The 54,251-nt window shown below is 75.6% G+C and carries 52 protein-coding genes, 5 tRNA genes and 1 riboswitch (1 of these 58 running past the window's edge); of the genes, 26 read left to right on the forward strand and 31 right to left on the reverse strand.

Going from position 1 to position 54,251, the window contains the following annotated elements:
• Positions 1-215: 215 nt before the first annotated feature.
• The 4 genes from ACFYUY_RS37095 to ACFYUY_RS37110 all read right to left on the reverse strand — a co-directional run bounded on the left by ACFYUY_RS37095 (position 216) and on the right by ACFYUY_RS37110 (position 985).
• Positions 216-289 (reverse strand) — tRNA-Phe (locus ACFYUY_RS37095).
• A 27-nt stretch (positions 290-316) separates the two neighbouring features.
• Positions 317-390: transfer RNA gene (locus ACFYUY_RS37100), tRNA-Asp, on the reverse strand.
• 55 nt (positions 391-445) lie between these two features.
• Positions 446-518: transfer RNA gene (locus ACFYUY_RS37105), tRNA-Glu, on the reverse strand.
• 125 nt (positions 519-643) lie between these two features.
• Complete coding sequence (locus ACFYUY_RS37110; protein WP_360220448.1) at positions 644-985, reverse strand: metallopeptidase family protein; 342 nt, start codon at positions 983-985, stop codon at positions 644-646.
• Between the two features lie 70 nt (positions 986-1,055).
• Between ACFYUY_RS37110 and crcB (ACFYUY_RS37115) the strand changes: the two genes are divergently transcribed.
• From crcB (ACFYUY_RS37115) to crcB (ACFYUY_RS37125), 3 genes are read left to right on the forward strand one after another with little or no spacing between them, the layout of a single operon-like run.
• Positions 1,056-1,544, forward strand: a complete 489-nt coding sequence (gene crcB / locus ACFYUY_RS37115) for a fluoride efflux transporter CrcB (RefSeq protein ID WP_387907496.1) — start codon at positions 1,056-1,058, stop codon at positions 1,542-1,544.
• The gene (locus ACFYUY_RS37120) at positions 1,541-1,891 is read left to right on the forward strand and encodes a DUF190 domain-containing protein (RefSeq protein WP_360220454.1); all 351 of its coding nucleotides are present in this window, start codon (positions 1,541-1,543) and stop codon (positions 1,889-1,891) included. Before crcB (ACFYUY_RS37115) ends, ACFYUY_RS37120 begins: the two co-directional genes overlap by 4 nt.
• The gene (gene crcB / locus ACFYUY_RS37125; protein WP_387907498.1) at positions 1,888-2,262 is read left to right on the forward strand and encodes a fluoride efflux transporter CrcB; all 375 of its coding nucleotides are present in this window, start codon (positions 1,888-1,890) and stop codon (positions 2,260-2,262) included. Before ACFYUY_RS37120 ends, crcB (ACFYUY_RS37125) begins: the two co-directional genes overlap by 4 nt.
• Positions 2,263-2,764: 502 nt before the next feature.
• On the opposite strand, the gene ACFYUY_RS37130 is transcribed toward crcB (ACFYUY_RS37125), so the two are convergent.
• Positions 2,765-3,259, reverse strand: coding sequence for a hypothetical protein (locus ACFYUY_RS37130; RefSeq protein ID WP_387907500.1), 495 nt, complete (start codon positions 3,257-3,259; stop codon positions 2,765-2,767).
• Positions 3,260-3,515: 256 nt separating this feature from the next.
• Here ACFYUY_RS37130 and ACFYUY_RS37135 point away from each other — a divergent pair, with 256 nt between their 5' ends.
• On the forward strand, positions 3,516-5,834 hold the full coding sequence (locus ACFYUY_RS37135) for a DEAD/DEAH box helicase (protein ID WP_387907502.1): 2,319 nt from the start codon (positions 3,516-3,518) through the stop codon (positions 5,832-5,834).
• 270 nt (positions 5,835-6,104) lie between these two features.
• Positions 6,105-6,935 (forward strand): TIGR02452 family protein, encoded by an 831-nt coding sequence (locus tag ACFYUY_RS37140; RefSeq protein ID WP_363365640.1) that lies wholly within the window; start codon positions 6,105-6,107, stop codon positions 6,933-6,935.
• Positions 6,936-7,002: 67 nt separating this feature from the next.
• On the opposite strand, the gene ACFYUY_RS37145 is transcribed toward ACFYUY_RS37140, so the two are convergent.
• Together ACFYUY_RS37145 and ACFYUY_RS37150 are read right to left on the reverse strand one after the other, a co-directional pair.
• Positions 7,003-7,338, reverse strand: a complete 336-nt coding sequence (locus ACFYUY_RS37145; RefSeq protein ID WP_363365641.1) for a hypothetical protein — start codon at positions 7,336-7,338, stop codon at positions 7,003-7,005.
• A 196-nt stretch (positions 7,339-7,534) separates the two neighbouring features.
• Positions 7,535-8,629 (reverse strand): hypothetical protein, encoded by a 1,095-nt coding sequence (locus ACFYUY_RS37150; protein WP_387907506.1) that lies wholly within the window; start codon positions 8,627-8,629, stop codon positions 7,535-7,537.
• A gap of 213 nt (positions 8,630-8,842) precedes the next feature.
• Here ACFYUY_RS37150 and ACFYUY_RS37155 point away from each other — a divergent pair, with 213 nt between their 5' ends.
• Positions 8,843-10,009 (forward strand): low temperature requirement protein A, encoded by a 1,167-nt coding sequence (locus ACFYUY_RS37155; protein ID WP_360222510.1) that lies wholly within the window; start codon positions 8,843-8,845, stop codon positions 10,007-10,009.
• Positions 10,002-10,463 (forward strand): RICIN domain-containing protein, encoded by a 462-nt coding sequence (locus ACFYUY_RS37160; protein ID WP_387907509.1) that lies wholly within the window; start codon positions 10,002-10,004, stop codon positions 10,461-10,463. Before ACFYUY_RS37155 ends, ACFYUY_RS37160 begins: the two co-directional genes overlap by 8 nt.
• A 111-nt stretch (positions 10,464-10,574) precedes the next feature.
• On the opposite strand, the gene ACFYUY_RS37165 is transcribed toward ACFYUY_RS37160, so the two are convergent.
• Positions 10,575-11,270: a tyrosine-protein phosphatase gene (locus tag ACFYUY_RS37165; protein ID WP_387907512.1), complete on the reverse strand. Its 696-nt coding sequence runs from the start codon at positions 11,268-11,270 to the stop codon at positions 10,575-10,577.
• Between the two features lie 83 nt (positions 11,271-11,353).
• Entirely contained in the window at positions 11,354-12,115 is a 762-nt protein-coding gene (locus ACFYUY_RS37170) for an SDR family oxidoreductase (RefSeq protein ID WP_387907515.1), read from the reverse strand.
• A 152-nt stretch (positions 12,116-12,267) separates the two neighbouring features.
• On the opposite strand from ACFYUY_RS37170, the gene ACFYUY_RS37175 reads away from it, so the two are divergent.
• The 10 genes from ACFYUY_RS37175 to ACFYUY_RS37220 all read left to right on the forward strand — a co-directional run bounded on the left by ACFYUY_RS37175 (position 12,268) and on the right by ACFYUY_RS37220 (position 23,498).
• Positions 12,268-13,029 (forward strand): DNA polymerase beta superfamily protein, encoded by a 762-nt coding sequence (locus ACFYUY_RS37175; RefSeq protein WP_360222522.1) that lies wholly within the window; start codon positions 12,268-12,270, stop codon positions 13,027-13,029.
• A gap of 37 nt (positions 13,030-13,066) precedes the next feature.
• Positions 13,067-13,139: transfer RNA gene (locus ACFYUY_RS37180), tRNA-Lys, on the forward strand.
• Between the two features lie 687 nt (positions 13,140-13,826).
• Positions 13,827-15,620, forward strand: a complete 1,794-nt coding sequence (locus ACFYUY_RS37185) for an LCP family protein (RefSeq protein ID WP_360222525.1) — start codon at positions 13,827-13,829, stop codon at positions 15,618-15,620.
• A gap of 133 nt (positions 15,621-15,753) precedes the next feature.
• Entirely contained in the window at positions 15,754-16,203 is a 450-nt protein-coding gene (locus ACFYUY_RS37190; protein WP_360222528.1) for an SRPBCC domain-containing protein, read from the forward strand.
• 246 nt (positions 16,204-16,449) lie between these two features.
• Positions 16,450-17,250 carry a VOC family protein gene (locus tag ACFYUY_RS37195; RefSeq protein WP_360222531.1) on the forward strand — a complete coding sequence of 267 codons (801 nt, stop codon included), beginning with the start codon at positions 16,450-16,452 and terminating at the stop codon, positions 17,248-17,250.
• A 228-nt stretch (positions 17,251-17,478) separates the two neighbouring features.
• The gene (locus ACFYUY_RS37200) at positions 17,479-18,231 is read left to right on the forward strand and encodes an HAD family hydrolase (protein ID WP_387907519.1); all 753 of its coding nucleotides are present in this window, start codon (positions 17,479-17,481) and stop codon (positions 18,229-18,231) included.
• Positions 18,228-20,636: a glycosyl hydrolase family 65 protein gene (locus tag ACFYUY_RS37205; protein WP_360222537.1), complete on the forward strand. Its 2,409-nt coding sequence runs from the start codon at positions 18,228-18,230 to the stop codon at positions 20,634-20,636. Before ACFYUY_RS37200 ends, ACFYUY_RS37205 begins: the two co-directional genes overlap by 4 nt.
• A 173-nt stretch (positions 20,637-20,809) precedes the next feature.
• Positions 20,810-22,543, forward strand: a complete 1,734-nt coding sequence (locus ACFYUY_RS37210; RefSeq protein ID WP_360222540.1) for a pyruvate dehydrogenase — start codon at positions 20,810-20,812, stop codon at positions 22,541-22,543.
• Positions 22,544-22,641: 98 nt separating this feature from the next.
• Complete coding sequence (locus tag ACFYUY_RS37215) at positions 22,642-23,277, forward strand: XRE family transcriptional regulator (protein WP_360222543.1); 636 nt, start codon at positions 22,642-22,644, stop codon at positions 23,275-23,277.
• Positions 23,278-23,306: 29 nt separating this feature from the next.
• A complete protein-coding gene (locus tag ACFYUY_RS37220) occupies positions 23,307-23,498 on the forward strand; it encodes a DUF6126 family protein (protein ID WP_360218501.1) in 192 nt (63 codons plus the stop codon).
• A gap of 149 nt (positions 23,499-23,647) precedes the next feature.
• Here ACFYUY_RS37220 and ACFYUY_RS37225 read toward each other — a convergent pair whose 3' ends face one another.
• Both ACFYUY_RS37225 and ACFYUY_RS37230 read right to left on the reverse strand, forming a co-directional pair.
• A complete protein-coding gene (locus ACFYUY_RS37225) occupies positions 23,648-25,081 on the reverse strand; it encodes a PLP-dependent aminotransferase family protein (protein WP_387907524.1) in 1,434 nt (477 codons plus the stop codon).
• Positions 25,082-25,149: 68 nt separating this feature from the next.
• Positions 25,150-25,614, reverse strand: a complete 465-nt coding sequence (locus ACFYUY_RS37230) for a carboxymuconolactone decarboxylase family protein (RefSeq protein ID WP_360218507.1) — start codon at positions 25,612-25,614, stop codon at positions 25,150-25,152.
• A 68-nt stretch (positions 25,615-25,682) separates the two neighbouring features.
• Here ACFYUY_RS37230 and sigJ point away from each other — a divergent pair, with 68 nt between their 5' ends.
• From sigJ to ACFYUY_RS37245, 3 genes are all read left to right on the forward strand, one after another.
• Positions 25,683-26,567: an RNA polymerase sigma factor SigJ gene (gene sigJ / locus ACFYUY_RS37235; RefSeq protein WP_360218510.1), complete on the forward strand. Its 885-nt coding sequence runs from the start codon at positions 25,683-25,685 to the stop codon at positions 26,565-26,567.
• Positions 26,568-26,678: 111 nt separating this feature from the next.
• Entirely contained in the window at positions 26,679-27,467 is a 789-nt protein-coding gene (locus ACFYUY_RS37240) for an alpha/beta fold hydrolase (protein ID WP_387907527.1), read from the forward strand.
• A gap of 69 nt (positions 27,468-27,536) precedes the next feature.
• Positions 27,537-28,223 (forward strand): alpha/beta fold hydrolase, encoded by a 687-nt coding sequence (locus tag ACFYUY_RS37245; protein WP_387907529.1) that lies wholly within the window; start codon positions 27,537-27,539, stop codon positions 28,221-28,223.
• Positions 28,224-28,244: 21 nt separating this feature from the next.
• On the opposite strand, the gene ACFYUY_RS37250 is transcribed toward ACFYUY_RS37245, so the two are convergent.
• The gene (locus tag ACFYUY_RS37250; RefSeq protein ID WP_387907531.1) at positions 28,245-29,165 is read right to left on the reverse strand and encodes an undecaprenyl-diphosphate phosphatase; all 921 of its coding nucleotides are present in this window, start codon (positions 29,163-29,165) and stop codon (positions 28,245-28,247) included.
• Between the two features lie 214 nt (positions 29,166-29,379).
• On the reverse strand, positions 29,380-30,183 hold the full coding sequence (locus tag ACFYUY_RS37255; protein WP_387907534.1) for an NRDE family protein: 804 nt from the start codon (positions 30,181-30,183) through the stop codon (positions 29,380-29,382).
• A gap of 194 nt (positions 30,184-30,377) precedes the next feature.
• On the opposite strand from ACFYUY_RS37255, the gene ACFYUY_RS37260 reads away from it, so the two are divergent.
• Together ACFYUY_RS37260 and ACFYUY_RS37265 are read left to right on the forward strand one after the other, a co-directional pair.
• Positions 30,378-30,860, forward strand: a complete 483-nt coding sequence (locus ACFYUY_RS37260) for a carboxymuconolactone decarboxylase family protein (protein WP_360218525.1) — start codon at positions 30,378-30,380, stop codon at positions 30,858-30,860.
• A complete protein-coding gene (locus ACFYUY_RS37265; RefSeq protein ID WP_387907537.1) occupies positions 30,857-31,702 on the forward strand; it encodes an isocitrate lyase/phosphoenolpyruvate mutase family protein in 846 nt (281 codons plus the stop codon). Before ACFYUY_RS37260 ends, ACFYUY_RS37265 begins: the two co-directional genes overlap by 4 nt.
• A 102-nt stretch (positions 31,703-31,804) precedes the next feature.
• Here ACFYUY_RS37265 and ACFYUY_RS37270 read toward each other — a convergent pair whose 3' ends face one another.
• The 10 genes from ACFYUY_RS37270 to ACFYUY_RS37315 all read right to left on the reverse strand — a co-directional run bounded on the left by ACFYUY_RS37270 (position 31,805) and on the right by ACFYUY_RS37315 (position 41,979).
• Positions 31,805-32,062, reverse strand: coding sequence for a hypothetical protein (locus ACFYUY_RS37270; protein WP_360218528.1), 258 nt, complete (start codon positions 32,060-32,062; stop codon positions 31,805-31,807).
• A 42-nt stretch (positions 32,063-32,104) separates the two neighbouring features.
• Positions 32,105-33,334, reverse strand: coding sequence for a cytochrome P450 (locus tag ACFYUY_RS37275; RefSeq protein ID WP_387907540.1), 1,230 nt, complete (start codon positions 33,332-33,334; stop codon positions 32,105-32,107).
• Between the two features lie 1,300 nt (positions 33,335-34,634).
• Positions 34,635-35,297, reverse strand: a complete 663-nt coding sequence (locus ACFYUY_RS37280) for an ATP/GTP-binding protein (protein ID WP_387907543.1) — start codon at positions 35,295-35,297, stop codon at positions 34,635-34,637.
• Entirely contained in the window at positions 35,275-35,622 is a 348-nt protein-coding gene (locus tag ACFYUY_RS37285) for a DUF742 domain-containing protein (RefSeq protein ID WP_360218534.1), read from the reverse strand. The genes ACFYUY_RS37280 and ACFYUY_RS37285 overlap by 23 nt, the downstream gene beginning before the upstream one ends.
• Complete coding sequence (locus ACFYUY_RS37290; RefSeq protein ID WP_360218537.1) at positions 35,619-36,032, reverse strand: roadblock/LC7 domain-containing protein; 414 nt, start codon at positions 36,030-36,032, stop codon at positions 35,619-35,621. The genes ACFYUY_RS37285 and ACFYUY_RS37290 overlap by 4 nt, the downstream gene beginning before the upstream one ends.
• Positions 36,016-37,284, reverse strand: a complete 1,269-nt coding sequence (locus ACFYUY_RS37295; protein ID WP_360218611.1) for a sensor histidine kinase — start codon at positions 37,282-37,284, stop codon at positions 36,016-36,018. The genes ACFYUY_RS37290 and ACFYUY_RS37295 overlap by 17 nt, the downstream gene beginning before the upstream one ends.
• 232 nt (positions 37,285-37,516) lie before the next feature.
• Entirely contained in the window at positions 37,517-39,853 is a 2,337-nt protein-coding gene (locus ACFYUY_RS37300; protein WP_387907547.1) for a SpoIIE family protein phosphatase, read from the reverse strand.
• A 194-nt stretch (positions 39,854-40,047) separates the two neighbouring features.
• Complete coding sequence (locus ACFYUY_RS37305) at positions 40,048-40,617, reverse strand: TetR/AcrR family transcriptional regulator (RefSeq protein ID WP_387907548.1); 570 nt, start codon at positions 40,615-40,617, stop codon at positions 40,048-40,050.
• A gap of 120 nt (positions 40,618-40,737) precedes the next feature.
• Positions 40,738-41,565, reverse strand: a complete 828-nt coding sequence (locus ACFYUY_RS37310; protein ID WP_387907550.1) for an alpha/beta fold hydrolase — start codon at positions 41,563-41,565, stop codon at positions 40,738-40,740.
• Positions 41,566-41,688: 123 nt separating this feature from the next.
• On the reverse strand, positions 41,689-41,979 hold the full coding sequence (locus tag ACFYUY_RS37315; protein ID WP_360218549.1) for a YiaA/YiaB family inner membrane protein: 291 nt from the start codon (positions 41,977-41,979) through the stop codon (positions 41,689-41,691).
• A gap of 245 nt (positions 41,980-42,224) precedes the next feature.
• Positions 42,225-42,383, forward strand: a riboswitch (cyclic di-AMP (ydaO/yuaA leader).
• Between the two features lie 12 nt (positions 42,384-42,395).
• Between ACFYUY_RS37315 and ACFYUY_RS37320 the strand changes: the two genes are divergently transcribed.
• Complete coding sequence (locus ACFYUY_RS37320) at positions 42,396-43,229, forward strand: M23 family metallopeptidase (RefSeq protein ID WP_387907553.1); 834 nt, start codon at positions 42,396-42,398, stop codon at positions 43,227-43,229.
• Positions 43,230-43,373: 144 nt separating this feature from the next.
• On the opposite strand, the gene ACFYUY_RS37325 is transcribed toward ACFYUY_RS37320, so the two are convergent.
• Positions 43,374-44,246: a hypothetical protein gene (locus ACFYUY_RS37325; RefSeq protein ID WP_387907556.1), complete on the reverse strand. Its 873-nt coding sequence runs from the start codon at positions 44,244-44,246 to the stop codon at positions 43,374-43,376.
• Between the two features lie 42 nt (positions 44,247-44,288).
• On the opposite strand from ACFYUY_RS37325, the gene ACFYUY_RS37330 reads away from it, so the two are divergent.
• From ACFYUY_RS37330 to ACFYUY_RS37340, 3 genes are all read left to right on the forward strand, one after another.
• The gene (locus tag ACFYUY_RS37330; RefSeq protein WP_387907559.1) at positions 44,289-44,861 is read left to right on the forward strand and encodes a GNAT family N-acetyltransferase; all 573 of its coding nucleotides are present in this window, start codon (positions 44,289-44,291) and stop codon (positions 44,859-44,861) included.
• A gap of 136 nt (positions 44,862-44,997) precedes the next feature.
• Positions 44,998-45,744 carry a sensor domain-containing protein gene (locus ACFYUY_RS37335; RefSeq protein ID WP_387907562.1) on the forward strand — a complete coding sequence of 249 codons (747 nt, stop codon included), beginning with the start codon at positions 44,998-45,000 and terminating at the stop codon, positions 45,742-45,744.
• 143 nt (positions 45,745-45,887) lie between these two features.
• Positions 45,888-46,688 (forward strand): class I SAM-dependent methyltransferase, encoded by an 801-nt coding sequence (locus ACFYUY_RS37340; protein WP_387907565.1) that lies wholly within the window; start codon positions 45,888-45,890, stop codon positions 46,686-46,688.
• On the opposite strand, the gene ACFYUY_RS37345 is transcribed toward ACFYUY_RS37340, so the two are convergent.
• The 7 genes from ACFYUY_RS37345 to ACFYUY_RS37375 form a co-directional block, all read right to left on the reverse strand.
• A complete protein-coding gene (locus ACFYUY_RS37345; RefSeq protein WP_387907568.1) occupies positions 46,685-47,887 on the reverse strand; it encodes a hypothetical protein in 1,203 nt (400 codons plus the stop codon). The genes ACFYUY_RS37340 and ACFYUY_RS37345 overlap by 4 nt on opposite strands.
• Before the next feature lie 494 nt (positions 47,888-48,381).
• Positions 48,382-49,182, reverse strand: a complete 801-nt coding sequence (locus ACFYUY_RS37350; protein ID WP_360218570.1) for a hypothetical protein — start codon at positions 49,180-49,182, stop codon at positions 48,382-48,384.
• 195 nt (positions 49,183-49,377) lie between these two features.
• Positions 49,378-49,451 (reverse strand) — tRNA-Met (locus tag ACFYUY_RS37355).
• Between the two features lie 88 nt (positions 49,452-49,539).
• Positions 49,540-50,838, reverse strand: coding sequence for a PrsW family intramembrane metalloprotease (locus tag ACFYUY_RS37360; RefSeq protein ID WP_387907571.1), 1,299 nt, complete (start codon positions 50,836-50,838; stop codon positions 49,540-49,542).
• Positions 50,839-50,954: 116 nt separating this feature from the next.
• Positions 50,955-51,785, reverse strand: coding sequence for a tRNA (guanosine(46)-N7)-methyltransferase TrmB (trmB, locus tag ACFYUY_RS37365; protein ID WP_360218576.1), 831 nt, complete (start codon positions 51,783-51,785; stop codon positions 50,955-50,957).
• A 55-nt stretch (positions 51,786-51,840) separates the two neighbouring features.
• Complete coding sequence (gene lhgO / locus ACFYUY_RS37370; RefSeq protein ID WP_387907575.1) at positions 51,841-53,076, reverse strand: L-2-hydroxyglutarate oxidase; 1,236 nt, start codon at positions 53,074-53,076, stop codon at positions 51,841-51,843.
• A gap of 131 nt (positions 53,077-53,207) precedes the next feature.
• A protein-coding gene (locus tag ACFYUY_RS37375) for a TROVE domain-containing protein (RefSeq protein WP_360218581.1) crosses the window boundary here: on the reverse strand, positions 53,208-54,251 show its 3' portion. The gene runs 534 nt beyond the window's last position; the window shows 1,044 of its 1,578 coding nt (coding positions 535-1,578); its start codon lies beyond the right edge, outside the window — the gene reads right to left on this strand; it ends in the stop codon at positions 53,208-53,210.

Here is a 54,251-nt window from a genome sequence, read left to right on the forward strand (position 1 = left end):
CACCCCGGGGGGGGGGGGGGGGGGGGGGGGGGGGCGGGGGGGCGCCCCCCCGGCGGGGGGGCCCCCCGGGGGGGGCCCGGGGGGGGGCGGCGGGGGCCCCGGCCCCCCCCCCCCGGGGCCGTGACCTCCGTCACGTCCGCGCATCCCCGCCGGGCGGGTCGTGGGCGGGCATGCGGAAGGCCCCGGAGAGTGGACTCTCCAGGGCCTTCCTTCTGTGGCCAGGGCCGGGGTCGAACCGGCGACCTTCCGCTTTTCAGGCGGACGCTCGTACCAACTGAGCTACCTGGCCGTACTGCACCGTCTCTTGCGAGACGAGCGATCCCGACGGGACTTGAACCCGCGACCTCCACCTTGACAGGGTGGCGAGCTAACCAACTGCTCCACGGGACCTAGAAGTGGTTTCCCACTCAGGTCTTGCGTCACTGCACTTTACTACGGTACTGCGTGCCCCCAACGGGATTCGAACCCGTGCTACCGCCTTGAAAGGGCGGCGTCCTGGGCCACTAGACGATGAGGGCTTGCGGCCTGTCCCGCTGTTTCCAGCGCTCGGGGACGTCGAGAAGCATATGGGATGCCGGGCGGATCGCCAAAACGGGTTTCGGCCGGTCGGGTCGGGGGCGGTCCGGGGCGGGCGGGGAGCCGGTCAGGACCAGCCGAGCTCGTCGAGTTCGTGGTCGTCGAAGCCGAAGTGGTGGGCGACCTCGTGGATCACCGTGGTGCGCACCTCCTCGACGACCTGCTCGTGGGTCTCGCAGTGCCGGAGGGTGGGGCCGCGGTAGATGATGATCCGGTCGGGCAGGACGCCGGCGTACCACTCGCCGCGCTCGGTGAGCGGGGTGCCCTCGTAGAGGCCGAGGAGCTCCGGGTCGGAGGCGTCCGGTTCGTCCTCGACGAAGACGGCGACGTTGTCCATCATGGCCGCGAGCTGCGGGGGAATCTGGTCGAGGGCGTCGCTGACCAGCGTCTCGAACTCTTCCCGGGTCATCTCCACCGGATCATTGTCGGGTCTGGGGTGACGGTGTGCCAGGTGGCGTGAGCCGGTGTTTGATGGGCCCATGGCGACCTCGGACGGCACGGTGGACGGCCCGGCGCGCGCCAGGCCGCGGGGCGGCGCGGCGGAGCGCGGGCGGCCTCCGGTGCTGCGCGGGCAGGGGCCCGCGGTGGCGGTGGTCGCGGCGGGCGGGGCGATCGGGGCCCTGGCGCGGTACGCGGCCGGGCTGCTCCGGCCCGACGGCCCGACGGCGTTCCCGTGGACGACGCTGCTGGTCAACGTGGTCGGTTGCGCGGTGATCGGGGTCTTCCTGGTGACCGTGACCGAGGGGCGTCCGGTGCACCCGCTGCTGCGGCCGTTCTTCGGCACCGGGGTGCTGGGCGGGTTCACGACCTTCTCGACCTACGCGGTGGACGTCCGGCGGCTGCTGGAGGCGGGGCGGCTCGGACTCGGCCTGACGTACCTGGGGCTGACCCTGGTGGCCGCGCTCGGTGCGGTGTGGGCGGCGGCCGGCGTGACGCGCCGTCTGATCCGCCGAGGGGGCGCGCGGTGAGCGGGCTGAGCGGGCCGGCGCTGCGGCTGACCGTCCTGGTGGGTGAGAACGACCACTGGCACCACCGGCCGCTGTACAGCGAGATCGTGCACCGCGCGCGGGCCGCCGGGCTGGCCGGGGCGAGCGTGTTCCGGGGGATCGAGGGCTTCGGGGCGTCGTCGCTGGTGCACACGGCGCGGCTGCTGTCGCTGAGCGAGGACCTGCCGGTGGCGGTGGTGATCGTGGACGAGGAGGAGCGGGTGCGGGCGTTCCTGCCGCAGCTGGACGGGCTGGTCGCGGAGGGGCTGGTAGTGCTCGACCGCTGCGAGGTGGTGCGCTACGTGGGGCGGGAGGGGGCGGCGGGGTGAACTGGCTGCTGGTGGTGGCGGGCGCGGTGGTCGGCGCGCCGCTGCGGTACCTGACGGACCGCGTGGTCCAGGCCCGGCACGACTCGGTGTTCCCGTGGGGGACGTTCACGGTGAACGCGGTCGGCTGCCTGGTGCTGGGCCTGGTGACCGGGGCGGTGGCGGCGGGGGCGGCGTCCTCGCAGGTCCAGCTGCTGCTGGGGACGGGGCTGTGCGGGGCGCTGACGACCTACTCGACGTTCTCGTACGAGACGTTGCGGCTGGTGGAGACCGGCTCCGGGCGGTACGCGCTGGCGAACGCGGCGGGGAGCCTGGCGGTGGGCCTGGCCGCGGTGTACGCGGGGGCGGGGCTGGCCTCGGCGCTCTGGGGCTGATCCGGCCGGGCCCGGGAGGCCCGCCGTGGCGGGGCCGTGCGGGCCCCGGCGCTCCGGAGGCCCTGCAGGCCGCCCCGGCGCGCCTCCGGCCCCGTCCCGGTCCCCGCGGGGCCCCGCTGGCCCCACGCGCCCCGCAGGGCCCGCCCGGGGGCTTCCTGGCGTGCCGCCCGTGTCCCGCCGGGGCGGGTGCGCGTTGGGCACCGGAAGCGGCCGCGCGGCAGTGGGCGGCCCGGGCGGGGCGGTGGAGAGTGAGTGCGGTGGCTTCGGTGCGGGCGGTTCGGGCGGCGGTGCGTGCGGGGACGGCGCGGGTGGCTCCGGCGCGGGGCGCGGCCCCGCTGCGGGAGCTGGCGGCGGGGCGGGCGGTGCCGGGCGCGGTGGTCCGGCGGTCGGGCGGGGTGCGGGCCGCGGCGGTGCTGGCGGTGGCCGGGCTGGGGCTGACGGGTTGCATGTCGGTGGGCCCGGGCGGGGCGACGGAGGAGAAGCACGGTGTGGCGCCGGTCGGTCAGGCCGGTCCGGCCGGGAGGCCGGGGGCGACGGGCGGGCCGTCGGCCTCGCCCGGCGCCGGGCACCCGGGGGGCGTGTCGGGGCGCCCGGAGCGCCCGGGGAGCTCGCCGGGAGAGAGTGCGCCGAGCGGGGCCACGGCCGCCGTGGCGGGCGAGGTGGCGCCGGGCGTGACCGGCGCGGCCGCCGGCGTGGTCCCGGTCCCGGCGGCGCCCGCCATGGACACCGCGCCGGGTGCGACCGGCGTGAACGGTGCGGCGGGCGGCGTGAGCGCCAGCCCCGCGCCCCGTACGGGCGGTTCGACGGCCGGCCCCGGCGGGGCGGCCGGCAGCGGCACCACCGCTGGCCCGGGCGGCTCCGGCGGGACGGGCGGCACCGGTGACGGGCACGGTGGCGGGGGTGCGGCGGGCACGCCGTCGGCGACGCCGAGCAGCCACCCGTCGACGTCCCCCGAGCCCGAGCACAGCGCACCCGCCACCACCGCCCCACCGGCCACGGAGCCCTCTGCGGGTAACTCCGGTTCCTCGGCCCCGAGCCCGCGCGCGGGTGGGCATTAGCGAGCTGGCCAGGGCATTTGCCTCTGATCCCGAGGTTCCTCTATGGTGGTAGATCGTTCGTTTGATCCATTTGACTGGCGCCCTATTTCCATCTGGCGCCCTTGGCGCGTTCCGGCGATCCGTGGCTGACCGCATAGAGGCGGTTGTGAAACAGAACCCCGGACTTTGGCGCGTGCCACTTCCGGAAGGTTTTGCATGTCTCTCGTTGACGACGCCCGCTTCGCCATGCCCGCAAGCGAGTCCGCCGCCGATGTCACCGACACCAACGACACCACCACCGAGGTCGTCGACCTCGCCGACGTCGAGCTGATCGACGCCGGGATCGCCGACGCCGACTCGGACGCCACCGACGCGGACGACACCGCCGAGGCCGCCGAGCCCACCATCACCTTCGGCGACCTGGGCCTGCACGACGACGTCGTGCGCGCCCTCGCCAAGCGCGGCGTCACCACCCCCTTCCCGATCCAGGCCGCGACCATCCCGGACGCCCTGGCCGGCAAGGACGTGCTGGGCCGCGGCCGCACCGGCTCCGGCAAGACCCTCAGCTTCGGCCTGCCGCTGCTGACCCGCCTCGCCGACGGCGAGCGCACCCGCGCCAAGCACCCGCGCGGCCTGATCCTGGTCCCGACCCGCGAGCTGGCCATGCAGGTCGCCGACGCCCTGGAGCCCTTCGGCTCGGTGCTCGGCCTGCGTCTCAAGGTCGTCTGCGGCGGTACCTCGATGTCGAACCAGATCTACGCGCTGGAGCGCGGCGTCGACATCCTGGTCGCCACCCCGGGCCGCCTGCGCGACCTGCTGAACCGCGGCTCGGCCAAGCTGGACGACGTCCAGACCGTCGTGCTCGACGAGGCCGACCAGATGGCCGACATGGGCTTCCTGCCCGAGGTCACCGAGATCCTCGACCAGGTGCCGGCCGGCGGCCAGCGCCTGCTGTTCTCCGCCACCCTGGAGAACGAGATCGACACCCTGGTGAAGCGCTACCTGAAGAACCCGGTCACCCACGAGGTCGACCCGTCGGCCGGCGCCGTCACCACCATGACCCACCACATCCTCGTGGTGAAGCCCAAGGACAAGGCGCCGATCACCAACGCGATCGCCGCCCGCAAGGGCCGCACGATCATCTTCGTCCGCACCCAGATGGGCGCCGACCGCGTCGCCGAGCAGCTCATCGAGGCCGGCGTGAAGGCCGACGCGCTGCACGGCGGCATGACCCAGGGCGCCCGCACCCGCGTCCTCGGCGACTTCAAGGACGGCTACGTCAACGTCGTCGTCGCCACCGACGTCGCCGCCCGCGGCATCCACGTCGACGGCATCGACCTGGTCCTCAACGTGGACCCGGCCGGCGACCACAAGGACTACCTGCACCGCTCCGGCCGCACCGCCCGCGCCGGCCGCTCCGGCGCCGTCGTCACCCTGGTGCTGCCGCACCAGCGCCGCGGCGTCTTCCGCCTGATGGAGGACGCGGGCGTCGACGCCAGCCGCCACATCCTGGACCACGCCTTCGACGCCGAGGTCGCCAAGATCACCGGCGCCCGCTCGCTCACCGAGGTCCAGGCCGAGAGCGCCGCCAACATCGCCGGTGCCGCCGAGCGCGAGCTCGCCGACATGACCCGCCAGCTGGAGCGCGCGCAGCGCCGCGCCACCGAGCTGCGCGAGGAGGCCGACCGCCTGGCCGCCCGCGCCGCCCGCGAGCGCGCCGACCTGGGCATCGTGGACGAGGCCCCGGCCGCCGAGGCCGGCGACGACGCCGCCGCGGAGGCCCCGGCCGCCGAGGCGACCGCCGCGGCCGCCGCGCCGCAGGCCGAGGAGCGCACCCCGTCGTACCGCGAGGCGCGCACCGAGCGTCCGGCCTTCGGCCGCGACCGCGACCGTGACCGTGACGACCGTCGTTCGGGCGGCTTCGGCGGCCGTGACCGTGACGACCGTCGTTCGGGCGGCTTCGGCGGCCGCGACCGCGACGACCGTCGCTCCGGCGGCTTCGACCGCGACCGTGACGACCGTCGCTCCGGCGGCTTCGGCGGCCGCGACCGCGACGACCGCCGCTCCGGTGGCTTCGACCGCGACCGCGCCGGCTTCGGCGGCCGTGACCGTGACGACCGCGGCGCCCGTTCGGGTGGCTTCGACCGTGACGACCGTCGCTCCGGTGGCTTCAACCGTGACCGTGACGACCGTGGCGGCCGCTCCTTCGGCGACCGTCCGGCCCGCTCCGGCGGCTTCGACCGTGACCGCGGTGGCTTCAACCGTGACCGTGACGACCGTGGCGGCCGCTCCTTCGGCGACCGTCCGGCCCGCTCCTTCGGCGACCGTCCGGCCTTCGGCCGTGACCGCGACGAGCGCGGCGCCAGCAGCCGTCCGTTCGCCCGCCGGGACGACCACCGCTCCGGTGGCCGCCCGCAGGCCTCCGGCGGCTTCGGCGGCCGGGACCGTGACGACCGCGGCGCCCGTTCGGGTGGCTTCGACCGCGACCGCGGCGGCTTCAACCGCGACGACCGCAAGCCGCGCTGGAAGAACTGACGCCGTACGGCCGGTGGTCCGCCACCGGTGACGGCCGCGGCTGAGGCCGGCCGGGCCGGGCGCAGGACGCCCGTGCCGGCCGGCCCCGGCCGGGAGGAACGCACGAAGGGCCCGCTCCATGCACTGGAGCGGGCCCTTCGCGTTCCCCCGGTCCCCCCCCCGGACACCCCCCGGTACCCCCGACACCTCCCTCGTGCCCCCGGAGGTGTTGTTCTGCGAGTGAGAATAACCTGTGGCGCGGAGTGGCGGAAGTCCCGTAGCGTCGCGGCCATGAGCAGCAGACTGCACGACGTGGCACGGAGGAACGAGGAGATCGCCGAGCGGGGGAGCTACCGGGCGTCCGGGGGCGAACCCGTGTCGGTGGGGGAGCAGTTGGCGGCGGCCCGGGCCGGGACGGTGTCGTACCCGCCGGAGGGGCTGGCCGCGCTGCTGCGCGCCGGCGATCCGGGGCCGGGGCCGCGCGGGGCGGTGGAGGTCACCGCCGAGGGCAGCATCGAGGCCGCCCGGCGCCTGGTCGAGGGCGGGGCCGGCCCGGTCGGGGTCCTCAACTTCGCCTCCGCGCGCAACCCCGGCGGCGGCTACCTGCGCGGCGCCCGCGCCCAGGAGGAGGACCTGTGCCGCAGCGCGCTGCTATACACCTGCCTGCTGGAGGCGCCCGACTACTACGAGGCGCACCGGGCCTCGACCGACCTGCGGTACAGCCACCGGGTGATCGTCTCGCCCGCGGTCCCGGTGATCCGGGACGGGCGCGGCGAGCTGCTGGCCCGGCCCTACCCGGTCACCTTCCTGACCTCGCCCGCGCCCAACGCCGGCCAGCTGGAGCGGCGTTCGGCCGGCGTGGACGTCCGCGGCGTGCTCGCCGAGCGGGCCGTCCGGGTGCTCGCGGCGGCGGCCCGGCACGAGGTCCGCACGCTGGTGCTCGGGGCCTGGGGCTGCGGGGTGTTCCGCAACGACCCGGCGCAGGTCGCCGAGGCCTTCGAGGGCGCGCTGGCCCGGTACGGGGCGGCCTTCGAGCGGGTGGTGTTCGCGGTCTGGGACCGCTCACCGGTCTCGGCGAACCGGGCCGCCTTCGCGGAGCGGTTCGGCGCGGCGGTGCGATGACGCCCGCCGCGCGCCGCCCCCCCCGGTCTGTGACCCCCGCGGGCCCGCGCCGCCCGGGGGCCGGACCCTAGCGGCGGCGGGCGGAGAGCGCCGTGGCGGCCGTCGAGGCCGCCGCGACCACGGCGGTGACGGCGAGGACGGACGGCCAGGCACCGATCTTCTTCGCCAGCGGGTGGGAGCCGCCGAAGGCCGCCACGTACAGGCCGGTCAGCGCCGCCGCGGTGGCCGGGCCCGAGCTGCGGCGCCACTGCGCGGCCGCCCCGGCACCGGCGGCCGCCAGTACCGCGCCGCCCAGCTCGCGCCGGCCGCTCCAGCGGGCGACGCCGTAGCCGCCGACCAGGCCGCTCGCCGCGGTCAGCGCGGCGGGCGCGGCGGAGACGAGCACGTTCGGGACCTTCGCCATGGGGGGACTCCACTCGTAGGGGCTGTTCCGACTTCCTGTTCCGCCTCCCGACCCTAACCCGGCCGTATCCCGCCCCTCGCCCGGCCGTTCCGCGCTCCCGTCCCGTCCCGTCCCGTCCGGTCCCGTCCGGTCCTGTCCTGCCCTGCCCCGTTTCGGGCCCCGGAGTGGGTCCGGGCCCGGGGAGCGGGGCCCGCCGCTACCGGAACGCCTGCTCCGCCGACTGCGCCGGGGCGGTCCGGGCCAGCAGCCGCGCGGCCTCCGCCGGGGGCAGCACCCGTTCCAGCCGGAGGTCCCCCGGGAGCTCCTGGATGAACCGCCCGGCCGACCAGCTGCGCTCGTAGGGCAGCGGGTCCAGCACCAGGGTGCGCACGCCGTCCACCACCGGGACGTCGCTCGGCGTGCCCTCGTTCCAGAGCCACGAGCCGTCCGGGGCGACGAGGTTGAACGCGCCGGTCGCGATCACCCGGCGACCGTCCAGGACGGCGGTGCGGGCCAGCGCCGCCACCTCCGGGTCCGGTCGGGGGCCGGGCAGGTGGCCGCCGCCGACCAGCACGTCGGCCAGCAGGGTGTGCAGCTGGAAGGTGTCGCTCAGCCCGTCCATCCGCAGCAGGAAGCCGGCGCCGGTGGGGCGGTGCAGGACCAGCAGCGGCTCGTCGTCGAGGACCAGCGCCAGGTGGGCCAGGCCCTTGAACTCGTGCTGCCCGCCGGAGTACCGGCCGAACAGCTCCAGCAGCACTCCGGTGACGCCCGAGGCCCGCGCCTCGGTCCGTACCGCCGCGTGCGCGTACACCGCCCAGGCGGCCTGCTGCCAGAGGTGCAGCGTCCACCAGCCGACCACGGCCAGGTGGGCGTGCCAGGCGTCCAGGTGCTCCCGGTGCTCGATCCGGTCGTGCGCCTCGGACGGATCGTCCGCCTCCGGATCCGGCAGCGGGCCGCCGCCGGTCTCCTCCCACCGCCGCACCAGCCGCTGCGCGCCGCCCAGCGCCCCGCGCAGGCCCGCCAGCACCGGGCCGGCGCAGGCCAGGGGATCGGCGCCGTTCTCCACGCAGGCGCCCACCACCATCGCCAGGTGGGCCCGGGGGAACGGCGGGGCGTCCGGCAGCAGCGCGGCCAGCCGGGGCCCGGCCGCGGCCACCTCGGCCGGCCCGGCCGACCCGAACAGCCCGCCCACCCGGCCCAGCGCGGGGCCGAAGCCCTCGTCGTCCCCGGCGGCGGTCACCGCCTCCAACTCGGCCACCGCCTCCAGGAGGGCGGGTTGCTGACGGTGCGGCGGAATCTGCTCGAAGGACATTCGCCGCAGCATAGGCGGCGGCGCGGCGCGCCGCGGCGTCGGGTACCCGGTCCTCCGGGCGGTGCCCTGCCGGTCGCCGCCCCCGGTCGCCGCCCCGGGTGGCGGGCCCCGGACGCCCGACGGCCGGGGCCCCGCCGGGTACTCCCGCGGGTGCCGGTGCCCGCTCGGTGGAAAACCCCGCGCGGCACCGCCGCCGTACCGCATACTCGCGCGGTGACCGCGTCCCGTGCCCTCGACTCCCGCCGCGTGACGGCCCGCCCGGCCTCCGCGGCCGAGCCGGCCCTGAAGGTGGCCCCGCTCGAGCTCTTCCTCGACCTCGTCTTCGTCTTCACCATCACCCAGCTCACCGGCAGCCTCGTCCACCACCTCACCCCCGGTGGGTTCGCGCAGGTGCTGGTGATGCTGGCGGTCATCTGGTGGATGTACGACGCCTTCATCTGGCTCACCAACGCGATGCCGCCGCGCACCCACGGCCGGCGCGGTCTGCTGCTGTTGGCGATGGCCGCGTTCCTGGTCATCTCGCTGGCCGTCCCGCACGCCTTCGAGGGCAGCGGCGCCGCCTTCGGCTGGGCGTACCTGGTGGTGGTCGCGGTGCACACCGGGATGTTCGCGGCCGCCGGGGTGGCGCTCGCCCCGGTGCTGCGGATGGGCGGGGCCAACCTGGTCGGCGGGGCCCTGGTGGTGACCGGCGGCTACCTCACCGGCACGGTCCAACTCGCCTTCTGGGCGGCGGCCTTCGCGCTGCAGTTCGTCACCCCGCGGCTCGCCGGGCTGCCGGAGTTCCGGCTGCGGGCCGACCACTTCGTGGAGCGCCACGGGCTGATCGTGATCATCGCCTTCGGCGAGTCGGTGATCGCCATCGGCGTCGGCGCCGGCAGCACGGACCTCGGCCCGGGGCTGATCGCCGTCGCCCTGCTCAGCCTCAGCGTCTGCGTGGGCCTGTGGTGGGCGTACTTCGGGCACGACGACGACGCCCGCGCCGAGCACCACATGGCCGCGCTGCCCTCGGCCGAGCGCAACCGGGCCGCGGTCACCGTCTACAACCTCGGCCACTTCGGCCTGCTGCTCGGCGTGCTGCTGTTCGCCGCCGGGGTGAAGTCCGCGGTCGCCCACCCGGTGGCCCCGGTGAGCCTCCCGCAGGCCGCCTCGCTGGCCGGCGGCACCGCGCTCTACCTGGTGGTCAACACCGCCGTCCGCCGCTTCTTCGGCCTGCGGCCCAACGCCCCGCGCCTGGCCGGCGCCGCCCTGGTGGTGGCCGCCGTTCCGCTCGGCACCGAGGTCTCCGCGCTCGTCCAGGTCGCGGCCACCGCCGCCGTGCTCGCCGCGGTCTTCGGGTACGAGCTCCGTCAGTCCCCGGTGGCACACTTCGAGCGTGACTGACAGCGCGCGCGAGACCGCGATCACCGACGGCCGCTACCTGATCCGCAACGTCGGCAGCGGTCTGCTGCTCGAGGTGGCCGACGGCAGTCGCCGCAGCGGCGCCCGGGTCCGCCAGGGCGCCGACGACGGCTCCGACGCCCAGCTCTGGCAGCTGACCGCCGTGCACCCCGGCGGGGCGCTGCGCCACCTGGAGAACGCGGGCAGCGGCAAGCGCCTCGACGTCACCGGCGCCTCCGTCGAGGACGGCGTGCCCGTCCAGCAGTGGTCGGCGAACGCCTTCGGCGCCCAGGAGTGGCTGCTGGAGGCCCACGTGGACGACCCCGGCACCTACACGATCACCAGCTTCATCAGCGGCAAGCCGCTCACCGCCGCCCCGGCCCCCGACCGGGCCGTCCACCAGTGGGAGGACGTCGACTCGCCCACCCAGTGGTGGCGCTTCGAGCGCCGGGACTGAGGGCCGCGGGCCGGTGCTGCCCGGCTCGGTGCTGCCCGGCTCGGTGCTGCCCGGGCCGGAGTGCCGCCGGGCCGGGCCGCCGCCGGTGCCGCGTGCCGTGCCCGCCGGGGCTCAGCCCGACAGGTTGGCGTGCAGCGCGGTCAGCTCCTCGTCGGTCACGCCGTGGGCCCGCAGGTAGTCGGGGACGGAGCCGTGCCGGCCGGTGATCCAGGAGAGGGCGGAGTCGAGCAGCGCGGCGCTGATCGGGCGCGAGGTGCGTTCGGCGCCGGTCTCGTCGACGTACGGCTGGGGGCCCTGGTCGAGGCCGAGTCCGACGTTGGAGCGCAGGTAGTCGGTGGTGATCTCCTCCTCGGAGGCGCCGAGCAGCGACTGCAGGACGGCGATGGTCAGCCCGGTGCGGTCCTTGCCGACGGCGCAGTGGACGACGGCGGGCAGCGTGCCGGGGGCGGCCAGGTGGCGGACCACGGCGACGAGCGAGGGGCCGGCCGTCCCGGCCATGAAGGGGTAGAGCGAGGCCTGGTCCTCCGGCCAGGGCTGGTCGACGTCCTCGCGGTTGGCGGGCAGGGTCGGCAGGTTGAGGGTCTCGTGGTCGAGCCCGTGCCGCAGGTCCGGCCAGACCTCCAGCTCGAACGGGCTGCGCAGGTCGAGGACGGTGCGCAGACCGAGGGCCTTGAGGCGCCGCGCGCCCTCCTCGGTGAGGTCGTGGAAGGAGCCGGAGCGGTAGAGCACGCCCCGGCGGAGGGCGCCGATCCCGCCCGCGTCACGGAAGTTGCGCACACCGGGGATGTCGATGAAGGCGTCGGTCATGGCATCACCGTACGGGCGGCGGGCGGGTCGGCGGAAGGAAACCGGAGGGGGCCTTTCGGCGTCCGCCGGGGACGCCGCAGCGGTCACCGGCCGCCGGAGACCTCCAGGAACGCGCCGGTGGTGTACGAGGCGGCCGGGGAGAGCAGGAAGAGGACGGCCTCGGCGACCTCCTCCGCCCGCCCGCCGCGCCGCATCGGGAGTCCGGGGGCGACCCGGTCGACCCGGCCGGGCTCGCCGCCGAGGGCGTGGATGTCGGTGTGGATGAGCCCGGGGCGGACGGCGTTGACCCGGATGCCCTCGGCGGCCACCTCCAGGGCGAGGCCGCGGGTCATCGAGTCGACGGCGCCCTTGGCGGCCGCGTAGTCGACGTACTCGTTGGGCGAGCCCAGCCGGGAGGCGGCCGAGGAGACGTTGACGATGGCGCCGCCGCGGCCGCCGTGCCGGGTGGACATCCGGCGGACGGCCTGGGCGGAGCACAGGAACGGGCCGGTGATGTTGGCGGCCCAGATGCGGTTCAGCCGGTCCTCGTCGATGTCCTCCAGCCGGGACTGCCGCTCCAGGGTGCCCGCGTTGTTCACCAGGCCGGTGAGCGGGCCGAGTTCGGCGTCCACGGTGGCGAACAGCCGCTCCACCTCGGCGGTCCGGCTGACGTCGGCCCGGACGGCGATCGCGGTGCCGCCCGCGGCCCGGACGGAGTCCACCACGGCGGCCGCCGAGGCCTCGTCCGCACGGTAGTTGACGCAGACCCGGTAGCCGCGCCGGGCGGCCAGCAGGGCGGTGGCGGCACCGATGCCGCGACCGGCGCCGGTGATGATCAGGACGTCGTCGGAGGTGGTGGTCGACATGGTCGGTACGCTACCCGCCGGTCCCTCCGGGCGGGCCCCGGACCGGAATTCGCTCGCCCGGCGCGCCCCGACCGGGGAGGATGCGGTACCGGTCGCGGCGAGGGCGCAGCTCCGCCCCGGCCGGCCCCGGCCCGGACCAGAGGAGACCGCCGATGTCCGCCGCACCCGCCGCCCCCGGCCCGGTCCTGCTGTCCGGCGTCGTGGGCTCCACCGCGTACGGCTTCGCGCACGCCGGCTCGGACGTCGACCGGCTCGGGCTGTTCGCCGTGCCCACCGAGGAGTTGCACGGCCTGCACCGCCCGGCGGAGTCGCAGGTGACCACCGGGCCCGACGTCACCCTGCACGAGGCCGCCAAGTGGTGCCGGCTGGCCCTGTCCTGCAACCCGACCGCCTCCGAGCTCGTCTGGCTGCCGGAGGAGCTGTACGAGGTGCGCACGCCGCTCGGTGCGGAACTGGTCGAGATCCGCTCGAGCTTCCTCAGCGCTCCGGCCGTGCGGAAGGCCTATCTCGGTTACGCGGACCAGCAGTTCCGCAAGCTGCTGACCCGCGACGGCACCGATCCGGAGGCCCGCCGCCGGGCCGCCAAGCACGCCCGGCACCTCGTCCGGCTGGTCGGCCAGGCCGTCCTCCTGCACGAGACCGGCCACAACGCCGTCCGCCTCACCGATCCCGAGCACGTCCGTGACCTCGGCGAACGCATCGCGGAGCGGCCCGCCGTCGCCGAGTCCTTGATCGCGGACGCCGCCGACCGCCTCGCCCGCCCCGGCGTCCTGCCCGCCGCGCCCGACCCGCGCCCGGCCGAATCCTGGCTCCGCCGGGTGCGCGCCGCCCACTACACCGCGCCCCCGGAAGGGCCCCGCGGACCCGGCGCGCCCGCGCAATCCACTGGCGGAGCCCTGGGCCCCACCGGGTAGGATCACGGTGGCCCTTCCCAGCCGGGACCAGGGCCGCGGGCCACTAGCTCAATTGGCAGAGCTGCGGACTTTTAATCCGTAGGTTCAGGGTTCGAGCCCCTGGTGGCCCACACGTGAGCGAACCGTCTCCGACCTGCGGTGCAGCGCCCCGGCCGAGCCACTCGGCCGGGGCGCTGCCGTTCGCGCGCCACGGGGCTCGCGCTGACGCTCCGTCAGCGGACCGGTGCGGTGGTGCCGCGGGTGCGCGGCGCCCGAACCGGGCGTCCGGATGCGATCCGGACCGGCCGCGCCCCGGAATCCGGGCTGCCGTACGCGGACCCGTGCCGCGCTCGGACCCGCGCCCCGGAGTCCCGCACGCCGCCCGCCACCTCCGCGCGCACCCGGCCCGGGCCCGCCGCACCCCTCCCGCGGCCCGCCGCCCCGCGCCGCCCGGCCCCCGCCCCGCCCCCGCCCCGCCCCCGCCCGTGACCGGGCCGCGACCGGCCGGTGACGCACGGCAGCGGGCGAGGGCGGGCAACGGATCCGGGGGGTGGTCCGGCGCCATGGCCGGGGGTGGGGTAGGTCACGTCGGAATCGGGCGTTTTCGACGGTTCTGTCCGGCACTTGTACGCCGGATCCCGGGGCTGGTGGTGGCCCGGAGGTCGGTGATCACGTCGGGCCTAAATATGATCGGAAGCCACGTTCGTCGGTTTGTACCTACGTTCGTATGTGCAACCTGGGAGCGGTCCCGACCGTCTCTCTGTGTGCGGTGCGCCAGATCGTCCGGGGCGTCGCTTCCGTCGGTGAAAGGTACGCGCATGTCAGGTCAGTGGGGCGAGGGCCCGGCCCGGGGCGAGGACGCGCCCGGCGCGCTCACCACGGAGAGCGGCGGCGCCGTGCCACAGCCCCGCACCGGTGGCCGGGCGGAGGCCCGACGGGCCGCTCAGGGCAAGGGCGGCGGCCGCGGCGGCAAGGACGGCGGGAAGGACGGCGGCAAGGGCGGCAAGCCGGACGGACCGGCCGGCGGCGGACGGGCGGCGGCGCGCAAGAGCAGCAAGCCCAAGAAGAACGTGAAGAAGATCGTCGCCTGGTCGGCGGCCGGCGTGCTGGTGCTGATCGCGGGCGCCGGCGGCGCGATCTACTTCAAGCTGAACGCCAACATCAAGTCCTTCGACGCCGACGCCATCGCCACCGACCGCCCCCCGGAGGCGCAGGCCGACGCGGACGGCAACAAGCCGGTCAACGTGCTGCTGATCGGCTCGGACAGCCGCGGCAAGAACAACGCGGACCTCGGCGGCGGCGAGGACGGCGGCGCCCGCTCGGACACCACGATCCTGCTGCACGTCTACGCCGACCACAAGCACGCCGTGGGCATCTCGATCCCCCGCAACGCGATGGTCCAGATACCGCCCTGCAAGCTGCCCAACGGCAAGTGGACCAAGGGCGGCAACGACCTCTTCAACGCCGCCTTCTCCACCGGCGGCAGCGACGACGGCAACCCGGCCTGCACCCAGAACACCGTGGAGAAGCTCACCGGCATCCGGGTCGACCACACCATGGTGGTCGACTTCAACGGCTTCTCCGCGATGACCTCGGCCGTCAACGGCGTCGACGTCTGCCTGCCGAAGGCGATCTACGAGGGCGACATCAACCCGAACCTGAAGAAGAAGGGCGACCTCGTCCTCCCGGCGGGCAAGCAGACCGTCCAGGGCCAGAAGGCGCTCGACTACGTGCGTCTGCGGCACGGCATCGGCGACGGCTCCGACATCGGCCGGATGAAGCGCCAGCAGGCCTTCCTCAGCTCGCTGGCCAGCAAGATGAAGAAGGAGGGGCTGAGCCCCACCACCCTGCTGCCGCTCGCCGACGCCGCGACCAAGTCGCTGACCGTCGACCCGGGCCTGTCCTCCGCGGACAAGCTGCTCTCGTTCGGCCTGTCGCTGAAGAACATCGACATGCACGACCTCAAGTTCGTGACGGCGCCGTGGCGTTACCGCACCCAGGACGCCAACATCGACCTCGTCCAGCCGGACGCCGGCAAGCTCTGGGCCACCCTCAAGGCCGACCAGACCATCGACGGCCAGAACGCCACCGGCCAGCAGCCGGACGCCGCGGCCAGCCCCTCCGCCGGAGCCTCGGCGCCGGCGGCCGCGCCCACCAGCGCCCCGGTGCCCGCCGACGCCGGCAACTCCACGGTCAAGGTGGCGGTCTACAACGGGACGATCGTCAACGGCCTGGCCGGCAAGGCGACCGACCAGCTGAAGGCGGCCAAGTTCACGGCCACCACGGCCGGCCAGGCGGCGAGCACCAAGTACAAGACCACCATGATCGAGTACGGCTCCGGGCAGAAGGCGAACGCCGACAAGGTCGCCGCGCTCTTCCCGGGCGCCAGCGTCGAGGCCGGCAACTCGGCGGGCGTGACGGTGATCGTCGGCAAGGACTTCGCCGCGGCCAACGGCGCGGGCTCCGCCACCGGTGCGGCCGGCGCGTCGGCGAGCGGCACCGCCGCGGGCACCCCGGCGACCCCGGCGCCGCTGCCCACCACCGTCACCAACGACGCCCGCTCGGCGGACGACGACATCTGCGCGAACACCACCTACGGCAGCGGCGGCTGAGGCCCGCCCCACCGCGACGCACCGGAACGACCCCCGGGCCGGCGCCCTCCGGGGCGCGTCGGCCCGGGGGTCGTGCCATGGTGGCCGGAGGAGGGGCGGGGGGAGCCGCGCAGCCCAGCGAAAGGCGGACCCGATGCCCGAGATCGCCCTGCAGTTCGACATCGCCGCGCCCCGGGCCGTCGTCCTCGCCGCGCTGAACACGCACGACGGGCTGACCAGCTGGTGGACCACGGCGGTGGACCGGGAGGGCGACGTCCTGCTGTTCGACTTCCCGGGGGTGCCCGAGCCGTTCCGGCTGCGCCGCGAGCGGGCCGACCTCGACCGGGTGGTGTGGGCCAACGCGGGCGCCTTCCCGCCGCACTGGGCCGGCACCTGGATCAGCTGGGACCTCGCCGACCAGCCCGACGCGCCCGACCGCACCCGCCTGCTGTTCCGGCACGGCGGCTGGCAGCCGGGCAGCGAGGAGGGCGTCCCGATGGTCGCCGGCACCTGGGCCGAACTGCTGGTCCGGCTCAAGGACTACGCGCAGAGCGGCAAGGTGCAGCCGTACTTCGTCACGGCGTCCCGGCACGACGCCGGGTGACCGCCCGGTGGTCGCTCCGTGCCCGGTCGCCCAGCAGGGCGCCGTCCGGTGGCGGGATCGCGGTGGCGGGCCGATGGTGGCCGTGTACGGCCGTTCGCGCGGACGGTCGGCACCGGACGGCAGACGGCCGCCCGCCCCGACGACCGCCCGCCCCGACGACCGCCCGCCCCGACGACCGCCCGCCCCGACGACCGCCCGCCCCGACGACCACCGCGCCGGCGACCACTGCCTCCGGGAGGCCCAGCAATGCCCGTAGTCACCGCTCCGTACAAGCCCGGCACCCCGTGCTGGATCGATCTGATGGCGAGCGACCAGCAGGCCGCGCTCGACTTCTACCGCGACCTGTTCGGCTGGCAGGGCGAGGTCGGCCCGGCCGAGTTCGGCGGCTACTCCGTGTGCTCGCTCAACGGCAAGCCGGTCGCCGGGATCATGGCGCAGTCCGCGCCCGAGGGCCAGCCGCTGCCGCCGGTCGGCTGGACCACCTACCTGGCCTCGGACGACGCCGACGCGAGCAGCCGGTCGATCTCCGAGCACGGCGGCACGATCCTCTACCCGGTGATGGACGTCGGCACCGTCGGCCGGATGCTGGTCGCCGCCGACCCGACCGGCGCGGTGTTCGGCGTCTGGCAGAAGGTCGACTTCATCGGCGCGGGCGTGGTCAACGAGCCGGGAGCGCTGGTCTGGAACGAGCTCAACACCACGGACACCGGCCTGGCCGGAGCCTTCTACCACCAGGCGCTCGGGCTGCGCCCGGCGACCATCCAGGGCATGGAGGGCTACTACTCGCTGAACGTCGGCGACCGCACGGTGGGCGGCATGCAGCCGGTCGCCGGGTACCTGGCGACGGGCACGCCCTCGCACTGGATGGCGTACTTCTCGGTGGACGACGTGGACTCGACCGTCGACGCCCTGGTCAAGGCCGGCGGCGCGGTGATCCAGCCGCCGTTCGACATGCAGTCGGGCCGGATGGCCGTGGTCTCGGACCCGCAGGGCGCGGTCTTCGCGGTGACGGCGGCCGCCGAGGCGCAGATGCCCGACTCGCCCTGATCCGGCCGACGCCGCCCGCACCCGATGCCCGCACCCGATGCCGGCCCCCGACCCCGGTGCCCGTCCCGGCCCCCGCCCCGGTCCTGACCCCGGCCCCCGCCCCGGTCCTGACCCCGGCCCCGGCCCGGTCCCGGGCCGGGCGCGGCCGGGCGGGCCGGAAGCCGCCCTTCCGCGACGCGCCGCCGGGAAATGGGCGGCTTCCCCGTGTTCGCGGGTAAGACTGCACCCATGCTGGGGCTACCGGACGACATCCGCGCATTCCTCTTCGACCTCGACGGGGTCCTCACCCGGACCGCCGAGGTGCACGCGGCGGCCTGGAAGGACACCTTCGACACCTTCCTGCGTGCCGAAGCGGCGCGCACCGGCGGGCAGTTCGTCCCCTTCGACGCCGTCACCGACTACGACGCCTACGTGGACGGCCGCCCGCGCCTCGACGGCACCCGGACGTTCCTGCGCAGCCGGGGCGTCGACCTGCCCGAGGGGACCGACGCCGACCCGCCCAACGCCCGTACCGTGCAAGGGATCAGCCTCGCCAAGAACGACACCGTGCTGCGGATGATCCGCGAGCAGGGCGTCCGGCCCTACGAGGGCTCGGTCGCCTACGTGCGCCGGCTGCAGGCGCTCGGCCTGCCCAGCGCGGTGGTGTCCTCCAGCGCCAACTGCCACGACGTGCTGCGGGCGGCGGGCATCGAGGAGCTGTTCGACCTGATCGTGGACGGCGTCGTCGCCAAGCGCGAGGGCCTGCCCGGCAAACCCGCGCCCGACACCTACCTCTACGCCGCCCGCACGCTCGGCGTCGAGCCCGCGCACGCTGCCGTGTTCGAGGACGCGCTGGCCGGGGTGGCCTCCGGCCGGGCCGGCGGCTTCGGCGCGGTGGTCGGGGTGAACCGCACCGGCCAGGCCGCCGAGCTGCGCCGGGACGGTGCGAGCGTGGTCGTCGACGACCTCGCCGAGCTGCTCGCGGCGGAGGAGGACGCATGACCGGCCTGGACAACTTCGCCGTCGACCCCTGGCAGATCGTCGAACAGGGGCTGGACCTGACCTCGATGGCCCGCGCCGAGTCCCTGTTCGCGCTCTCCAACGGCCACATCGGCCTGCGCGCCAACCTCGACGAGGGCGAGCCGCACGGCCTGCCCGGCACCTACCTCAACGGCGTCTTCGAGCTGCGCCCGCTGCCGTACGGCGAGGGCGGCTACGGCTACCCGGAGTCCAGCCAGAGCGTCATCAACGTGACCAACGGCAAGATCATCCGGCTGCTGGTCGACGACGAGCCCTTCGACCTGCGCTACGGCGAACTGGTCAGCCACCGGCGCTGGCTGGACTTCCGCGAGGGCCTGCTGAACCGGGAGGCCGAGTGGACCTCCCCGGCCGGCCGGACGATCCGGGTGCGCTCCACCCGGCTGGTCTCGCTGACCCAGCGGGCCGTCGCCGCCGTCGAGTACAGCGTCGAGGCGGTCGACGAGCCGGTGCGGATCGTGCTGCAGTCCGAGCTGGTCGCCAACGAGCAGCTGCCCGGCGGCCCCGAGGGGGACCCGCGGGCCGCGGCCGTCCTGGAGGCGCCGCTGCAGTCCGAGGCGCACCACGCCGCGGACGGCAAGGCCGTCCTGGTGCACCGCACCCGCTACAGCGGCATCCGGGTCGCCGCCGGGATGGACCACCTCATCGAGGGGCCCGAGCGGCTCGACACCGTCGCGGAGGCCACGCCGGACCAGTGCCGGGTCAGCGTCACCACCGTGCTCGCGCCCGGGCAGCGGCTGCGGCTGGTCAAGTTCATGTCCTACGGGTGGTCGGCCACCCGCTCGCTGCCCGCCGTCCGGGACCAGGTGGAGGCCGCGCTGACCGCCGCCCGGTACACCGGCTGGGACGGCCTGGTCGCCGAACAGGCCGACTACCTGCGGGAGTTCTGGGAGAACAGCGACGTCGAGATCGAGGGCGACGTCGAACTCCAGCAGGCCGTCCGGTTCGCCGTCTTCCACGTCCTGCAGGCCGGCGCCCGCAGCGAGGAGCGGGCCATCCCGGCCAAGGGGCTGACCGGCCCCGGCTACGACGGCCACAGCTTCTGGGACACCGAGACCTTCGTCCTGCCGGTGCTCACCTACTGCCTGCCCGGCGCTGTCAACCAGGCGCTGCGCTGGCGGCACACCACCCTCCCGCTGGCCCGCGAACGGGCCGCCCAACTCGGCCTGGCCGGAGCGGTGTTCCCCTGGCGGACGATCCGCGGCGAGGAGTGCTCCGGGTACTGGCCGGCCGGCACCGCCGCGTTCCACATCGGCGCCGACATCGCGGCCGCCGTCGCCCGCTACGTCCGGGCCACCGCGGACGCCGAGTTCGAGCGCGAGTACGGGCTCGAACTCCTCGTCGAGACCGCCCGGATGTGGCGCTCGCTCGGCCACCACGACGTCGCCGGCAGGTTCCGCATCGAGGGCGTCACCGGCCCCGACGAGTACAGCGCCGTCGCCGACAACAACGTGTTCACCAACCTGATGGCGCAGTCGAACCTGCGCGCCGCCGCCGAGGCCGCCGTCCGCCACCCGCGCGAGGCCGCCGACCTCGGCGTCGACACCGAGGAGACCGCCGCCTGGCGGGACGCCGCCGCCGCGATGTACGTCCCGTACGACGAGGACCTCGGCGTCCACCCCCAGGCCGACGGCTTCACCCACCACCAGGTCTGGGACTTCGAGCACACCCCGCCCGAGAAGTACCCGCTGCTGCTGCACTTCCCCTACTTCGACCTGTACCGCAAGCAGGTGGTCAAGCAGGCCGACCTGGTGCTCGCCATGCAGGTCAGGGGCGACGCCTTCACCGACGAGCAGAAGGCCCGCAACTTCGCCTACTACGAGCGCCTGACCGTCCGTGACTCCTCGCTCTCCGCGTGCACCCAGGCGGTGATCGCCGCCGAGGTCGGCCAGCTCGACCTCGCCTACGACTACACCGCCGAAGCCGCCCTGATGGACCTGCACGACCTGGGCGGCAACACCCGCGACGGCCTGCACATGGCCTCCCTCGCCGGGGCCTGCGTCGCGCTGGTGGCCGGCTTCGGCGGGCTGCGCGACCACGGGGAGGCGCTGTCCTTCCGGCCCCGGCTGCCGGCCGGACTGATGCGCCTCGGCTTCTCGCTGCTGGTCCGCGGGCAGCTGCTCGGCGTCCGGATCACCCACGAGGGGACGACGTACACGCTGCGCCGCGGCGAGGTGCTCCACCTGCGCCACGACGGCGAGCTGGTGCAGGTGAAGGCGGGGGAGCCGGTGACCCTGCCGACCACCGTGCCGCCGGCCCAGGAGCGGTGCGCGCAGCCGCCCGGCCGGGAGCCGGCCCGGCGCCAGGCGCAGGCGGGCGTGGCCGCCGGCAAGGTCGGGCAGTCGCCGGACCACCTGGCGGCGGAGTAGCCGGATCGCCCCCCCGCCCCGCCCCCGCGGCGGCCTCACCTGTTCGGCCCGCCCCGGGTGCGGGCCGGGCCCGGCCGCCGGAGGGTGCAGGTGTCCTGTGGCAGCCGGCGGCCGCCGGCACCCGAGCGGGCGGCGGGCGGCGGGCGGCGGTAACGGCGGGAAGGAGAGCACCCGTGGCGAGCGTGGCCGAACAGATGGTGGAGGTGCTCCGGCAGGCCGGGGTGGAGCGGGTCTACGGGGTGGTCGGGGACAGCCTCAACCCGGTCGTGGACGCGATCCGGCGGGCCGAGGGCATCAGCTGGGTGCACGTGCGCAACGAGGAGGCCGGCGCGTTCGCGGCCGCCGCGGAGGCGGAGCTGAGCGGCCGGCTGGCCGTCTGCGCCGGTTCCTGCGGGCCCGGCAACACCCACCTCGTCCAGGGCCTCTACGACGCCCAGCGCAGCGGACTGCCGGTGCTGGCGCTGGCCTCGCACATCCCGTCCGGCCAGATCGGCACCGGGTTCTTCCAGGAGACCCACCCCGAGCGGGTGTTCACCGACTGCAGCAACTGGTGCGAGATGGTCTCCACCCCCGCCCAGCTGCCCCGGCTGCTGCGGATCGCCGTCCAGCACGCGCTCGGCTCGCACGGCGTCTCGGTGCTGGCCTTCCCCGGGGACGTCGCCGCGCTGCCCGCGGCCGGGCCCACCGGCAGCAGTCACTTCCTCACCGAGCAGGCCGTGGCCGCGCCGCCGTGGTCGCAGGTGCAGGAGCTGGCCCGGCTGCTCAACGCGGCCCGCAAGGTCGCGCTGTTCTGCGGTGCGGGGGTCCGCGGGGCGCACGCGGAGGTGATGGAGCTCGCGCAGGCCCTGAACGCACCGGTGGGGCACTCGCTGCGGGGCAAGGAGTGGATCCAGTTCGACAACCCCTACGACGTCGGGATGAGCGGGCTGCTCGGCTACGGCGCCTGCCACGAGGCCCTGCACTCCGCCGACCTGGTCCTGCTGCTCGGCACCGACTTCCCGTACGACTCCTTCCTGCCGCAGGTGCACACCGTCCAGGTCGACCACGACGCCACCCGGCTGGGCCGCCGCAGCGCCCTGGAGCTGGCCGTCCACGGGGACGTCGCGGCCACCCTGCGGGCCGTCCTGCCGCTGCTGGAGGCCTCGCCCGACCGGTCCTTCCTCGACGGGATGCTGCGCAGGCACTGCCGGGCGCTGGAGGACGTGGTCGGCGCGTACACCCGGGACATCGAGGAGCACCTGCCGATCCACCCGGAGTACGTCGCCTCGGTGCTCGACGACGTGGCCGCCGCCGACGCGGTGTTCACCGTGGACACGGGCATGAACAACGTCTGGGCCGCCCGCTACCTGCAGCCCAACGGGCGCCGCCGGGTGATCGGCTCCTTCCTGCACGGTTCGATGGCCAACGCCCTGCCGCACGCGATCGGCGCCCAACTCGCCTGCCCCGGGCGGCAGGTCATCGCGATGGCGGGTGACGGCGGGATCGGCATGCTGCTCGGCGAGCTGCTCACGGTCGCCAAGCACCGGCTGCCGGTGAAGACCGTCGTCTTCAACAACGGAGCGCTCGGCATGATCAAGCTGGAGATGCTGGTCTCCGGCTACCCGGAGTCGGAGATCGACAACGGGGACGTGGACTACGCGGGCATCGCCCGGGCGATGGGCGTCCCGGCGAAACGGGTGACCGAACCGGGCCGGGTCCGCGAGGTGCTGGCCGAGGCGCTGGAACGGCCCGGGCCCGCGCTCGTCGACGTGGTCACCGACCCCAACGCGCTGTCGATCCCGCCGCACATCACCGCGGCCCAGCTGAAGGGTTTCGCGCTGGCCGCCGGGCGGACGGTGCTCTCCGGCGGGGTCGGTCGCATGATCGACCTGGCCCGCAGCAACCTGCGCAACATCCCGCGGCCGTGAGGCCGGTCCGGCCCGCGGCCCGACGCCGGAGCCCTCAGGCGATTTGCCCCTGAGGCAAAATTCTTGCCCGAGCGGTACGGCGGGTGTCCACTGGTCACATGACCACCAGCCCGACCGGGGCCCCCGCCCCGGGAGACCAGCTCGACGACCAGGAGGTGGCCGGCCTCGCCGCCCGCCTCCGGGAACACCGGCTCAGCAGCCGCCTGACGCTCGAAGTGGCCTCCGCGCGGGTCGGGCTCTCCCCAGCCTATCTGTCCCGGCTGGAGACCGGCCGCCGCCAGCCGTCCCTCCCCGTCCTGCTCGGCCTCGCCCGCGCCTACGGCACCTCCGTCTCGGGCCTCCTCGGCGAGACCATGGCCGAACCCGACCCGGTGGTCCGCGGCGGCGCCATCGACCCCGGCCGGGCCGGCGGCTGGGGCTACCGCCGCGCCGGCGCCCCCGGCCGCGCCATGCAGGCGCTGCGGGTGCACGTGCCGCCCGGCGTGCAGGACGCGGTGGTCCGGGTCCACCCCGGCGAGGAGTGGCTGTACGTCCTCCAGGGGCGGCTCAGGCTCACCCTCGGCGACCGCGTCCACCGGCTCGACGTCGGCGACTCCGCCCACTTCGACTCGCTCACCCCGCACTGCATCGCCGCCGACGCGCCGGCCGGCGTCGAACTGCTCTTCGTCCACACCCTGCTGCAGAGCCCCGGCGGCGAACTCTGCCTCGGCGGCGGCCCCGCAGCCACCCACTGACCCACCGTCAGGAACCGGAGGAGATCCCCATGGCCGATCCCACCAGCACCGCCGCCAAGCCGACCGCCGCGGCGGACACCGCGGCCGGCCCGAAGACGATGGACGCCGGGAAGTGGGCCAACAAGCGGGTCTACCTCCGCCTGGTGATCTACACCGCGGGCATCCACGTCTTCGCCGGCTTCATCATGCTGCTGTTCGAGCTCGGCAGCCGCAACAAGTGACCCGCCCCGGGCCGTCGGTGACCTCCGGCGGCCCGCCGCACCGCCCGTCCGGCGGCCCGGCGCACCGCCCGTCCGGCGGCCCGGCGCACCGCCCGTCCGGCGGCCCGGCGCACCGCCCGTCCGGCGGCACCGGCCCGGCTCGGCCGGGCTCACCGCTCGCGCAGCAGCTCGCAGAGCGCGGCCAGCGCCGCCGGGTAGGCGTGCTCGGGCGGGGCCGCGTAGCCGATCACCAGGGCCGGCGCGGCGCCCTCGCCGACGGCCCGGTCGGCGAGGTGCCAGGACAGCGTCCCCAGGGCCAGCCCGGCGGCCTCGGCCCGGGCCCGCAGCTCCGCCTCGGACGGCGAACCCGGCGGCAGCTCCAGGACGGCGTGCAGTCCGGCGGCGATGCCGGTGACCCGCACCCGCGGGGCGTGCTCCGCCAGGGCGGCGACCAGCTGGTCCCGCCGCCGCCGGTAGTGCAGCCGGCAGCGCCGCACGTGCCGGTCGTACGTCCCGGAGGTGATCAGCTCGGCGAGGGTCAGCTGGTCGAGCACCGGGGACATCGTGTCGGCCAGCGCCTTCAGCCGGGCCACCGGTTCGACCAGCGCGTCCGGCAGGGCGAGCCAGGCCAGCCGCAGGCCCGGCGCGAGGCTCTTGGCGGCCGTGCCCGCGTACACCACCCGCTCCGGGTCGAGCGCCTGCATCGCGCCGACCGGCTGCCGGTCGTAGCGGAACTCGCCGTCGTAGTCGTCCTCGACGACGTACCGGTCCCGCTCGCGCGCCCAGCGGACGGCGGCGGCCCGGCGGTCGGCGGCCAGCGCCGAGCCGGTCGGGTACTGGTGCGCGGGGGTGAGCAGCACGGCGCCGCACCGGGAGTCGAGCCCGTCGAGCCGTTCGACCCGGGCGCCCGCCCCGTCCAGCGGCAGTGCGACGGTGCTCAGCCCGGCGGCCCGTAGGACGGCGTGCTGCGGGGGCAGGCCGTACCCCTCGACCGCGATGCCGCGGGCGCCGTGCTCCCGCAGGGCCGCGCCGAGCAGGCCCAGGCCCTGGGTGACGCCCGTGCAGATCAGCAGGTGGTCGGGGTCGGTGCGGACCCCGCGGACCCGGGCCAGGTAGTCGCAGAGTGCCTGCCGCAGCTCGATCCGGCCGAGCGGCCCGCCGTAGCCGAAGGCGTCGTGCGGTGCGGTGGCCAGGGCCCGGCGGGCCGCGGCGAGCCAGGCGGTGCGGGGGAACAGCGAGAGGTCGGGCCGGCCCGCCGACAGGTCGTGCCGGACGCTCCGGCCCCGCGCCGACGGCCGGGTGCTCCGCCGCCCGGGGCGCGGTGCGGCGCGCCGGGCGACGGTGGTGCCGGACCCCTGCCGGGACGTGAGCCAGCCCTCCGCGGTGAGCTGTCCGTACGCCTCGACGACGGTGTTCCGGGCGATCCCGAGGTCCTCGCCGAGGGCCCGCGAGGACGGCAGCCGGGTGCCCGGTCCGAGGCGCCCGTCCTGGACGGCCTCGCGCAGGGCGTCCTCCAGGGCGACCCGCAACCCGGCACCGGCGGCCCGCCGCTCGGTGAGGTCCAGGTGCAGGTCGCCGCCGAAGGAGGTCCAGGAGCTGCTCATGGGGGCCGTTCTGTCCGGGGCGGTCGCGGTCCGTCCCGATTATCGCGCGGCGGCCCCGCGGCCCGGGGTCAGCTCCAGGTGGCGCCGGCCGGCTCCTCGATGGTGGTGTTGATGCGGTTGAAGAAGTTGGTCAGCGCGATCATCAGGATGATCGCGGAGAGCTGCTCCTCGTCGAAGTGGTCGGCGGCGGCGTCCCAGACGTCCTGCGGGACGGCCCGGCCCGAGCGGTCGGCGATCCGGGTGGCCGACTCGGTGAGTTCGAGGGCGGCGCGCTCCTCGTCGGAGAAGAACGGCGCCTCCCGCCACGCGGCGACCGCGTGCAGCCGCTCGTCGGTCTCGCCGTGCTGCTTGGCGCCGGTGACGCCGGCGAACACGCAGGCGCTGCAGCCGTTGATCTGACTGGCCCGCAGGTGCACCAGCTCCAGCACCTTCGGGGAGACGCCCCCCTGGTACATCGCCTTGTAGATGGTCTGGATGCCGGTCATGGCCTCGGGCAGTACCATGGCGGGGTTCTTCATCCGAGCGGTGGTCATCGTCTGCTCCTCGTGGTCGGTTAGCGTCCGTCACAGGACCGACGGATCCCGACGCGAGGATGTGACAGATGGGCGAGGAAATTCTTCTGGCCGAGCGGTTCGAGGCGGAGCGGCCTCAACTCCGCTCCGTGGCCTACCGGATGCTGGGGTCGGTGGCCGAGGCGGAGGACGCCGTGCAGGAGGCCTGGCTGAAGATGAGCCGCACCGACGTGACGGGGGTGCGCAACCTCGGCGCCTGGCTCACCACCGTCGTCGGCCGGGTCTGTCTGGACCAGTTGCGCTCGCGCACCTCCCGCCGCGAGGACCCGCTGCCCGAGCAGGACGGACAGGTCCGGCTGCCGGACCCGGTGGTCAGCGGGCTGTCCACGCTGGACCCGGTGAACGAGATCCTGGTGGCGGACTCGGTCGGCATAGCGCTGATGGTCGTGCTGGAGACGCTCGCCCCGGCCGAGCGGCTGGCCTTCGTCCTGCACGACATGTTCGACGTGCCCTTCGACGAGATCGCGCCGGTCCTCGGCCGGACCGGCGCCTCCACCCGGCAGCTGGCCAGCCGCGCCCGCCGCCGCGTCCAGGGCGCCACTCCGGCCGCCGACGCCGACACGGCGCGCAAGCGCGAGGTGGTGGACGCCTTCCTGACCGCCTCCCGCGGCGGGGACTTCGAGGCGCTGCTCGCGGTGCTCGACCCGGAGGTGGTGGCCCGCTCCGACGGCGGCACGCTGGTGCCGAGCGTGCTGCGCCGCGGTGCGGCCGAGGTCGCCGCCCAGGCGATCACCTTCGCCCGCTTCGCGGCCGACGGCCGTCCGGTCCTGGTCAACGGCTCGCCCGGGGTGGTCTCCTTCGCCGGGGGCCGGGCGCTGTCGGTCATGTCGTTCACCATCCACGACGGCCGGATCACCGCGCTGGACATCCTCACCGACCCGACCCGGCTGGCCGCCCTCGGCCTCACCGGCTGACGGCCGGGCCGTCCGTCCCCGGCGCGACCGACACACTCCGATCGGAGCACTGTCCCCGCCGGGGCCGGACCCCGGGCCCAGACTCTGCCGCATGAACGAGAACGCTGCCGCATGAACGGGAACTGGGACGTCCGGGAGGCCGGTCCGGCCGACGCCCGGCACCGGGTGGTGCTGATCCCCGGCGGGATGTGCTCCGCGGTCTGGTATGAGGACGTGCTGGCCGACCCGTCGCTCGCCGCGGCCGGGATCCGGCTGACGGCCGTCACCCAGCCCGGCTTCGGGGGGACGGCCGCACCCGCGGACGTGTCGATGGACAACTACGCCCGGCTGATGGCCGGTTTCGCCGCCGAGCGCGGCTGCGACGTGCTGGTGGGCCACAGCCTGGGGGCCAACGTCGCCCTGGAGGCGGCCGCGGCCGGCCTGTTCGCCGGGCCGCTGGTGCTGCTCTCGCCGACCTTCTCCCGGCGGGACGAGGCGAGGTTCCTGGCCGTCATGGACCAGGTGGGGCACGTGCCCGGGCTCGGTGCGGCGGCCTGGGCCGCCCTGGTCAGGACACTGCCCCGGACGATGCGCGGCAGCCTGCCGCCGGACCGGGCCGACGCTCTGACGGCCGACCTCGGTCTGACCGAGGCGGGCTCCGCCCGGCGGATCGTCCGGGCCTACTACGAGTACCTGGACCGGCACGGCTCCCTCGTCGACCGGCTCTGCGGCACCGGCCTGCCGGCCTGGGTGGTCCGCGGCGACCACGACGAGATCGGCCTCCAGCCGGCCGAGCGCGCGGCCCTGGAGGCCTGCCCTCGGGTGACGACGGTGACCGTCCCGGACGCCGGCCACGCCGTGCTGGTCGAGCAGCCGGCCGCCGTCGCCGAGGTGGTGCTGGCCGCGGTCGCGAGCCTCTGACCCGGTCCGCCCCGGGCGGGCGGCGGGATCCGCCGGCCCCTGTCGCACCCACCCGCTACCGTGCCGCGCATGGCGAACTATGTACTCGTGGCCGGGGCGTGGCTCGGCGCGTGGGTGTGGGACGAGGTCGGCGCGGAGCTGCGGGCGGCGGGGCACGGGGTGCACCCGGTGACGCTGTCCGGGCTGGCGGAGCGGCGCGGGGAGCCGGCCGGGCAGCAGACGCACGTGGCGGACGTGGTGTCCGCGGTGGAGCGGCTCGACCTGCGGGACGTCGTGCTGGTCGGGCACAGCTACTCGGGCATCCCGGTGGGGCAGGCCGCGGAGCGGATCGGCGACCGGCTGACCGGGGTGGTCTTCGTGGACGCCAACGTGCCGGTGGACGGCGAGTCCTTCGCCGACCAGGGCGCGGAGCCGGCCGCGCTGGTGGCGGCGATCGCCGCGAACGGCGGGTTCTGGGCGCCGATGCCGGCGGCGGAGTTCGCCGAGCAGGGGCTGACGACGGAGCAGATCGACCGGATCGTCGCCGGCGCGACCCCGCACCCGGGCTCCTCGCTGACCGAACCGGCCGTGCTGGAGCGGCCGTTGGCCGCGCTGCCCGCCACCTACGTGAAGTGCCTGCTGGACTGGCCGGAGCCGCCGCCCGTGGTGGTGGAGCTGGTCGCGGGCGGCGGCTGGCGGCTGGTGGAGCTGGACACCGGGCACTGGCCGATGGTCTCGCAGCCGGTCGAACTCGCCCGCGTCCTGGCCCGGGTGTGAGCGCGGCCCGGGGCGAGCGGCTCAGAGGGACAGGTAGACCGCGCTGCCGACGCCGGCGACGAAGCAGTAGACGGCGAACGGCGTCAGGCTGCGGGTCTCGAAGTACTTGGTGAGGAAGCGCACCGAGACGTAACCGGCGACGAAGGCGGCGACGCTGCCGGCGACGACCGGGCCGAGGACGCCGGAGTTCTCCGGCTTGAACAGCTCGGGCACCTTCAGCACGGACGCGGCCAGGATGACGGGGGTGGCGAGCAGGAAGGAGAACCGGGCGGCGTCCTCGTGGTGCAGTCCGCGCAGGATGCCGGCGCTCATGGTGACGCCGGAGCGGCTGATGCCGGGGAAGAGCGCGAGGATCTGGGCGGCGCCGATCCAGGCGCCCTGGCCGTAGCCGAGCCGGGCCAGCCGGTGGTCGGAGGCGACCGCCGGGTCCAGCCCGGGCTCCTCGACGGGCGGGGCGGCGCGCCCGGCCCGCCGGCGGCCGGTGCCGCCGCGCTTGAGCCGCTCGGCGCCGAGCAGGACGAGCCCGTTGAGGGCGAGGAAGACCGCGGCCGGGACGGGCTTGCCGAGCGCGTGCCGCAGCGCCTTCTCCAGGGCGAGGCCGGCCACCCCGACCGGGATGGTGGAGACGATCAGCAGCCAGGCGAGCTTCTCGTCCCGGTCGGAGACCTTGCGGCGGCGGACCGAGCTGAGGAACCCGCTGATCACCCGGACCCAGTCCCTGCGGAAGAACACCACCAGGGCGAGCGCGGTGGCCAGGTGCAGTCCGACCAGCACGGCGAGGTAGGAGGAGCCCTCGGCGGTCATGTCGAGGTCCTGCTGGATCCTCCCGCCGATGAGGGCGGGCAGCAGGATGCTGTGGCCCAGGCTGGAGACCGGGAAGAGTTCCGTCACTCCCTGCAGCAGGCCGACGCCTATCGCTTCGGGGTAGGTCAGGGTGGACATCGCGCACCTTCGCTCGGGGGTCTGATCCGGGGGAGCCCCGCGAAGCTACTACGGGCATGTAGACGCCCGGCAGGGCCGCCGCCAGAAGTTCACCGAGCGGACGTCTGCGCGACACCGCGGGCCGGAGCGGGCGCTCGGGCGTTGCTCGGGTCGGGTGCTGCTCGGGCGCTGCTCGGGACGGGCGCCGTCGGGGACCGGCGCGCAGGGAGGGCGCTCAGGACCCGCCGTGCCGGTCCGGGCCGGGCGCCACCCGGCGCCACGCGCCGCCCCCGGCGGGCACCGGCGCGGGGGCGAAGTCGTAGCGCAGCCGGTCGGGCCCGAGGGCGAGCAGGGAGATCGAGGAGGATCCCCAGATCCGGCCGTCGCCGAAGTCCCGCCGCTGGATCAGCGCGGCGTCGTCGTCCAGCGGCAGCCCGTCGCCGGTGACGATCGGCAGCCACGCTCCCCAGGCCCGCTCGACGGGGCCGTCGCCGTGCGGCTCCGGTCGGGGCGCGGCCTCGAGGCGGGCCCGGAAGTGCTCGGCGCGGGCGGCCATCAGCGCGCGGATCCGCTCGGAGGCGGTCCGGTTCGCTGACAGGCCCTCCAGCCCGTCGTTGAGCACCACGCTGAGGCCGGGCGGCAGCTCGTGCTCCTCCAGCCGGCCGCCGCCCCAGCTGGTGACCCGGGCGCCGTCCGGCCGGGCGACGACGAGGTGGAAGGGGTCGTGGGGGGTGAGGTCGAGGTGGCCGATGCCGCCCTCCTGGACGGCGGTGAGGGCCAGCACGCCGCGGGAGCGCCGGGTGCCGGCCGGGGCGGCCGGGCCGAAGCCGTTCAACAGGCAGGCGGCGAAGCGCCGTTCGGGGTCGGCGGCCAGCCAGGTCCCGCCGGCCGCGAGGTCCAGACCGCCGAGCAGGCCGGGCCGGTCCGGCCAGTGGTGGTCCGGCGGCAGCCAGGCCCGCCCGAGGTACTCGTCCCGGACGGAGAGGAGCAGCACCGGCACCGCCGCCCCGGGCTCGATGCTGACGAACGCCGTGCACACGATCCTGGCCCCCTGACCTCGTCCTACCGGCGATCCTCGCACGCCTGTTCGCGTACCGGAACGCCGGAACCCCGCTCCGCCGCGGGCCGTCCGTGGCAGACTCGGCGGGGCCGGCGGGCGGGCCGAAGTGGCCCAAGGATCCGCAGCCCGAATGCACCAGGGAAACGGGCCACCGGCTCCCTAGGCTGGCTGTCATGACGACCACCGACACCCCGTCCGACGCCTACGTCCCGGCTCCCGCCCCGCGCCTCTCCCTGCCGACCCTGGCCCCCGAGTTCTACCGGGCCATGGCCGCCGTGGACCGCACCTCCCGGCAGGGTCTGGACCCGGTGCTCGCCGAGCTGGTCAAGGTGCACGCCTCGATGCTCAACGGCTGCGCCTTCTGCATCGACATGCACTCCACCGACGCCGTGAAGAACGGCGAGCGCGACCACCGCCTGCTCTCCCTCCCGGCCTGGCGCGAGACCCCCTGGTTCACCGCCCGGGAGCGCGCCGCGCTGGCCCTCACTGAGTCGGTCACCATGCTGGTCCCGGGCCACGTGCCGGACGAGGTGTACGACGAGGCCGCCGCGCAGTTCGACGAGACCGAGCTGGCCCAGCTGATCGCGCTGATCGCCACCATCAACGCCTGGAACCGGATCGGCGTGGCCACCCGCCTCAGCCCGGCCGCGAAGTGAGGACCGCGCACGTGACCGCCGTGGACGCGAAGGACCGGCAGGAGAAGGCCCGGCTGCTCCGGGAACTGCACCGCCCCGGCGACCCGCTGGTGCTGGCCAACGCCTGGGACGCGGCGAGCGCCCGGCTGGTGGCCGCCGCCGGGGCCCGGGCGGTGGCGACGGCCAGTGCGGGCGTCTGCTGGTCGCTGGGCAGCCCGGACGGCGGCGGCGCCGACCGGGACGAGGTGCTGGCGCGGACCGCCCAGGTGGTCCGCGCGGTCGGCCTGCCGGTCACCGCCGACCTGGAGTCCGGCTACGCGGAGACGGCCGCCGGGGTCGGCCGGAGCGTCACCGCCCTGCTGGCGACCGGCGCGGTCGGGGTGAACCTGGAGGACGAGGAGCGCACCGCCGAGGACGCCGCCGAGCGGATCGCCGCCGCCCGGGCGGCCGCCGACGCGGCGGGCGTCCCGGCCTTCGTCAACGCGCGCACCGACGTCTTCCTGCGCGGCCTGGGCGCACCGGAGGGCCGGCTGGACGAGGCGGTGCGCCGGCTGCGGGCGTACGTCGCGGCGGGCGCGGACGGCGTCTTCGTGCCCGGCGTGGCCGACCGGGCCACCATCGCGGCCCTGGTCGCGGCGGTGCCCGCCCCGCTGAACGTGCTGGCCGGACCGGGCTCGCCGTCGGTCGCCGAACTGGCGGAGCTCGGCGTGGCCCGGATCAGCCTCGGCCCCGGTCTGTTCAAGGCGGCGTACGCGGCGGTCCGCCGGGCCGCCGAGGAGGTGTACGGGACGGGCACCTACGCCGCGCTCGACGGGGGCCTGACCTACCCGGAACTCAACGAGCTCTCCAGGGACCGCCCGTAGTACGGGGCCGGTCCGGCGGGATCCCGCCGGACCGGCCACGGCGGCACCCCGCGGGCGGCGGGCCGGCCGGGCGGACGGGGGCGCCCGGCTGGCCCGGCGGCGTCAGCCGATCTGCCCGCTGAGGCCCGGGTGGCTCATCTGGTTGGTGCCGACGGCCTCCACCTCCTGGGCGGTGTGCCCGACCACCGGCAGCTTGCCGGCGGCGTGGATGGCGAGGTCGGCCGGGGAGAGGTTGAGGCCGTCGGTGAGGCCCCCGGTGGCGTCCGGGGAGCTCGCGGTCTGGGTGGTGGCGGACGCCGCCGGTGCGGCGAGCGCGAGGCCCGCCATGGTGAGGGCGGCCAGGGTGGCGAGTTTCTTCATGCACTGCCGAACGACCCGGGCCGCCTCAGGTAACCGGACGGCTCAGACCGTCACCCTCAGGGTCCGCACGCTGTTGCTGACGAACGAGGTGATCGGCTCCGGCTCGGCGCCCTCGGCCAGGGCCAGCCCGGGGAACCGCCCGAACAGGTGCCGCAGCGCGGTCTCCGCCTCCAGCCGGGCCAACCCGGACCCGAGGCAGAAGTGCGGGCCGTGGCCGAGCGAGAGGTGGCGGTTGGGCTGCCGGGTGAGGTCGAAGCGGTCGGCGTCCGGGTGGTGCCCGGCGTCCCGGCCGGCCGCCGCGTAGGAGGCGAGCAGCGCCTCGCCGCGCCGGATCACCACGTCCCCGACCTCGATGTCCTCGGTCGCGTAGCGCAGCGGGAACTGGCCGACCGGCGAGTCGTAGCGCAGCGTCTCCTCGACCACCGCCGACCAGGGCTGCTCGCCGTCGAGCACCAGGCGCAGCTGGTCGGGGTGGGCGAGCAGGGCCCGGACGGCGTTGGTGATCAGGTTGAGCGTGGTCTCGTGCCCGGCGACCAGCATCAGCAGCAGGGTGCCGACCAGTTCGGCCTCGCTGAGCCGGTCCCCGCTCTCGCGGGCGGCTATCAGGTCGGTGGTCAGGTCGTCGCCGGGCTCGGCCCGCTTGGCCGCCACCACCGCGCCCAGCAGCGCGAACAGGCCCTGCTGCGCGGCGACCGCGGCCTCCGGGGTGGCCGAGCTGGAGACCAGGGTGTCGGACAGCTCGTGCAGCGCGTCCTGCTGCTCCAGCGCCAGGCCGAGCAGTTCGCCGATCACCTGCATCGGCAGCGGGTAGGCGAAGTGCTCGCGCAGGTCGAACGGGCCGTCCAGTTCGGCGACGGCGTCGAGCAGGGCGACGGTGCGGGCCTCGATCGCGGGTGCCAGGTCGGCGATCCGGCGCGGGGTGAAGGCCTGGCTGACCAGGCCGCGCAGCCGGCGGTGGTCCTCGCCGTCGGCGGTGACCATGCCGGGCACGGTGACGAAGTTGAGCAGCGGCCAGCCCGGCGGCAGCCGTCCCTCCCGGAAGGTCGTCCAGAGCTGGGCGTTCTTGCCCACCCGGGGGTCGGCGAGCAGCGCCTGCAGGGTGTCGTGGTGGGTTATCGCCCAGACCACCACCCCGCCAGGGAGCTCCACCAGGACCGCGGGGCCGGCCGCCCGGAGCCGGGCGTTCTCGGCGTGCTGGTCGCGTCCGAAGGGGTCGAGCCGGACGGGCTCGGCTCCGCGGCCGGGTGCGGTGGCGTCGACGGTGGTGTCCATGCGGGCCTCTCGGGGGCTGGCGGGCGGGGCGGGGTGAAGGCGCTGTAGAGCACCGGCAGGCCGAGCAGGGCCCGGGACCACGGGGACGGCCGCCAGGCCAGGTCGGCGGGCGGGACGGCGAGCTGGAGGTCCGGCAGGCGGTGCAGCAGCGTCTCGACGGTGGTCTCGACGATGATCCGGGCGGGGTGCTGGGCCGGGCAGACGTGCCGGCCGGCGCCCCAGGCGAGGTGCGCCCGGTTGCCGCCGAGCGAGCCCTGCGCGGCGGAGGCGAGGCCCTGGGCGGCCGGGTCGGCGTTGGCCGCGGCCAGGCCGAGCACCAGCATGTCGCCGGCGCTGATGTACTGGCCGCCGAGGACGGTGTCCCCGGTGGCCCAGCGGCCGGGGAAGTTCTGCGTCGGCGGGTCGCGCCAGAGCACCTCCTCCAGCGCGTCGGAGACGGTGAGCCGCCCGCCGGTGAGGGTGGCCCGGAAGCGGCGGTCGGTGAGCAGCAGCCGCAGCGTGTTGCCGGTCCAGTTGATGGAGGTCTCGTTGCCCGCGACCATCATCACCACCAGGTGGTGCACGGCCTCCTCGTCGGTCAGCGCGGCCGGGTGGGCGAGCAGCCAGGAGGTCAGGTCGGCGCTGGGGGCGCTGCGGCGGCGGCGGACCAGGTCGACCAGGATCGCCTGGAACTCGGCGCTGGCGCGCACCGACTCGGGGCCGCTGTCCACGAAGTGGCTGATCAGCTCGACCAGTCGGGGCCCGGCCTCGCGCGGCAGGCCGACCAGCTGGGTGAAGACCAGCAGCGGCAGCGGGCGGGCGTACTGGGAGATCAGGTCGGCGGTGCCGTCCGGGCCCCAGCTGTCGATGAGGTCGTTGGCGCAGGCCTCGGTGGTCTCGCGCAGCTTCCGGTGGTCGATCTGGGCGAGGGTGTCCGAGACCGCGGCGCGCAGCCGCTGGTGCTCGGCGCCGTCCAGGTTGAGCAGGGTGGGGCGCCAGGAGGTCATCGGCAGCAGCCGGGAGTCGGCGGCCAGCCGGCCCTCGGCGGGCACCCGCCAGCGGCGCGAGTCCTTGGAGAACAGCGCCTCGTTGCGGGTGAGTTCGAGCAGCTCGGGGTAGCCGAGGACGAGCCAGGCCTCGACCCCGGGCTCCAGCTCGATGGGGGCGACGGGGCCGTGGCGCCGGCGCAGCCGGTCGTAGAGGCCGTGCGGGTCCTCGGCGACGGCGGGGCCGTACAGCGGGGTCAGCGGGACGCCGGCGGGCAGGCCGCCGCCGTGCGCGACCGGGCAGCCGGGGGAGGCGGTGCCGGGATCGGGGGCGGTCATCCCTGCAGCTCCAGGATCGAGCTGCGGTGCAGGTGGTCGACGAAGTCGATCAGCAGGTCGTAGGACTGCCGCCGGTCGCGGGCGTCGCAGTACAGGATCGGGACGTCCGGCAGCAGGTCGAGCGCCGAGCGCAGCTCGTCCTCGGGGTAACTCGGGGTGTCCGGGAAGGTGTTGACCGCGACGGCGAAGGGGATGCGCTGCTCCTCGAGGCGGCCGAGCACGTCGAAGCTCTCGTCGGGGCGGCGCAGGTCGACCATCGCGACGGCGCCGAGCGCGCCGCGCGACAGGTCGTCCCAGAGCGGCCAGAACCGCTGCTGTCCGGGGGTGCCGAACAGGTACAGCGCGAGCCGCGGGTTGAGCGTGATCCGGCCGAAGTCCAGCGCGACCGTGGTGGTGGTCTTGCCGGCGCGCCCGGTGAGGTCGTCCACGCCGCTGCTGGCGGCGGTCATGGTCTCCTCGGTGCGCAGCGGGGTGATCTCGCTGAGCGAGCCGACCAGCGTGGTCTTGCCGACCCCGAACGGGCCGGTGACCAGGATCTTGACCGCGCCCTGGACGGAGGGCGGCAGGTACCGCGGCCCGCCGGACCGGCCGTCGGTGGAGCCGTGGGCCCCGGTCGTCCCGGGGGCGGCCCCGGCTTCAGCGGAGTTGGCGGAGGCCAACGAGCACCTCTTCCAGGAGGGTTGCGGGCAGGCGTTCGGCCTGCGGGACGGGCGGGAGCACCTGCACGGCGCCGAGGTCCCAGAGGTCGCCGACCAGGACCTTGACGACGCCGAGCGGCAGCCCCAGGTGGGCCGCCACCTCGGCGATGGACAGCAGGCTGTGGCAGAGCGCCAGGATGCGCCGGTGCTCCCGGTTGAGCAGTGCGTGCTCGGGGAGCTCCGGCGGGTCGGCTAACGCGCTGACCAGGCTCTCGACGGCCAGCTCGGCCCGGGTGGGCCGGCTGCGGCCGCCGGTGATGACGTAGGGCCGGACCGGCCCGCTCACCGGTGCCCCCCCGCCGCGTGGTCGACGCGCGGCGGGCTGGTGAGGTGGCTGCCGATCCGCTCGACCAGGACCTGCATCTGGTACGCGACCAGGCCGGCGTCCACGGCCTCGCCGGTCACCACGGCCAGGTGCGCCCCGGCACCGGCGGCGACGATGAACAGGTAGCCGCCGCCGTACTCGATGATGATCTGCCGGGTGGCGCTGGCCGGCCCGCCGAACCCGACGGCGACGCCGCGGGCCAGCGACTGCAGCCCGGAGCAGGCGGCGGCGAGCCGTTCGGCGTCCTCCCGCGCGATGTTCGTGCTGCGCCCGATCTCCAGGCCGTCGTTGGAGACGACGACGGCGTGCTGGACCTGCGGGACGTTGACGATGTCGGCGAGCAGCCAGCCGAGGTCAGGGGTGGTGGTCATGGAACTCTCCGGAGCGCTGGGGAAGTCGGGGGGAGGCGGGCAGGGAAGGGTCGGGCTGGGCCTGGGCGCGGGCGGCCGATCGGCCGCTGGCGGTGCCGGCCTGGAACATCGCCATGAACGCCTGCGCGTCCCGGGCCGAGCGGTGCGGCGGGGCGGGCGGGGGCGGGGGAGAGGCGTGCTGGGCGGGGCGGGCGGCGCGGTCGCGCCGGTGGCTCCGGCGGGGCAGCGGCGGCGGGGTGTCCGCGGCTGCGGGGGGTCGGCCGGCCGGCGGCGCCTCCACCAGGGGGTGGTCGGCGGGGTGGCCGGCCGGGCGGGGGTCGGCGGTGAACGCCCGGTCGTCCGGTCCGAGGCCGGGGACGGTGGGCGGCAGCGGTTCGGTGAGCAGGGCGTTCGGCAGCAGCACGACGACCCGGACGCCGCCGTACGGGGACGGCGCCGAGCTGAGGGTGACCCGGAAGCCGTACTGCTCGGCGAGGCGGCCGACGGCGGCCAGGCCCAGCTGCGGCACCTCGCCCAGCCGGGAGACCTCCAGGGTGCTGCCCCCGGCCAGGGCGTCGGCGGCCTTGGCGACGGCCTGCTCCGGCATGCCGACGCCGCCGTCGTCGATCTCGATGACGGCGCCGTTGTGCACCGGCATCAGGGTGACGAACACCTGGGTGCTGGGCGGGGAGTAGCGGGTGGCGTTGTCCAGCAGCTCGGCGACGGCGTGGATCAGGGCCTCGGCGGCGGCGCCGACGACGGCGGTCTCGATCCGGCTGCGGACGACCACCCGCTGGAACGGCAGGATCCGCGACTGGGCGCCGCGCACGACGTCCTCCAGGGAGACCGGTTCGGGCCAGTGGCGGCCGGCCCGGGCCCCGCACAGGACGGCCAGGGTCTGGGCGAGCCTGGCCTGTTGGGCCGCGGCGTGGTCCGCCTTGAGCAGGCCCTCCAGCAGTGCCGGGTCGTCGTGGGTGCGTTCCATCTCGTCGAGCAGGGCCTGCTGGTCGTGGGCCATGACGAGGATGCGGCGGGCCACGCTGAGGAAGGCCCGCTGGGTGGAGGCGGTGTGCTCCTGCTCCTGCTGGACGGCGGCCAGGTCGGCTCCGCGGCGGGAGAGTTCGGTGCCGAGCTCCTCCCGGAGCCGGGCGAGGTCGCGCCGCAGCCGGTCGGCGCGGCGGCGGTGGGTGACGGACACGGCGCGGTACCGCGCGGCGGCCACGAGGGCGAGGACGGCGAGCACGCCGGTTGCCGTTGCGCACCACTGAGTCATCGTCACGCGGCGAATTCTAGGGTGATGATCCTACGAAGGTGTGAACGGATCTCGCCAAGTGACCGGATCTCGTCAATATCCAGTCAATACGGCGTCAAACCGGCGTCGTTCGGACGCGATCGGGGCGCCCGGGGACGATCCGCCCCGCCCGGGTGCTCGTGGGGCCGGGCCCGGAGCGGGTCGCGAATGGCCGAGTCGCATCCAGTGATGTGGGGGGAACGTGTGCACGGTGTTACGGAAGGGGCGACGTCCGGTGCAGGAGCAGCAGGGCCACGTCGTCCGGCCGGGACCGCCGCTCGGTCACGTTCAGGGTCAGCAGGTCCGCCAGCCGTTCGAGCGCGGGCGCCGCGCCGATCCGGTCCGGGCCGGTCCGGCGGGCCCACAGCTCCAGCCCGCCGAGCATCCGCTGCACCGACTCGTCGTAGTCCTCCTCGCGGTCCTCGACCAGTCCGTCGGTGTACGCCAGCAGCGTCTCGCCGACCGCCAGCCGGCCGACCGTGAGCGGGTACGGCTGCCCCGGGTCCACGCCCAGCGGCGGCCCGCCCGGCACGTCCAGCTCGACGGCCCGGGCGTCCGCGACCCGGACCGGCGGCGGGTGCCCGGCCCGGGCGGCGGTCAGCGCCCCGTCGGCCGGGTCCAGGGTCAGGTAGAGGCAGGTCGCGAACAGGTCGGTGTCCAGCTCGGCCAGCAGCCGGCTGGTCCGGGCCAGCGTGGCGGCCGGGTCGTGCCCGTCCGTCGCGTACGCGCGCAGACCGCTGCGCAGCTGGCCCATCACCGCCGTCGCCTCGGCGTTGTGGCCCTGGACGTCGCCGATCACCAGCCCGATCCGGCCGTCCGGCAGCCGGAGCAGGTCGTACCAGTCGCCGCCGATCTGCATGCCCTCGGTGCTCGGCAGGTAGCGGGCGGCACTGGCGATCCCGGGCAGCCGGGGCAGCGTGCGCGGGAGCATCGCGCGCTGCAGCTCGGTGGCCCGGTGGTGGTGGGTGTCGTACAGCCGGGCCCGCTCCAGGGACTGCGCCAGGATCCCGGCGAAGGCCGAGTACAGGGTGCGGTCCTCCCGGCTGAAGGCGCGCTCGGTGGCGAAGGTGATCAGGCAGGAGCCCACCTGCCGCCCGGAGGCGATCAGCGGCAGCACCGCCCAGGCGGCCGGGGTCAGCGGGCCGCGCTGGCCGCGGGCCGTGCCGGGTTCGCTGAACAGCGGGGCGGAGCGGGTCAGGGCGTGCTGCATCACGCCCTCGGAGAGGTCCGCGAGCCGGGTCAGTTCGGTGCGGCGCGGGCCCCCGTACACGGTGTGCGAGACGGGCAGCAGCCGGCCCTCGTCCACCAGGTCCAGCACGATGCTGGCGGCGCCGAAGGCCGGTCGGGCGACGTCGGTGACGGTGGTGGTGACGTCCCGGACGGTCACCGCCCGGGACAGGGCGCGGGTGAGTGCCAGCAGCAGGGCGGTCCGGGCGGTGGCCGGGGCGTCGCGCCGGGCCGTGTCGGGCGCGGCGCCGGCGGGCGCGGCGCCGGCGGGCGCGGCGCCGGCGCGGGCGGTGGGCGAGCCGGGGCCGGCGGGAGCACCCGCGGGCTCCTCCGGGCGCTCCCGCCCGGGCCTGCGGCCGTGCTCGCGGTCGGCGAACAGCCCGGCGATCCGGACGGGGCGGCCGTGGACGTCCAGCATCACCTCGCCGGTCTCCTCGATGCTGGCCGCCCGGCCGCCCCCGCGCAGCACCCGGTACGCGATCCGGTACCGCCCGCCGGTGGCGAGCGCCTCGGCGACCGCCGCCTGGACGTCCGGCAGGTCCTCGGGGTGGACGATCCGGTCCAGTTCCGGGGCGGCGCCGTCCGGGGCGGCCGGCTGGCCGGTGATCCGGAACGCCTCGGCGTCCCAGTAGCTCTCCCCGGTGACGAGGTCGCGTTCGAAGGCGCCGTGCCCGGCGGCCCGGACGGCCAGCGACAGCATCGGGTGGGCCAGGCCGGCGGGCCGGCCGGAGTCCTCGGGGGCCGGCGCGGGGCCCTGCGGGCGCCGGGCGTCCGCGTGGTCGAGCAGGTGGGACAGCCGGTGGGCGCAGGCGTCGCCGATGGTCTCCAGGACGTCCAGGTCGCGGCGGGGGACGGTGCCCCGGTGGGCCAGCGCCAGGGCGAGCACGCCGACCGGCCGCTCGTCGACGATCATCGGCAGGGTGATCACGGCGACCATCCCGGTACCCATGCCGGCGTTCCGGTTCGGGTAGTCGACGCTGGTGTGCTCGGGGGTGAGCAGGTAGGGGCGGCGCAGCCGCAGCGCCATCGCGGCGGGGAGGTCGCCGGCCGGGTCGACGGTGCTGTACCGCTCGTGGGCCCAGTCCGGCAGGCCGTGCGAGGCCGTCAGCCGGAGCATTCCGGCCGGGTCCAGCAGGTAGAGCGCGGAACCCTCGCCGGTGATCCAGCCGGGGCCCTCGGCGAGGACGGTGCCGAGCAGCTCGGCGGCGGTGGTGCAGGAGAGCAGTAAGCGCACGCAGCGCATGGCGCTGCGGCCGCCCGGACTGCTGGGCTGCGTCCGGCTGTCGTCCTCGGACGGGGGGAGCCACGGCGAGGTCAGGTCCATCGGATACCCGGCCTTTCCGTTCCGAGGAGGGTGGTGGGTGCCCTTTGGGTGCCCGGAGGGGCACTTAATTCTTAATACCTTATTTCTCAAGTGGGTGCTGAAGCGGGTGAACGGCGCCCCCGCAGCCCCACCGGCGCCGGTGCTCCCGCCCTCCCCGCCGCGGGCCCGGGCCGGTCGGCGCCCCGGCGGCGGGCTCAGGCCGAGGGCCAGGAGCGCAGGCCGGTGGTGAGGGTGCTGATCAGCCGGTCGTGGGTGGTGGTGAGGTCCTCGGCGAGCTGGAAGGCGCCGGCGATGGAGAGCGAGGCGAAGCCGTGGGCGACGGAGCGGACGGTGCGCGCCGCGTGGATCACCTCCGGGCCGTCGAGGCCGTACTCCCGGAGGACGGCGATGATCACGCCCACCAGCCGGGCCGCCGCGCGGGAGAGGTCGTCGTCGGGCTGCGGGGCCTGGGGCAGCGCGGCGTAGCGGTGCGGGTGCTCGGCGGCGTACGCGTGGTAGGCGCGCAGGACGGCGGCGACGGCGTCGTCCCCGCTGCGGCCGACGGCGGCCTCGGCCAGCCGGTCCGCGAGCTCCTCGGTGACCCGGACGGCGAGCAGCCGGCGCAGCTCGGCGAGCCCGCCGCTGACGTGCTTGTAGAGCGAGGGGGTGGCGACCCCGGCCCGGGCCGCGACGGCGGCCAGGGTGAGGGCTTCGGGGCCCTGTTCGTCGATGAGGGCGAGGGCGTGGCCGACGACCTGGTCGGGGGTCAGTCCTACTCGGGGCATGGTGCGGTCTCTCCGTGGACGGGCGGACGGGCGGGCGGGCGGTGCGGACGACCGGGGCGGGCCCGGGCGCGGCGGGGCGGACCGGGCTCGGGCGAGCGGGCCCGCGGCCGGGGCCGGGCGTCAGGCGAGCTCGGCGAGGAAGGGCAGCAGGGCGCCGGCGGTGGCCTCCGGGGCGTCGGCCATCGGGTAGTGGCCGGATCCCTCGATCATGACCTTCCGGGCGCCGAGCGCCGCGGTCTGCCGGTCGGCGACGGCCTCCGGGTCGGGGAAGTCGGGGTCCTTGCCGCCCATGACGACGAGCGCGGGGCAGCGGACGGCGGCGGTCCAGCCGATCGGCGCGGAGTCGCCGGAGACGTGTCCGCGGGTGGCCGTCCGGCGGCCCGGGGTGCGCATGGCGGCGACGAGTCCGTCGACGTAGGCGTCGAAGTCGGCGGGCCTGGCACCGGGGAAGGCGAGCTTGCGGTGGTAGAAGCCCCAGAAGGCCGGCCAGTGGACGATCAGGGCGCCCATCGCGCGGACGACGCCGCGCATGAGGGCGTTGGCCGGGGGGTTCTCGACGAAGGCGTCGATCAGGGCGATCCCGGCGACCCGCTGCGGGGCGTCACCGGCGACCTTGACGACGGTCGCGCCGGTGTAGGAGTTGCCGACGAGCACGGCGCGTTCGATGCCGAGGTGGTTCAGCAGGGCCAGGACGTCGGTGGCGATGGCGGCGGGGGAGTAGTCGTCCCAGACGATCGAGGACTCGCCGAAGCCGCGCAGGTCCATGGTGATGACGCGGTGGCCGGCGGCGGTCAGCAGCGGGTGCAGGTGCCGGTAGGCGGCGCGGGTGTCGAGCATCCCGGGGAGCAGGACGACGGGGGCGCCGTCGCCCTGCCGGGTGTCGTCGTAGGCGAGGCGCCCGCCGGGGACGTCGAGGTACTGGGTGCTGGTGGCGCTGGTGGCGTTCATGGTGGGCCTCCTGGGACCGCCGCTGCGGGTCGTCGGCGTCTGCCGATAGCCATAAAGCTAAGGCTAATAGCCTTAGCCGTCAAGCCCTCGGCGCCGTCCGCCCCGGGGTCGCCCGGTGCCCGCTCAGACCCCGTCGACCTTGAACGGGTCGTGCTCGCTGAGCAGCTTCTCCAGCCGGGCCTGGTCCACCCGGGTGACGATCTCGTTGGTCTCCTGCCGGTCCCGGACCACCTTGGCGAGCGTGAAGGACGAGGTGACGGTGTAGAGGAGCCCGATCGCCAGGAAGGCGCGGGTCCAGCCGCCGACCGGCAGGTAGGCGATCCCGACGGCGAGGGCTCCGCCGGACAGCGCGAAGGAGAGCACGGCCTGGATGTAGTACGCGGCCGTGGTGCGGGACTGCATCGGTGCGTTCATGGCGTCAGGATGCGGCGGGGTGATCGGTCCGCACATGAGTAGGCGTACTCAGATGGGGGGTCGTTCGCTGACGTTCGATCACGTCGAGCGGCTCAATGCCGGTCAACGGGGACAAAACCCGCCATCACCTACCAGAGCGCCCTGGTCATCTCCGGTCGTCCCGGGCGGACGGCTTGGAATCGGGGCGCCCTAGGATTAACGTTTGATAACGCAGCGCGGTCGTCAACGCCGTACCCAGACGGCACCGTGCGCCGTCGCCTAATCCCGCCGGCCGGCCTCCGGGCAGGCCAGGGAGCCGGGGAACCACGTTCCTTGGGGTGAATCGGCGGGGCCCAGGCCCGGCCGTAGGAGACCTTCCTGCTCCGAACCCGTCAGCTAACCCGGTAGGCGCGAAGGAAGGAAAGGAGCGCGCCTCCGTGGCGTCGACGCACACCCCGGCACACCCGGCCGGCCCCGCAGCCGGTACCCGGCTCCTCGACCACCCCGGCATGGTCGACCTGGAGCACCCCGCCCCGGAAGCCGACGCCAACCGGCACCGGATGCCGCGTCAGACCCGCGGAGCCTCCCCGCTGCTCGGCGTCACCGCCGTCGCGGCCACCCTGGGCGCCACCGGCTTCGCCTCCGCCACCCCGGCCGCCGCGCCCGCCGTCGAGGCCCCCGACGAGACCCCGGTCGCCCTCTCCGCCGACCCCGGGCTCGCGCTCGCCGCCCGGATCCAGCAGCAGGCCGACAGCCAGCGCACCGCCGCCGAGGAGGGCGCCCGCGTCCAGGCCGCCAAGGAGGCCGAGGCCAAGGCCGCCGCCAAGGAGGCCGAGGCCAAGCGGGCCGCCGAGGAGGCCGAGCGGGCCAAGGCCGCCGCCCTCACCCTGCCGGTGAAGGACTACAACCTCTCCGCCCACTACGGCCAGAGCGCCCGCTACTGGGCCCACCTGCACACCGGTCTGGACTTCGCCGCCGACACCGGGACCCCGGTCTTCGCGGTCGGCCAGGGCACCATCACCTCGGCCGGCTGGTCCGGTTCGTACGGCTACCGGATCGTCGAGACCCTGCCCGACGGCACCGAGATCTGGTACTGCCACCTCTCCTCGATCATCAAGGGCTCCGGCAAGGTCACCTCCGGCCAGCAGATCGGCAAGGTCGGCGCCACCGGCAACGTCACCGGCCCCCACCTGCACCTGGAGGTCCGCCCCGGCGGCGGCGCCCCGGTCGACCCGGAGACCTGGCTGGAGCAGCGCGGCCTCACCCCCTGAGCCGGCGCCCCCGCCGGCACCCACCGGCACCCACCGGCCCCCGCCGGCCCCCGCCGACCGCGGCGGGCCGCGGCGGACCCGAACGGACCGGAGCCCCGGCCGCACGCGTGCGGCCGGGGCTCCGGCACGTCGCCCCGCGGGCGGCTACTCCTGCGGCAGCCCCGCCAGGTAGGCGTCGATCTCCTCCTGCCCCGGCTCCGGTGCGAGGTCCGGGAACTCCTCCAGCAGCAGCCGCGCCAGCCCCGGGACGGTCCACTCGCCGCACAGGTCGAGCGCGGCCTGCGCCGCAGCCTCCTCGAACTCCCCGAAGCCCCCGGACAGTTCGTCCGGCATCGGCCGGCCCGCGGCGGTCAGCTCCGCCAGGTTGCGGTAGCTGCGCCGCATCAGCCCCTGCTCCAGCAGCCGGCGCGCGCCGTCCGTCGCCATGCCGACCGAAAGCACCCGGGCCGGCCCCCAGCCCTGCTCGTCCAGCTCGTCCAGCCAGCCGGTCGGGACCAGCGCGGCGATCGCCGCCAGCCGCTCCTCCTCCGCCAGCTCCCGGAAGCCGTCCAGCCAGGCCCGCACCGCCGCCGGGTCCGCGACGTCCACCTCGTACGCGTGCAGCAGCAGCGCGTACAGCCGGGGCCAGGTCACCAGGTCGGCCCGGCGCAGCAGCCCGGCCGCGACCTCGCCCTGCCACTCGGCCTCGGCGTGCAGCCGCTCCTGCCGCTTGGCGTTCAGCCGCCGGGCCGCCCGCTGGTGGTCCACCAGCAGCTCGACCGAGGCGCCGTACGCCAGCGGGTCCGTCTCCGGCCCGGGCTGGACGTAGAGGTGGAGACGCTCGTAGAGCAGGTGCTCCACCGCGTTCGAGGTCAGCTCGGGCCAGCCGTCGTGCATCCTGCCCCCGCCCAGCTCCAGCAGGGCCAGGACGGCTCGCAGCGGCCCCTCGGCCACCGGGGCGCGGCCCTCCGCCGCCGCCCAGGCGAGCAGGTCGGCGGCCCTGGTGCGCGGGGCGAGCCGCAGGTCTTCGTCGTTCATAGCCCGAACGGTAACCGCTGGCCGGGGGTAGGGTCGCCAGCCATGGTCCCCGTACGACTCACCGGCTCCCGACTGGCCATCCGCGAGTACCACCACACCCCCGGGGACGTGGACGCGCTGCACGCGCTGTTCGGCGACCCGGAGGTCACCCGGTACCTCCCGTTCGACCCCTGGGACCGCGAGACCTGCGCCGACCAGATCGAGCTCTACCTGGAGGAGGCGCTCGCGCGGGAACGGCGGACGTACCAGCTCGCCGTCACCCGGCGCGAGGACGCCGAGGACCCGGCGGACGCCACCCCGATCGCCCACGCCTCCCTGACCCTCGGCACCGGCCGCTGCGCCGAGCTCGGCTACGCGGTCGGCCGCGGGGCCCGCGGACGCGGTCACGCGGGCGAGATCGTCGGCCTGCTCTGCGGGCTGGCCTTCGGCGTCCTCGGCCTGCGCCGCCTCACCGCCCGGGTCGACGTGGACAACCGGGCCTCCGCCGCGGTGCTCACCCGGCTCGGGTTCCGGGCGCAGGGGCCGGTTCGGCACGACCCGCCCGGGGCCGGCGTCCGGTCCGGCGCGCACCGGTACGCGCTGACCACCGGGGAGTGGGCCGGCCCGGCCGGGTGACCCGCCCGGTTGAGCGCGCTCCCGGACCGGGGGTTAACCCCACCCCCGATCCGCCGGGTCCCCGGATCGTTCCGCACCGCCCGCTCGACCAGACTGGCCGGGTCAGCAACCGAGAACGAGGGACCGAGGCCGGGACATGAGCAGCAGCCGAAGCATGCAGGAGCGCGACTGGGACGTCCTCGGCGGTTACGGCGACGACCCGTACCGCACCCCCGCCCGCTCCAGCCGGCCCGGGTCGGTGCCGTCCTTCTGGCGGGCGCCGTTCGCCGGGCAGTACTACCGCGAGATCGGCTACGCGCTCACCGGCCTGCCGGTGGCCGTCGTCGGCTTCTCCCTCGTGATCACCCTGTTCTGCCTGGGGCTCGGCACCTTCGTCACCGTCCTCGGCCTGCCCGTGCTGGCCGGCCTGACCACCGCCGCCCGGGGCCTGGGCCGGACGGAGCGGGCCCGCGCCCGCGGCATGCTGGGCCTGGACGTCCCCGAGCCGGAGCCGGTGCGCCAGGTCCGTCCGGGCACCTGGGGCGCGATCACCGCGCGGCTGGCCGACCCGGCCGGCTGGAAGGCCGCGCTCCACCAGGTGGTGATGTTCCCGTGGGCGGTCTTCAGCTTCACCATGACGACGACGTTCCTGCTGCTCGGCTGGGCGATGGCGCTCTACCCGGCGTACCACTGGGTGTTCCCGACCTTCACCGACTGGCGCGGCTACCGGCTCTTCGACTTCTCCGACAGCGACCACGTCCGGCACGTCTACTACGTCGAGGGGGCCTGGCAGATCGCCGCCTTCTCGCTGGCCGGCGTGCTGCTCGTCCTGCTCACCGCGCAGCTGGTCCGCGGCCTGACCGCCGTGAACCGGTCCGCCGTCCGGAGCCTGCTCGCCGGCTGACCCCGCCCGGCCGCCGACGTCTCCCCGGCCCCGACCCCCGGCTGCTGACCCCCGCCCGCCGACACCGGCCCGTCGACACCGGCCCCGCCCCCGCCCGGAGACCCCCGGATGCGGGCGGGGCCGCCGCGTGTTCCGATGGCCGGGTGGCCGCCGTACGCACCCCCGCCGACCGGGGCACCGGGGCCGGGCCCGCCGCCCGGCCGGCCGCCGAGGCCCCGGTCGCGGTGGACGACGCCGTCCTCGTCACCTCCCGGCCACTGGACGAGTACTGCGCCCTGTTCGACCTCACCCGGTCCCAACTCGCCGCCCTTCCCGGCCCGTTGCTGGACTGCCCCGGCGGTGCGGCCGGGCTGGCCGCCGAAGCGCGCGAACTGGGCTGCCGGGTGATCGCCGCCGACCCGGCCTACGTGCTCCCCGCCCCCGAGGTCGCCGCCCACGCGCTGGCCGCCCGGGCCTCGATGGCCGCGGCGATGGCCGCCCGCCCCCACCTGTACCCGGCGCCGCACCCCTACCGCTCCGAGCGCTACCTGCGCAGCTGGGACCGCGCCCGCCGGCTCTTCACCGCCGACGCGGCCGCGCACCCGCAGCGCTACGTGGCCGCCGCACTGCCCCGGCTGCCCTTCGCCGACGGCTCCTTCGCCCTCACCCTGAGCGCCTACCTGCTCTTCGCCTACCCCGAACGGTTCGGCATCGAAGGGCAGGTGGCCGCACTGGCCGAACTCGTCCGGGTCACCTCCCCGGACGGCGAGGTCCGGGTCCAGCCGCTGCACGACGGCCACGGCCGCCGCTGCGGCCACCTCGACCCGCTGCGCCACGCGCTCGGCGAGCGCTGCATCGCCAGCGAGATCCGCCGCTTCCCCCGCGCCGAGGACGGCCGGACCCGCCGCCTCCTGGTGCTGCGGGCCGCCGACCACCGCCGCCGGGCCGCCCGGGACGGGTCCTAGGGAGCGCCGGTCGAGCCCGGATCCGGCGCCGCGGCCGGACCGGGCACCGGCACCGGTCCGGGCGCCGCGGCCGGATCCGGGAACGGACCGGGAACACCGGCCGGATCCGGGGACGGCACCGCCGGGGCGCCGCCCGACTGGGCCGGGACGAAGGCCGCCGGCCCGAGCCGGGACAGTATCTTCTCGGCCAGCCAGCTGCGGTCCGACCCGTACGGGATCCCGTCCGGCAGCATCAGCTGCCCGGCCACCGCGTCCCGCAGCCGCTGCGCCTCGGGGCCGGGCAGCCGGGAGAGCAGGCCGCGGGCGGCCAGCAGCGCGTGGTACTGCTCGAAGCCCGAGCGCGGGCGCTCGATCGCGTCCAGCACGCTCGGCAGGTGGGCGAGCGACGGGTCGCCCTGCATCAGCGCGAGGGCCTGGATCCGCCGGCCCTCGGACCCGTCCGCGTAGAGGTCCCGCACCTGGTCGGAGGTGAGCGCGGAGCGGCGCGCGGTCGAGCGGACCTCGGCCACCACGCCGTCCGGCCCGGCCGAGGGGGAGGCGGCGGGCGGCAGCTGTCCGGCCAGCGCGGCCGGCTGTTCCGCGCTGCCGCCCAGCAGCCCAAGCTGCTGCATCGCGCGGACCCGCAGGTCGTCGGCGCCCACCTTGTCGCCCTTGCGGTCGCGGTCCTGCCCGGCGAGGAAGAGGTCGAGGGCCTGGTCGGCGTCGGTCAGTACCTGCGGCAGCGCGAGCCGGGTGACCAGCCAGCCGGCCAGGAAGCCGAAGACCAGGAAGTACAGCACCAGCGCCGCGGCGAAGGGGGCGGCGCCCTCGCCCCCGCCGAGCGCCGGCGAGAGCGCGGCGCCGAGCTGGTGCAGCCGTTCGCCGAGCGAGCCGAGCTGGGTCAGCCCGACGCCCAGCAGGACCTTGGTCAGCCAGTCGGACACCTGCTCCAGGTTGGTGTTCGGCGCGTACGAGCCCTGCGGCTCGCCGGTGCCGCCGCCGCGCACCCGCGGCACCCCGAACAGGAAGCCCAGCGCACCGCCGAGCACCGCGGAGGCCCCGGTCACCACCAGGCCGCCGCCGAGGGCCTGCCAGCCGTGCTCCCGCCCGAGCGAGAACAGCAGCAGTCCGAGCAGGCCCGTCCCGGCCAGCACCCCGGTGGCGGCCCACCGGGCCGTCCGCAGGGCCGCCGTGCCGCCCCGCTGCCGCGCCTTCGTCATCGCCGCCCACCCCCTGTGTCCGCGCCGCTCCGCTCCGGAACCCCGCGCCGACTCTAGCGCCGCGGCCCCACCCCGGGAACGACCCGGGGGAGGCCCGGGTACGACGCGGGCGGGCGCGGATCCGCGGGGGTGACATCGGGGGGGGGGGGTGGTGCGAACGCCTCCGGACAGCAGACAGCCCGCGGGCTGCTCCTCCGCGCCGGCCCGTGCACTGGCCGGGCGCCGAGGCACCGGGGATGTTCCGGTGAGCCCGCGGGCCGGGTGACTGCTGTGGATTTCGCCTGCCGGAGGCCTCGGGCCTCTCCCTGCGCAGGCAGGGGCGGCTCTAGCGAGCAGCCACCTCACGCATCCTGAAGGAACTCAACTCAGGATCACCTCCTTTCAGTGTGCCGCCACGATAGGCAGCCCACCGCGGGGAGGGCAACGGATTATTCGCGGCCACCGTTGGTCCGCGGCCACCGTCCGGGCGTCCGCCGGGCGGTGGCCGCGCCCGGTCAGGCGGACTTGATCTGGTTCTCGAACTTGGAGAAGTCGATGGTGTTGTCGGCCGGCGGGGCCTGGACGGTGATCGGCTTGTCGAAGTCGCTGAAGTCGACGCTGCCGTTGCCGTCCTTGGCGCCGGTGTGCTCGATCCGGACGGGGTACGGCTTGCCCTCGGTGGCGACGTGGATGGTGGACACCTCGCCCTTGGTGTCGGTGACCTTGAGGCTGAAGGTCTTCACGCCGTTGACGGTGCCGGCGGAGCCCTTCTCGGCCTTGCCGTCCGAGCCGTCGTCCTCGACGATCTTCTTGCTGAACTCGGCGAGGTTGCAGACGGAGGCGAGCGACTGCATCTTCGGGTCGGTGGCCGGACCGGTCAGGTAGCGGCCCTTGAACAGCTCCGCGGCCTGGGCGCCGTTCGGGCCGCCGAGGTTGGTCCAGAACGCCTTGTCGGGCTTGACGTAGGTGGTCTTGCCGTCGCTGATGATCTCGAACTGGCCCTTGTCCCCGGCGGACATAGTGCCGTTGCACTGGCCCTTGGTGTCCACGGCCAGGTTGAACTCGGTCTTGCCGTCCTCGTCGACGATCGAGCCGGCGATCTTGAGGGAGGTGGCGCCGGCGAGGGCGTCCTTGGCCTGCTTCTCGATGTCCTGCGCGCTCAGCTTGTCGGTGTCGAGCTTCTGCGGGGCCGCCGCGGCGCCCGCGCCGGTCTTGGCGTCGCCCTTGGTGTCGCCCTTGTTGTCGCCGCATGCGGCGGTGCCCGCCGCCAGGAGCAGGCAGATCGCGGCGGTGCTGGCCAGGCGCTTCGACAGCATGAGGTGCTTCCTAATCCGGGCGCGGCCCGGCCGCCCCCAACTGGATGAATTTTTCCTCAGTATGGTCGAGGCCACGGACAGCAGATCTTGGAACGGGCCCCCGTTACAGCTTCGTGGCAGGACCGTGGCCTCGCTTTGCCCGGGGAACGCGAAAGGCCCGGAGGACGGATCCTCCGGGCCTTTCGTGCTACTGAGTAGCGGGGACAGGATTTGAACCTGCGACCTCTGGGTTATGAGCCCAGCGAGCTACCGAGCTGCTCCACCCCGCGTCGGTGAACACAACAATACGGGGAAGTCGCCGCGATGGGAAATCGCTTCTCCGGCGCCCCTCGCGGGCGGCCCGGAGGGGAACCCCCCTCAGACGGTCCGGGCGGCCCGGCCGGCACGCCCCCCGCCGGGCTCCGGTCCCCGGCGCGACGCGTGCCGGGTGGTCCGGGCCCGGGCCCAGGCGGCGAAGCAGACCAGCGCGGCGAAGCACGGCACCATCAGCACGCCGTAGACCACCAGGAAGCCGTCCGTCCCGAGGTCGGCGGCGGCGTTCCAGGTGCCGTGCAGGGCCATCGCGGAGAGCAGCCCGAGCGGTGCGGCCAGCCGGGAGAGCCACCGCCGGCCGCTGGTGAGGGCGACGGCCAGGCCGATCCCGGTGAGCGCGGTGAACAGCGGGTGCGCGAAGGGGGAGAGCAGCGCCCGCAGTACGAAGGTCTGCACGGTGCTGTCGAAGTCGCGCAGGCTGGGCGGGTCGCCGAGGCCGATGCTGTCCAGCCGCTGCCGCTGGTCGCTGGTGAAGGCCCGGCCCAGGTAGAGGGCGTTCTCGGTGAAGGCGAAGCCGCAGGCGGTCATCCCGCCGAGCACCACCCCGGCGGCCAGGGTGCGCGGCCGTGAGCGGCGGTGCGGGCCGGTGCCGGAGGCCGGGGCCGGGCACAGGTACGGCAGCGGGCGCAGGTACGGGCGCAGCCGGAGCCGGCCGGGGGCGGCCGGGCGGTGCGGGTGGGGCCGGGGGACCCGGGCCGCCGGCAGGCGGCGCAGCAGCGGGTCGCAGGGCCGCCCGGTGCGCCGGCCGTGGCAGCGCAGCCGCTGGCCGAGCGGCAGCAGCAGCACCAGCAGGGCGGTGGCCTTGGCGGTCTCCTCGATCACCGGGGTGGCGATGCCGGCGCCGAGCAGCTCGCCGAGCGCGCCCTGGTGGGCGGTGAGGTAGCTGGCGGTCCAGTTGTTGGCGAGGATGGCGACGGTGGTGGCCGCGCAGGCGCCCCAGCCGAGGCAGAACACGGTGTGCCGCAGTGGCACCCGGGCGGTCAGGTTGAGCCAGGCCAGGGCGCCGAGCACGAACGGCAGCGGCACCATCGCGAGGCCAATCCCGACCAGCAGCCCGACGGTGCCGGTCTGCCGCTGGACGAGGTGCAGGATCAGCACTCCGCAGCCGACCAGGGTGAGTACGGCGGTCGCGGTGACCGAGGAGAGCGCCACCGACCGCCCGCGCCGGGGCGGCGGGGCCGGGGCCGTGGGGAACGGGGCGTCCGGCCGGGACAGCGGACGCCGGGCCCTACGCTTCCGGGGCCCCGGGATGGTCCGGGTGTCTCCGGTGCGCGGGCCGGTCTCCGGTGCGTCGGCGGCGGCCTGGACGGTGGCCCGGGACCCGCCGCCGGACGGACTGCCCATGCGGCACAGGGTAGGCCACCGCACCCCCGGGTCGGGAGGACTCGGGACGAGTCGTCCGTCCGGGGCGCGCCCGAACGGTCAGCGTGCGGTGGCCTGTTCGAATTCCTGGCGGGGGTTCAGCGGCGGCGGAACAGCAGGTCGTGGACGACGTGGCCCTTGGCCAGTCCGGCCCGCTCGAACTTGGTGACCGGGCGCCAGTCCGGTCGCGGCGCGTAGCCCGGGACGCTGCCGTCCGGGTGGTCCGCGGGCTCCAGCCAGCCGGTGCCGTCGCCCTCGGGGTGCAGGTTCTCCAGCTCCGGGGAGTCGGACAGCACGGCGAGCATCTGCTCCGCGTACGGCTCCCAGTCCGTCGCGCAGTGCACCAGGGCGCCGGGTGCGAGCCGGGGCAGCACGAGGTCCAGGAAGGACGGCTGGACCAGCCGCCGCTTGTGGTGCTTGGGCTTGGGCCACGGGTCGGCGAAGTAGACCCGCAGGCCGGCCAGCGAGGCGTCCGGCAGCATGTCGCGCAGCAGGATCACGGCGTCACCGGCGGCCAGCCGGACGTTCTGCGACCCGTCGCGCTCCAGCATGCCCAGCAGGTTGCCGTGGCCGGGGGTGTGGACGTCGGCGGCGAGGATGCCCGCGGACGGGTCGGCGGCGGCCATGGCGGCGGTGGTCTCGCCCATGCCGAAGCCGATCTCCAGGGTGACCGGCAGCCCGCCGAACAGCTGCCGCAGGTCGAGCGGGCTGCCGTCGATCGGTATGCCGTACGTCTCCCAGCCCCGGTCCAGGGCGCCCGCCTGGGCGTTGGTCATCCGGCCCCGGCGCGGCTGGAAGCTGCGGATGCGCCGCTCGCGGTGCTGGGCCTCGGTGGCCTTGTGCGGGTACATCGGCGCGGGGTAGCCGGCCGGCGCGGCGGACAGCCGGGCGGACGGCGAGGGCTGGGGGATCGGGGCGGTGGCAGTCACAATCACCCGAGTCTACGGGGCCGCCGGCGGCGCCCGGCGGGGCCTGTGACGCGGCTCATCCGCCGGCCTCCAGCGCGGCCAGCGCGCGGCGGGCCACCTCGCGGCCGATCGGCAGCGAGGCCGTCGCGGCGGGGGAGGGCGCGTTCAGCACGTGCACCGTCCGGCGCGGGGAGCGCGGGTCGGCCGGGTCGAAGCCGGCGAAGGCGAAGTCGTCCAGCAGCGAGCCGTCCCGGGCGACGGCCTGGGCCCGCACGCCGGCGCCGGCCGGCACCAGGTCCTCGGCGGTGACGGCGGGCAGCAGCCGCCGGACGGCTTCGGTGAACGCCCGCTTGGACAGCGAGCGGTGCAACTCGCCCAGCTCGTACCGCCAGTGCCGCCGGGCGATCCGCCAGGCACCGGGGAAGGCCAGCGTGCCGGCCAGGTCGCGCGGCCGGACGGTGCGCCAGTCGTACCCCTCGCGGGCGAGGGCGGGCACCGCGTTCGGGCCGACGTGCACGCCGCCGTCGACGCCCCGGGTGAGGTGCACGCCCAGGAACGGGAAGGCCGGGTCGGGCACCGGGTAGACCAGGCCGCGCACCAGGCCCCGCCGGCCCTCGGCCAGTTCGTGGTACTCGCCGCGGAACGGCACGATCCGCACGCCGGGGTCGTCGCCGGCCAGCCGGGCGATCCGGTCGCTGTGCAGCCCGGCGCAGTTCACCAGCACCCGGCAGCGCAGCTCCCCGTCGGAGGTCCGCACCGTCACGCCGTCCGCCCGGCGGTGCACGGCGCGGAGCTCGCAGCCGGGGAGCAGCCGGGCGCCGGCCTCCCGGGCGAGCCGGGCGTAGGCGATCGCGACGGCGGGGAAGTCGCAGATGCCGGTGGTGCCGACGTGCAGCCCGGCCAGTCCGGTGACCTCCGGTTCGTACCGGGTGATCCCGGCCCGGTCCAGCTCGGTGACCGGGATGCCGTTCGCCCGCCCGCGTCCGGCCAGCGCGGCCAGCCGGGGCAGCTCCCGTTCGTCGGTGGCCACGATCAGCTTGCCGGTGACCTCGTGCCGGACGCCCTGTTCCCGGCAGAACGCCACCAGTTCGGCGGCGCCCGTCACCGCGTAGCGGGCCTTGTACGAGCCGGGGCGGTAGTAGACGCCGCTGTGGATCACCCCGCTGTTGCGGCCGGTCTGGTGCGCGGCGAAGCCGGGCTCCTTCTCCAGCACCGCCAGTCGCAGGCCCGGTCGGGCCCGGGTCAGCGCGTACGCCGTGGCCAGGCCGACGATCCCGCCGCCCACCACCAGCACGTCGACGTCGTGCGCCACCGCCAGCTCCTCGCCGTCCGTCCGCCCCCCGCCGCCGATGCTGCCACGCGGGGCGGGCCGGGTCGAGGGCGCGCCGGGCCCGGGGCGGGCGGCCCCCCGACCGCCCGTCCCGGGCCCGGCGCTCCGGCGGTTCAGGCCTCCCAGGGCCAGCGGGCGTCCCGCCCGGCCTCCAGCAGCGGGATGAGCCGGAACGCGGCGTCGCCGAGGCCGCCGAAGGTGTGCCGGTTCGCGCCGCCGCTGGGGCCGTGGCCGAGGGCGTAGCCGGCCAGGTTCCAGGTGTAGACGGGCACCGCGGCCGGCACCGCGGCGAGCGGGTCGCGGCCCCAGCGGCCGGGGCCGGTCTGCTCGTCGGTGACGATCACCACCCGGTCGTGGCCGCGGTAGTGCGCGCGGACGGCGTCCGCGGTGTCGGTGCCGCCGAGGCTGGAGAAGCGCTCCAGCACCCGCAGCACGGCCTCGCCCCGGGCGACCGGCACCACCCGGCTGGTGCTGCCGAACTCGACCAGGTCGGCGTCGGCGGCGCGGACCTTCAGCGCGGTGCCGAAGATCGCCGCCGAGTCGGCCCGGTTGAGCTGGGTCGGGCCGTCGGGCCGGTCGAACATCGAGCCGGAACGGTCCACCAGGATCAGCGTCCGGCCGGGCAGCGCGGGCACGTTGGCGAGCGAGTGGGAGAGCGCGGTCTCCAGCGCGTGCCCCCAGCGCAGCGACGGGGCCTGCCGGTGGGCGGCCAGGTACCGGAACGGGAACTGGCGCGAGCGCCGGACCTCCCCCGGGTCGGCGATCCGCCGGGCGACGTCGGCCGCGACCGCGTCCGACACCCCGGCCCGGTCGAAGTTGCGCAGGTTGCGCACCAGCGCCATCGAGCCCATCGACGGGATGACGGCCTCCCAGACGGCCGCGTCCAGCGGGCCCTGCAGCCAGCCTGCCAGCGCCTCCCAGGTCAGCCCGCCGGCGGCCACCCGCTCGGCGCCGCCGGGCCCCGTCACGGCGTCCCGCCGCTCGCCGACCGGCAGCGCGAGCAGTTCGCGGTTGGCGGTCAGCAGCGGGTCGGACGCGGGCGGGACGGCCTCCTCCGGCCGGTGCCGGCGGTCCAGCGCGTGCGCGAACAGGGCCCCCTGCCAGGGCTTCGCCGGGTCCGGGGCCGGGTGCGTCAGCTCCAGGACGTCACCGAAGCG

It is taken from the genome of Kitasatospora sp. NPDC004745 (assembly GCF_042873275.1).
Taxonomy (GTDB): Bacteria; Actinomycetota; Actinomycetes; order Streptomycetales; family Streptomycetaceae; genus Kitasatospora.

Excerpts from the sequence above, each read along its gene's own strand:
- ACFYUY_RS37110 (WP_360220448.1), bottom strand. The coding sequence starts at position 985 with ATGACCCGGGAAGAGTTCGAGACGCTGGTCAGCGACGCCCTCGACCAG.
- crcB (WP_387907496.1), top strand. The coding sequence starts at position 1,056 with ATGGCGACCTCGGACGGCACGGTGGACGGCCCGGCGCGCGCCAGGCCG.
- ACFYUY_RS37135 (WP_387907502.1), top strand. The coding sequence starts at position 3,516 with ATGTCTCTCGTTGACGACGCCCGCTTCGCCATGCCCGCAAGCGAGTCC.
- ACFYUY_RS37140 (WP_363365640.1), top strand. The coding sequence starts at position 6,105 with ATGAGCAGCAGACTGCACGACGTGGCACGGAGGAACGAGGAGATCGCC.
- ACFYUY_RS37145 (WP_363365641.1), bottom strand. The coding sequence starts at position 7,338 with ATGGCGAAGGTCCCGAACGTGCTCGTCTCCGCCGCGCCCGCCGCGCTG.
- ACFYUY_RS37150 (WP_387907506.1), bottom strand. The coding sequence starts at position 8,629 with ATGTCCTTCGAGCAGATTCCGCCGCACCGTCAGCAACCCGCCCTCCTG.
- ACFYUY_RS37165 (WP_387907512.1), bottom strand. The coding sequence starts at position 11,270 with ATGACCGACGCCTTCATCGACATCCCCGGTGTGCGCAACTTCCGTGAC.
- ACFYUY_RS37170 (WP_387907515.1), bottom strand. The coding sequence starts at position 12,115 with ATGTCGACCACCACCTCCGACGACGTCCTGATCATCACCGGCGCCGGT.
- ACFYUY_RS37175 (WP_360222522.1), top strand. The coding sequence starts at position 12,268 with ATGTCCGCCGCACCCGCCGCCCCCGGCCCGGTCCTGCTGTCCGGCGTC.
- ACFYUY_RS37185 (WP_360222525.1), top strand. The coding sequence starts at position 13,827 with ATGTCAGGTCAGTGGGGCGAGGGCCCGGCCCGGGGCGAGGACGCGCCC.
- ACFYUY_RS37190 (WP_360222528.1), top strand. The coding sequence starts at position 15,754 with ATGCCCGAGATCGCCCTGCAGTTCGACATCGCCGCGCCCCGGGCCGTC.
- ACFYUY_RS37195 (WP_360222531.1), top strand. The coding sequence starts at position 16,450 with ATGCCCGTAGTCACCGCTCCGTACAAGCCCGGCACCCCGTGCTGGATC.
- ACFYUY_RS37200 (WP_387907519.1), top strand. The coding sequence starts at position 17,479 with ATGCTGGGGCTACCGGACGACATCCGCGCATTCCTCTTCGACCTCGAC.
- ACFYUY_RS37205 (WP_360222537.1), top strand. The coding sequence starts at position 18,228 with ATGACCGGCCTGGACAACTTCGCCGTCGACCCCTGGCAGATCGTCGAA.
- ACFYUY_RS37215 (WP_360222543.1), top strand. The coding sequence starts at position 22,642 with ATGACCACCAGCCCGACCGGGGCCCCCGCCCCGGGAGACCAGCTCGAC.
- ACFYUY_RS37220 (WP_360218501.1), top strand. The coding sequence starts at position 23,307 with ATGGCCGATCCCACCAGCACCGCCGCCAAGCCGACCGCCGCGGCGGAC.
- ACFYUY_RS37225 (WP_387907524.1), bottom strand. The coding sequence starts at position 25,081 with ATGAGCAGCTCCTGGACCTCCTTCGGCGGCGACCTGCACCTGGACCTC.
- ACFYUY_RS37230 (WP_360218507.1), bottom strand. The coding sequence starts at position 25,614 with ATGACCACCGCTCGGATGAAGAACCCCGCCATGGTACTGCCCGAGGCC.
- sigJ (WP_360218510.1), top strand. The coding sequence starts at position 25,683 with ATGGGCGAGGAAATTCTTCTGGCCGAGCGGTTCGAGGCGGAGCGGCCT.
- ACFYUY_RS37240 (WP_387907527.1), top strand. The coding sequence starts at position 26,679 with ATGAACGGGAACTGGGACGTCCGGGAGGCCGGTCCGGCCGACGCCCGG.
- ACFYUY_RS37245 (WP_387907529.1), top strand. The coding sequence starts at position 27,537 with ATGGCGAACTATGTACTCGTGGCCGGGGCGTGGCTCGGCGCGTGGGTG.
- ACFYUY_RS37250 (WP_387907531.1), bottom strand. The coding sequence starts at position 29,165 with ATGTCCACCCTGACCTACCCCGAAGCGATAGGCGTCGGCCTGCTGCAG.
- ACFYUY_RS37260 (WP_360218525.1), top strand. The coding sequence starts at position 30,378 with ATGACGACCACCGACACCCCGTCCGACGCCTACGTCCCGGCTCCCGCC.
- ACFYUY_RS37270 (WP_360218528.1), bottom strand. The coding sequence starts at position 32,062 with ATGAAGAAACTCGCCACCCTGGCCGCCCTCACCATGGCGGGCCTCGCG.
- ACFYUY_RS37275 (WP_387907540.1), bottom strand. The coding sequence starts at position 33,334 with ATGGACACCACCGTCGACGCCACCGCACCCGGCCGCGGAGCCGAGCCC.
- ACFYUY_RS37290 (WP_360218537.1), bottom strand. The coding sequence starts at position 36,032 with ATGACCACCACCCCTGACCTCGGCTGGCTGCTCGCCGACATCGTCAAC.
- ACFYUY_RS37295 (WP_360218611.1), bottom strand. The coding sequence starts at position 37,284 with ATGACTCAGTGGTGCGCAACGGCAACCGGCGTGCTCGCCGTCCTCGCC.
- ACFYUY_RS37300 (WP_387907547.1), bottom strand. The coding sequence starts at position 39,853 with ATGGACCTGACCTCGCCGTGGCTCCCCCCGTCCGAGGACGACAGCCGG.
- ACFYUY_RS37305 (WP_387907548.1), bottom strand. The coding sequence starts at position 40,617 with ATGCCCCGAGTAGGACTGACCCCCGACCAGGTCGTCGGCCACGCCCTC.
- ACFYUY_RS37310 (WP_387907550.1), bottom strand. The coding sequence starts at position 41,565 with ATGAACGCCACCAGCGCCACCAGCACCCAGTACCTCGACGTCCCCGGC.
- ACFYUY_RS37315 (WP_360218549.1), bottom strand. The coding sequence starts at position 41,979 with ATGAACGCACCGATGCAGTCCCGCACCACGGCCGCGTACTACATCCAG.
- ACFYUY_RS37325 (WP_387907556.1), bottom strand. The coding sequence starts at position 44,246 with ATGAACGACGAAGACCTGCGGCTCGCCCCGCGCACCAGGGCCGCCGAC.
- ACFYUY_RS37330 (WP_387907559.1), top strand. The coding sequence starts at position 44,289 with ATGGTCCCCGTACGACTCACCGGCTCCCGACTGGCCATCCGCGAGTAC.
- ACFYUY_RS37335 (WP_387907562.1), top strand. The coding sequence starts at position 44,998 with ATGAGCAGCAGCCGAAGCATGCAGGAGCGCGACTGGGACGTCCTCGGC.
- ACFYUY_RS37345 (WP_387907568.1), bottom strand. The coding sequence starts at position 47,887 with ATGACGAAGGCGCGGCAGCGGGGCGGCACGGCGGCCCTGCGGACGGCC.
- ACFYUY_RS37350 (WP_360218570.1), bottom strand. The coding sequence starts at position 49,182 with ATGCTGTCGAAGCGCCTGGCCAGCACCGCCGCGATCTGCCTGCTCCTG.
- ACFYUY_RS37360 (WP_387907571.1), bottom strand. The coding sequence starts at position 50,838 with ATGGGCAGTCCGTCCGGCGGCGGGTCCCGGGCCACCGTCCAGGCCGCC.